Annotated in this window: 47 protein-coding genes and 1 pseudogene (1 of these 48 running past the window's edge); 18 read left to right on the plus strand and 30 right to left on the minus strand. The window is 58.3% G+C overall.

Going from position 1 to position 57,671, the window contains the following annotated elements; translation table 11 throughout:
• The 14 genes from PMI22_RS30560 to PMI22_RS15060 all read right to left on the minus strand — a co-directional run.
• Positions 1-434: YbgF trimerization domain-containing protein (locus tag PMI22_RS30560; protein WP_274517758.1), on the minus strand; the 434-nt coding region annotated here is incomplete at its 3' end.
• A 6-nt stretch (positions 435-440) separates the two neighbouring features.
• Positions 441-938 carry a peptidoglycan-associated lipoprotein Pal gene (pal, locus tag PMI22_RS15115; protein WP_007945836.1) on the minus strand — a complete coding sequence of 166 codons (498 nt, stop codon included), beginning with the start codon at positions 936-938 and terminating at the stop codon, positions 441-443.
• 52 nt (positions 939-990) lie between these two features.
• A complete protein-coding gene (tolB, locus tag PMI22_RS15110; protein ID WP_405046846.1) occupies positions 991-2,271 on the minus strand; it encodes a Tol-Pal system beta propeller repeat protein TolB in 1,281 nt (426 codons plus the stop codon).
• A 17-nt stretch (positions 2,272-2,288) separates the two neighbouring features.
• Positions 2,289-3,368 carry a cell envelope integrity protein TolA gene (tolA, locus tag PMI22_RS15105; RefSeq protein ID WP_007945838.1) on the minus strand — a complete coding sequence of 360 codons (1,080 nt, stop codon included), beginning with the start codon at positions 3,366-3,368 and terminating at the stop codon, positions 2,289-2,291.
• Positions 3,368-3,820, minus strand: coding sequence for a protein TolR (tolR, locus tag PMI22_RS15100; protein WP_161807482.1), 453 nt, complete (start codon positions 3,818-3,820; stop codon positions 3,368-3,370). The genes tolA and tolR overlap by 1 nt, the downstream gene beginning before the upstream one ends.
• A gap of 23 nt (positions 3,821-3,843) precedes the next feature.
• Entirely contained in the window at positions 3,844-4,539 is a 696-nt protein-coding gene (gene tolQ, locus PMI22_RS15095) for a protein TolQ (RefSeq protein ID WP_007945840.1), read from the minus strand.
• Entirely contained in the window at positions 4,529-4,996 is a 468-nt protein-coding gene (gene ybgC / locus PMI22_RS15090; RefSeq protein WP_007945841.1) for a tol-pal system-associated acyl-CoA thioesterase, read from the minus strand. Before ybgC ends, tolQ begins: the two co-directional genes overlap by 11 nt.
• Before the next feature lie 127 nt (positions 4,997-5,123).
• Entirely contained in the window at positions 5,124-6,185 is a 1,062-nt protein-coding gene (gene ruvB, locus PMI22_RS15085; RefSeq protein WP_007945842.1) for a Holliday junction branch migration DNA helicase RuvB, read from the minus strand.
• A complete protein-coding gene (gene ruvA, locus PMI22_RS15080; RefSeq protein WP_007945843.1) occupies positions 6,186-6,803 on the minus strand; it encodes a Holliday junction branch migration protein RuvA in 618 nt (205 codons plus the stop codon). It lies immediately after the preceding gene.
• Positions 6,804-6,918: 115 nt separating this feature from the next.
• Complete coding sequence (gene ruvC, locus PMI22_RS15075; protein ID WP_007945844.1) at positions 6,919-7,443, minus strand: crossover junction endodeoxyribonuclease RuvC; 525 nt, start codon at positions 7,441-7,443, stop codon at positions 6,919-6,921.
• 83 nt (positions 7,444-7,526) lie between these two features.
• Positions 7,527-8,273, minus strand: coding sequence for a YebC/PmpR family DNA-binding transcriptional regulator (locus PMI22_RS15070; protein ID WP_007945845.1), 747 nt, complete (start codon positions 8,271-8,273; stop codon positions 7,527-7,529).
• Between the two features lie 117 nt (positions 8,274-8,390).
• The gene (gene aspS / locus PMI22_RS15065; RefSeq protein ID WP_007945846.1) at positions 8,391-10,166 is read right to left on the minus strand and encodes an aspartate--tRNA ligase; all 1,776 of its coding nucleotides are present in this window, start codon (positions 10,164-10,166) and stop codon (positions 8,391-8,393) included.
• A gap of 118 nt (positions 10,167-10,284) precedes the next feature.
• Complete coding sequence (locus PMI22_RS0129410) at positions 10,285-10,506, minus strand: FmdB family zinc ribbon protein (protein WP_010457489.1); 222 nt, start codon at positions 10,504-10,506, stop codon at positions 10,285-10,287.
• Positions 10,507-10,642: 136 nt separating this feature from the next.
• Positions 10,643-10,981, minus strand: coding sequence for a ribbon-helix-helix domain-containing protein (locus PMI22_RS15060; RefSeq protein WP_007945848.1), 339 nt, complete (start codon positions 10,979-10,981; stop codon positions 10,643-10,645).
• Positions 10,982-11,494: 513 nt separating this feature from the next.
• Here PMI22_RS15060 and PMI22_RS32265 point away from each other — a divergent pair.
• On the plus strand, positions 11,495-12,097 hold the full coding sequence (locus PMI22_RS32265; protein WP_007945849.1) for a cold-shock protein: 603 nt from the start codon (positions 11,495-11,497) through the stop codon (positions 12,095-12,097).
• Positions 12,098-12,170: 73 nt separating this feature from the next.
• Here the strand turns inward: PMI22_RS32265 and PMI22_RS15050 are convergent, their stop codons facing one another.
• Positions 12,171-12,377 (minus strand): SlyX family protein, encoded by a 207-nt coding sequence (locus PMI22_RS15050; RefSeq protein ID WP_007945850.1) that lies wholly within the window; start codon positions 12,375-12,377, stop codon positions 12,171-12,173.
• 3 nt (positions 12,378-12,380) lie between these two features.
• Positions 12,381-12,806, minus strand: coding sequence for an HIT family protein (locus PMI22_RS15045; RefSeq protein ID WP_007945852.1), 426 nt, complete (start codon positions 12,804-12,806; stop codon positions 12,381-12,383).
• Positions 12,807-13,680: 874 nt separating this feature from the next.
• On the opposite strand from PMI22_RS15045, the gene PMI22_RS15040 reads away from it, so the two are divergent.
• Entirely contained in the window at positions 13,681-15,009 is a 1,329-nt protein-coding gene (locus PMI22_RS15040; protein ID WP_007945855.1) for an OprD family porin, read from the plus strand.
• 140 nt (positions 15,010-15,149) lie between these two features.
• Here PMI22_RS15040 and PMI22_RS15035 read toward each other — a convergent pair whose 3' ends face one another.
• Both PMI22_RS15035 and PMI22_RS15030 read right to left on the minus strand, forming a co-directional pair.
• The gene (locus tag PMI22_RS15035; RefSeq protein WP_007945856.1) at positions 15,150-15,992 is read right to left on the minus strand and encodes a mechanosensitive ion channel family protein; all 843 of its coding nucleotides are present in this window, start codon (positions 15,990-15,992) and stop codon (positions 15,150-15,152) included.
• A gap of 140 nt (positions 15,993-16,132) precedes the next feature.
• Entirely contained in the window at positions 16,133-16,618 is a 486-nt protein-coding gene (locus tag PMI22_RS15030; RefSeq protein WP_007906601.1) for a YajQ family cyclic di-GMP-binding protein, read from the minus strand.
• Positions 16,619-16,758: 140 nt separating this feature from the next.
• Between PMI22_RS15030 and PMI22_RS15025 the strand changes: the two genes are divergently transcribed.
• Genes PMI22_RS15025 through PMI22_RS15015 form a run of 3 tightly spaced genes read left to right on the plus strand, consistent with a single transcriptional unit; the run spans position 16,759 to position 20,346 of the window.
• Complete coding sequence (locus PMI22_RS15025) at positions 16,759-17,676, plus strand: putative 2-dehydropantoate 2-reductase (RefSeq protein WP_007945857.1); 918 nt, start codon at positions 16,759-16,761, stop codon at positions 17,674-17,676.
• A gap of 45 nt (positions 17,677-17,721) precedes the next feature.
• The gene (locus PMI22_RS15020; protein WP_007945858.1) at positions 17,722-19,758 is read left to right on the plus strand and encodes a sensor histidine kinase; all 2,037 of its coding nucleotides are present in this window, start codon (positions 17,722-17,724) and stop codon (positions 19,756-19,758) included.
• Positions 19,759-19,761: 3 nt separating this feature from the next.
• Positions 19,762-20,346 (plus strand): cob(I)yrinic acid a,c-diamide adenosyltransferase, encoded by a 585-nt coding sequence (locus tag PMI22_RS15015; protein WP_007945859.1) that lies wholly within the window; start codon positions 19,762-19,764, stop codon positions 20,344-20,346.
• Positions 20,347-20,453: 107 nt separating this feature from the next.
• On the opposite strand, the gene PMI22_RS15010 is transcribed toward PMI22_RS15015, so the two are convergent.
• The 4 genes from PMI22_RS15010 to secA form a co-directional block, all read right to left on the minus strand.
• The gene (locus PMI22_RS15010) at positions 20,454-21,398 is read right to left on the minus strand and encodes a Nudix family hydrolase (protein WP_007945860.1); all 945 of its coding nucleotides are present in this window, start codon (positions 21,396-21,398) and stop codon (positions 20,454-20,456) included.
• Entirely contained in the window at positions 21,395-22,027 is a 633-nt protein-coding gene (locus PMI22_RS15005; RefSeq protein WP_007945861.1) for a glutathione S-transferase family protein, read from the minus strand. The genes PMI22_RS15010 and PMI22_RS15005 overlap by 4 nt, the downstream gene beginning before the upstream one ends.
• A 366-nt stretch (positions 22,028-22,393) precedes the next feature.
• Complete coding sequence (gene argJ, locus PMI22_RS15000; RefSeq protein WP_007945862.1) at positions 22,394-23,611, minus strand: bifunctional glutamate N-acetyltransferase/amino-acid acetyltransferase ArgJ; 1,218 nt, start codon at positions 23,609-23,611, stop codon at positions 22,394-22,396.
• Between the two features lie 122 nt (positions 23,612-23,733).
• Positions 23,734-26,469 carry a preprotein translocase subunit SecA gene (gene secA / locus PMI22_RS14995; protein ID WP_033049234.1) on the minus strand — a complete coding sequence of 912 codons (2,736 nt, stop codon included), beginning with the start codon at positions 26,467-26,469 and terminating at the stop codon, positions 23,734-23,736.
• A gap of 307 nt (positions 26,470-26,776) precedes the next feature.
• Here secA and PMI22_RS14990 point away from each other — a divergent pair, with 307 nt between their 5' ends.
• Positions 26,777-27,232 carry a DUF721 domain-containing protein gene (locus PMI22_RS14990; RefSeq protein WP_007945864.1) on the plus strand — a complete coding sequence of 152 codons (456 nt, stop codon included), beginning with the start codon at positions 26,777-26,779 and terminating at the stop codon, positions 27,230-27,232.
• Positions 27,233-27,290: 58 nt separating this feature from the next.
• Here PMI22_RS14990 and PMI22_RS14985 read toward each other — a convergent pair whose 3' ends face one another.
• On the minus strand, positions 27,291-28,778 hold the full coding sequence (locus tag PMI22_RS14985; RefSeq protein WP_033049238.1) for a helicase HerA-like domain-containing protein: 1,488 nt from the start codon (positions 28,776-28,778) through the stop codon (positions 27,291-27,293).
• Between the two features lie 185 nt (positions 28,779-28,963).
• Here PMI22_RS14985 and PMI22_RS32485 point away from each other — a divergent pair.
• The 5 genes and pseudogenes from PMI22_RS32485 to PMI22_RS14965 all read left to right on the plus strand — a co-directional run.
• Positions 28,964-29,995, plus strand: a pseudogene (locus PMI22_RS32485) (HAMP domain-containing protein); the annotation flags it as partial.
• Positions 29,996-30,088: 93 nt separating this feature from the next.
• The gene (locus PMI22_RS32490) at positions 30,089-30,853 is read left to right on the plus strand and encodes a methyl-accepting chemotaxis protein (RefSeq protein WP_443200810.1); all 765 of its coding nucleotides are present in this window, start codon (positions 30,089-30,091) and stop codon (positions 30,851-30,853) included.
• A 189-nt stretch (positions 30,854-31,042) separates the two neighbouring features.
• Positions 31,043-32,164 (plus strand): glycosyltransferase family 4 protein, encoded by a 1,122-nt coding sequence (locus PMI22_RS14975; RefSeq protein ID WP_081502787.1) that lies wholly within the window; start codon positions 31,043-31,045, stop codon positions 32,162-32,164.
• The gene (locus tag PMI22_RS14970) at positions 32,157-32,933 is read left to right on the plus strand and encodes a DUF2334 domain-containing protein (RefSeq protein WP_007945868.1); all 777 of its coding nucleotides are present in this window, start codon (positions 32,157-32,159) and stop codon (positions 32,931-32,933) included. The genes PMI22_RS14975 and PMI22_RS14970 overlap by 8 nt, the downstream gene beginning before the upstream one ends.
• Positions 32,930-33,925 (plus strand): lysylphosphatidylglycerol synthase transmembrane domain-containing protein, encoded by a 996-nt coding sequence (locus tag PMI22_RS14965; protein WP_007945869.1) that lies wholly within the window; start codon positions 32,930-32,932, stop codon positions 33,923-33,925. Before PMI22_RS14970 ends, PMI22_RS14965 begins: the two co-directional genes overlap by 4 nt.
• On the opposite strand, the gene PMI22_RS31610 is transcribed toward PMI22_RS14965, so the two are convergent.
• Together PMI22_RS31610 and purU are read right to left on the minus strand one after the other, a co-directional pair.
• Positions 33,912-34,088, minus strand: a complete 177-nt coding sequence (locus PMI22_RS31610; RefSeq protein WP_007945870.1) for a hypothetical protein — start codon at positions 34,086-34,088, stop codon at positions 33,912-33,914. The genes PMI22_RS14965 and PMI22_RS31610 overlap by 14 nt on opposite strands.
• 81 nt (positions 34,089-34,169) lie before the next feature.
• Positions 34,170-35,018, minus strand: a complete 849-nt coding sequence (gene purU / locus PMI22_RS14960) for a formyltetrahydrofolate deformylase (RefSeq protein WP_007945871.1) — start codon at positions 35,016-35,018, stop codon at positions 34,170-34,172.
• Positions 35,019-35,354: 336 nt separating this feature from the next.
• Between purU and mvaT the strand changes: the two genes are divergently transcribed.
• Positions 35,355-35,732: a histone-like nucleoid-structuring protein MvaT gene (mvaT, locus tag PMI22_RS14955; RefSeq protein ID WP_007945872.1), complete on the plus strand. Its 378-nt coding sequence runs from the start codon at positions 35,355-35,357 to the stop codon at positions 35,730-35,732.
• Between the two features lie 99 nt (positions 35,733-35,831).
• Here the strand turns inward: mvaT and sbcB are convergent, their stop codons facing one another.
• Positions 35,832-37,262, minus strand: coding sequence for an exodeoxyribonuclease I (gene sbcB / locus PMI22_RS14950; protein WP_007945874.1), 1,431 nt, complete (start codon positions 37,260-37,262; stop codon positions 35,832-35,834).
• 180 nt (positions 37,263-37,442) lie between these two features.
• Here sbcB and PMI22_RS14945 point away from each other — a divergent pair, with 180 nt between their 5' ends.
• The 6 genes from PMI22_RS14945 to PMI22_RS14920 are packed head-to-tail and all read left to right on the plus strand — an operon-like array spanning position 37,443 to position 44,159.
• Complete coding sequence (locus PMI22_RS14945; protein WP_007945875.1) at positions 37,443-38,168, plus strand: RDD family protein; 726 nt, start codon at positions 37,443-37,445, stop codon at positions 38,166-38,168.
• On the plus strand, positions 38,165-39,142 hold the full coding sequence (locus tag PMI22_RS14940; RefSeq protein ID WP_007945877.1) for a stage II sporulation protein M: 978 nt from the start codon (positions 38,165-38,167) through the stop codon (positions 39,140-39,142). Before PMI22_RS14945 ends, PMI22_RS14940 begins: the two co-directional genes overlap by 4 nt.
• Entirely contained in the window at positions 39,129-40,673 is a 1,545-nt protein-coding gene (locus tag PMI22_RS14935) for a DUF4129 domain-containing protein (protein ID WP_007945878.1), read from the plus strand. Before PMI22_RS14940 ends, PMI22_RS14935 begins: the two co-directional genes overlap by 14 nt.
• On the plus strand, positions 40,670-41,833 hold the full coding sequence (locus PMI22_RS14930) for a DUF4350 domain-containing protein (RefSeq protein WP_007945879.1): 1,164 nt from the start codon (positions 40,670-40,672) through the stop codon (positions 41,831-41,833). The genes PMI22_RS14935 and PMI22_RS14930 overlap by 4 nt, the downstream gene beginning before the upstream one ends.
• Entirely contained in the window at positions 41,830-42,831 is a 1,002-nt protein-coding gene (locus PMI22_RS14925) for an AAA family ATPase (protein ID WP_007945880.1), read from the plus strand. Before PMI22_RS14930 ends, PMI22_RS14925 begins: the two co-directional genes overlap by 4 nt.
• A complete protein-coding gene (locus tag PMI22_RS14920; RefSeq protein ID WP_007945881.1) occupies positions 42,828-44,159 on the plus strand; it encodes a DUF58 domain-containing protein in 1,332 nt (443 codons plus the stop codon). Before PMI22_RS14925 ends, PMI22_RS14920 begins: the two co-directional genes overlap by 4 nt.
• Before the next feature lie 40 nt (positions 44,160-44,199).
• Here the strand turns inward: PMI22_RS14920 and PMI22_RS14915 are convergent, their stop codons facing one another.
• The 4 genes from PMI22_RS14915 to PMI22_RS14900 all read right to left on the minus strand — a co-directional run.
• Positions 44,200-48,480, minus strand: coding sequence for an Ig-like domain-containing protein (locus PMI22_RS14915; protein WP_007945883.1), 4,281 nt, complete (start codon positions 48,478-48,480; stop codon positions 44,200-44,202).
• The gene (locus PMI22_RS14910; protein WP_007945885.1) at positions 48,473-52,567 is read right to left on the minus strand and encodes a neuraminidase-like domain-containing protein; all 4,095 of its coding nucleotides are present in this window, start codon (positions 52,565-52,567) and stop codon (positions 48,473-48,475) included. Before PMI22_RS14910 ends, PMI22_RS14915 begins: the two co-directional genes overlap by 8 nt.
• 55 nt (positions 52,568-52,622) lie before the next feature.
• Positions 52,623-56,237 (minus strand): Tc toxin subunit A, encoded by a 3,615-nt coding sequence (locus PMI22_RS14905; protein WP_007945887.1) that lies wholly within the window; start codon positions 56,235-56,237, stop codon positions 52,623-52,625.
• A 157-nt stretch (positions 56,238-56,394) separates the two neighbouring features.
• Positions 56,395-57,671, minus strand: the end of a protein-coding gene (locus PMI22_RS14900) for a hypothetical protein (protein ID WP_238543958.1). Its footprint extends 1,759 nt past the window's final position; only the last 1,277 of its 3,036 coding nucleotides appear in the window; its start codon lies off the right edge, out of view; it ends in the stop codon at positions 56,395-56,397.

Genomic DNA, 57,671 nt, shown 5'->3' on the forward strand with positions numbered 1-57,671 from the left:
GCGCCAGCCGCTCCCGCACTTGCGCCAGCAGCTGCTGCACCGGGGGCGTTCAAATCACCACCGGTGGAAGAATTTTCAGGAGTCGCGGCAGGTGCAACGCCGGTTCCTATGCGCCGATCAAGATCCTGATATCGCTCCAGGTTCTCTTGCTTCATGCGCGCTACATCATTTTGCAGAACTTCGATCACACCCTGTTGGCGTGAGATCTGCTCCTGCATGGATTGCAGTTGGTTGAACAGCTCGCCCTGTGCCGAGACAGGGGTCGAAACCCCTCCCCCGGCATAGGCGCCGTTCGTACCGTAACCCGCAGGCGGATAACTGCTCCCGCTATTGTTATAACCGGAGTTGTTATCGACCACAGGAACCGCAGCCCACACCGCAAGCGGTGCGAGACTGAGAGCCAAGACAGTTACAGCACGACGGCACGTTCGCATGACGAATTACTTACGCAGTTCGACGCGACGGTTTTGAGCCCAGGACTGCTCGTCGTTGCCGGTAGCAACTGGACGCTCTTCGCCGTAGGAAACCAGTTCCAGCTGAGCTGGGGAAACACCTTGCAGTACCAGGTAGCGTTGAACGGCTTTCGCACGACGCTCGCCCAGTGCCATGTTGTACTCACGAGTACCACGTTCGTCGGTGTTGCCTTCCAGAACAACGCGAGCGCCGTTTGCTTTCAGGTCTTTCGCGTGAACGTCCAGAGCGCGCATGGCTTCTGGCTTCAGGTCCGAACTGTCGTATTCGAAGTAGAAGATGGTGATTGCGCGCAGAGCAGCTTCTTCGCTCAGGGAACCATCAACGGCACCAGTGTTTGCGCCGTAACCAGCGTTTGGATCTACTGCGCCTTCACCGGCATTGTCGCCGCCTTTGGACGAGCAACCTACAGCTACAGCCATGGCCAGGGCCAGCGCAGCAAATTTACCAAACTTCAGCATTTCCATCGTGAAACTCCTAATGAACCCCAATGTGTTAAGTACAACGTGTAGCGCCGCGTCAGTTCAGGTAAGGGGACCAGGAAGGTTCTCTGACTTCGCCTTGTGCGGTAGGAAGCGGGAGCCTTACGCGTCCATTAATGGACACGAGCATCAAGACTCCCCGGCCCTGCTGGCGGGTGGCGTAGATTACCATGGTGCCGTTGGGCGCGACAGTAGGCGACTCGTCCAGAGTGCTATCAGTGAGTATCTTTACACTACCGCGCTGCAAATCCTGGGCCGCCACCTTGAAATTGGTGAAGCCATCCTGGCGGTGAATCATCACCAGGGTCTTTTCATCAGCCGAAAGTTTAGGGTTGGCGTTGTAGTTACCCACGAAGGTCACACGTTCCGCACCGCCACCACCGACGCTGGTTTTGTAGATCTGTGGCTTGCCGCCACGGTCGGAGGTGAAGTAGATGGTCGAACCATCCTTACCCCAGAACGGTTCGGTGTTGATGCCCGGACCGTTGGTGACGCGACTGATCTGACGCGAGCCCAGGTTCATCACGTAGATGTCCGGGTTGCCGTCCTTGGACAATACGAAGGCCAGGCGATTGCCATCCGGTGACCAGGCTGGAGCGCCGTTCAGGCCTTCGAAGTTGGTGATCTGCTCACGGCGACCGGTGTCGATGTTCTGCACGAAAATGCGTGGACGCTTCTGCTCGAACGACACATAGGCGATGCGCTTGCCATCCGGTGCAAAACGCGGCGACAGAATCGGCTCGCGCGATTGCAGCAGGGTCACGGCGCGGGCGCCGTCATAATCCGAACGTTGCAGCGTGTAGCGCGTGTTCTTCTCGGAGAAACGTTCGGCCGTCACGTACAACAGACGCGTCGAGAACGCACCTTTGATACCGGTCAGCTTTTCAAACGACTGGTCGGCGATGTAGTGCGACATGTCGCGCAGTTGCTCAGTACTGCCCGACACGCTGCCGGTCAGCACTTGCTGCTCGGTGGCGACGTTGAACAGAGCGTACTGCACCTGCAGGCGACCGCCTGCCGGGACAATGCTGCCAACCATGATGTACTGGGCGCCAACGGCCTTCCAGTCACGGAAAATGATCTCGCTGGCCTGGCTCGGCAGGCTGATCATGTTCTGCTTTGGAATCGGCGAGTAGTAACCTGAGTTGCGCAGGTCGTTACCGATGATTTCGGCCATGTCGTCCGGCAGCACGGCACCGCCCTGGAACGCGAACGGAACGACGGCGATCGGGGTCGCCCGATCACTGCCGCTGGTAACCAGAATGTTTTTCTCATCTGCCATCGCCATCCCTGCCAGGCAGCAGATAGCGACAAGCATTCCTCGAAGAAGGTTTCTCACGGGGCTAAATCCTCAGGCGTGAATGTCATCTTGAATGAACGATACGGAGCGAAATCGCTCGGCTTCATTCCCTGCATTTCTATCAAACGTCCAATATTCTTGACCGCCGCTACAGCGGATGCGTCAAACGGACCATCACCGCTGGACTTGGCCACGTTGACCGAAGTCACCGTACCATCCGGCAACATGCCGATTTGCAGCACGACTGTCATACCTTTGCGTGCCGAAGGTGGACGAGCCCAGCCTTCCGCCGCACGAAGACGAATCAGATCATCGAAGCTGCCGGCGACTTCGTCACCCTGTTCATCCGCCAAGGCCTGCTGGCGCTGCGGCGTGTCGGAAAGCAAATCGGCCAAGGCCTGAGCCTTTTTGTCTTCGGTCGATTTACGGGCCGCATCCTGCGATTTTTTCTTCGCAGCATCGGCAGCAGCTTTCTTCTTCGCGTCTTCGGCGACTTTCTTCTTCGCCTCTTCAGCTTCAGCTTTTTTCTTGGCGTCTTCGGCGGCTTTCTTCTTCGCGTCTTCGACGATTTTCTTCTTCGCTTCTTCAGCGGCCGCTTTCTTGGCCTCTTCTTCAGCAGCTTTCTTGGCTTCTTCTTCGGCTTTCTTCTTGGCTATATCAGCCAATTGTTTCTCTTCGGCCTTTTTGGCTTCGGCGGTCTTCTTCGCTTCATCGGCTTTCTTGGCTTCATCAGCCTTTTTCGCCTCATCAGCTTTCTTCGACTCGTCGGCCTTCTTGGCTTCCTCGGCCTTTTGAGCTGCCTCTTCTTTCTTTTGTTCCGCTGCCTTCACCGCTTCCTGCTCGACCTTCTTCTGTTCCAACTGTTCGAGTTCGGTTTGACGCGCAGCAGTTTTCTGCGCCTCACCCGCAATCTTCTGATTGGTCTGGGTGGTCGCCCGACTTTTCGATTTCAGCTGGTACAGCGTCGCCTGGACAATCGGCTTGGCCGGCGGCAACTCAGGTGTCATGGAAAAACTCACAAACAGCATGCCGAACACCAGCAGGTGCAAGCCAATCGCCCAGACACTAGGCCAGAAGTAGCTTTCCGAGGCTGTTGGCTCTCGTTGTTGCTGCATCAGGGCGCCTCGGTAATCAAGCCAACATTACCGACGCCGGCCTTCTGCAACCCGCCCATGGCGCCCATGACCGAACCGTAGTCGACGGTCTTGTCGCCGCGAATGAACACCTGAGTGCGCTTGCCGCCTTCCGTGCCGGCACGAATGATCTTGGTCACCGCGTCAGTCATCTGCGGCAAGGTCATGGCCTTGTCCTGCTGCTTTTCGGTGTCGACTTCGCTGCCAAGGTTCCAGTAGTAGGTCTTGTCAGCCTTGATCGAAATGGTCAGGACCTGAGTGTTGTTGTCCTGCGGCAAGGCTTCGCTGGAAACCTTGGGCAGATCAACTTTCACGCCCTGATTGAGCATCGGCGCGGTCACCATGAAGATGACCAGCAGTACCAGCATCACGTCGATGTAAGGCACTACGTTCATCTCGGCAACCGGCTTGCGCTTTTTGCGAGCTCGAGCGATTAAAGCCATTGGAAATTACCTGCTTATTCTTCGCTGGTGTGCACTTTGCGGTGCAGGATCGCCTGGAATTCATCGGCGAAGGTGTAGTAACGGCCCAGCAGGGTTTCGCTGCGAGCGGCAAAACGGTTGTAAGCGATTACGGCCGGGATGGCGGCGAACAGACCGATCGCGGTCGCAATCAGTGCTTCGGCAATACCAGGGGCCACAGTGGCCAGGGTCGCTTGCTGGGCAGATGCCAGACCACGGAAGGAGTTCATGATGCCCCAGACCGTACCGAACAGACCGATGTACGGGCTGACGGAACCGACGGTGGCGAGGAACGGCAAGCTCTGCTCAAGCTTTTCTTCTTCGCGGGAAATGGCAACGCGCATGGCGCGGGCCACACCTTCCATGACCGCTTCCGGATCAACGCCTGGCTGCTGGCGCAGACGGGAGAATTCCTTGAAACCGGCACGGAAAATCTGCTCGACGCCCGAGTCCGGATCAGGGTTGCTGCCGGCCTGACGGTAGAGTTTGGACAGGTCGATACCCGACCAGAAGCGCTCTTCAAAGCTCTCCAGGGCACGTCGACCGGCGCGCAGCAGATTGCTGCGCTGAAAGATCATGATCCATGAGGTGACCGATGCGGCTACCAGGATCAGCATTACCAGTTGCACCACGATACTGGCATTGCTGACCAGGCTCCACATGGAGGTATGGTCGACGACGTTAGCTTCCACGCTTAATCTCCTGCTTTGAGTGTGTACCCGCGCCGCTCACGTCGGCAAAGGCCGCACGTAGAGCTTCGGGAATGGCCCGGGGTTTTAAACTTTCAGTGCGCACACAGGCCACCAAAAACTGCCCTTCGCAGAGCAGCACATTATCCGTAGCCCGCCTGACCTGCTGTTTGAAGCGCAGGCTGACACGGTTCAATTCGATTACTTCAGCGCTTACCAGAAGCTCGTCGTCCAGTCGCGCCGGCGCGTGGTAACGCGCTTCGCTGGAATGCACGACAAACAACAGGTCCTCCCCTGCCAGCGCCGATTGGGCAAAGCCCAGATCTCGGAGCCTTTCGGTTCGAGCCCGTTCCATAAACTTGAGGTAATTGACGTAATACACGATGCCGCCCGCATCGGTGTCCTCGTAATAAACGCGACAACGATGTACGAACGGCTCAAGCCCGTTTTGCGCGCGCATACTCTAGTGCTTACTCCTCAGGTTGCCAATCCGGCCAGGCAACTGTTTTTCATTGATCTGCGGCTTTACGGCCAAAGTACGGTCCTGGGACCGCACAAACGCCGAATATATCAGTGCGCAAAGATTATTAATCGTCCACGGCATCAAGGAACTCGTCTACGACGGGCATTTCGCCCATTCGTGACGGAATGTTTAAACCGAAGTGCAAGTACGCATGCCGGGTCACCACACGCCCCCGGGGGGTGCGCATGATGTAGCCCTGCTGGATCAGGTAAGGCTCCAGCACATCTTCAATGGTGTGGCGTTCTTCACTGATCGCGGCGGCCAGGCTGTCCACCCCGACCGGACCACCGTCGAACTTCTCGATCATGGTCAACAGCAGACGCCGGTCCTGGTGGTCGAAACCACGCTCGTCGACGTCCAGCAGGTTCAACGCAAGGTCGGCAATCGGCTTGGTAATGTGCCCCTTGGCGCGCACCTCGGCGAAATCGCGTACCCGACGCAACAGACGGTTGGCGATCCGTGGCGTACCGCGGGCACGCCGGGCGATTTCAAAGGCACCTTCCGGGTCCAGCGGCAAACCAAGAATGCTCGCCGAACGGCTGACAATCGTGGCGAGATCAGCAGTGCTGTAGAACTCCAGGCGCTGAACGATCCCGAAGCGATCACGCAAGGGATTGGTCAACATACCGGCACGGGTGGTTGCACCGACGAGGGTGAAAGGCGGCAGATCAAGCTTGATCGAACGCGCGGCCGGCCCTTCACCAATCATGATGTCGAGCTGGAAATCTTCCATGGCCGGGTACAGCACTTCCTCGACGATCGGTGACAGACGATGGATTTCGTCGATGAATAGCACGTCATGGGGCTCAAGGTTGGTCAACAGCGCCGCCAGGTCCCCCGGACGCTCAAGCACCGGCCCCGATGTGCTCTTGATCGACACCCCCATTTCCTGGGCGATAATGTTCGCCAAGGTGGTTTTCCCCAGGCCCGGCGGACCGAAGATCAGCGTGTGATCCAGCGACTCGTTACGCCCACGGGCGGCCTGGATGAACAACTCCATTTGCTCGCGAACCGTCGGCTGGCCGATGTATTCGGCCAGGCTGACAGGACGAATCGCCCGATCCTGGACTTCCTCGCGATCACGAGGACCGGGCGCGGCGGTAATCAGACGATCAGCTTCAATCACTTAAATCATTCCCTTCAGGGCACGACGAATCATGTCTTCACTGCTCAAACCTTTCTCCTTGATCGCAGAAATCGCCTTGCTGGCCTCCTGTGGCTTGTAACCCAGGGAGATCAGCGCGCTGACCGCGTCATTCTCGGCGGTGGCGACTGGCGCCGGCGCGTCAGGTCCACCTGGCTGGTTTGGCACCAGGGCGAACATCGCTGGTACGGTTTCCCAGGCTTTGAAGCGGTCCTTGAGTTCCACCAACAAACGTTCGGCGGTTTTTTTGCCCACGCCTGGCACCTTGGTCAGCGCCGAGGTGTCTTGGGACTGCACGCAACGTACCAGTTCATCGACTTCCAGACTCGACATCAACGCCAGCGCCAATTTCGGCCCTACGCCGTTGAGACGGATCAACTCGCGGAAAAAGTCTCGCTCACGCTTGCCGAAGAAACCATAGAGTAACTGCGCGTCTTCGCGTACGACCAAGTGGGTGTGCAAGGTCAGCGGTTGACCGACCGACGGCAAGCGATACAGCGTGGTCATGGGCACTTCCAGCTCATACCCCAGACCGTTTACATCCAGAATCAGGTGCGGCGGCTGTTTTTCAGCCAGTGTGCCGCGCAAGCGTCCAATCACGTTTCAGATCCTTGAGCGTTGGCCAGATCAATGCCTGGCGACGAATAGAACAAGAGCTCGCGTCGACGACACAGACACGAAAACCCTCATTCCATAAAAATGACTGCTGATGCTATCAGAGACGCAAGCGCCCGCCACGACTGCGTGCCGTCCCCAGGCCATGGGGCAACAAACTGGAACGGGTGTGAGCATGGCAGATGGCAATGGCCAGAGCATCTGAGGCGTCAATTTGCGGTTTGCTGGTCAATTTCAGCATGTGCATGACCATCATCTGCACCTGTTCTTTATTCGCTGCGCCAGTGCCGGTCACTGCCTGCTTGACCTGGGTTGCGGTGTACTCGGCGATTTCCAGGCTTTCTTCGGCACCGGCAACGATTGCAGCACCGCGGGCCTGACCCAGTTTCAACGCGGAGTCGGCATTGCGCGCCATGAACACCTTTTCGATGCCCATGGTGACCGGACCATAAGTCTGGATGATTTCACGCACGCCGCGATAAACGATTTGCAGACGCTCATGCAATTCTCCCGAGCCCGTGCGAATGCAGCCCGACGCCACGTACACACAGCCACGCCCGGTATCGCGCACCACGCCATAGCCGGTAATACGCGAACCGGGGTCGATACCAAGAATTAAAGTCATAACGCCTGCGGGTTAGGTAAGAGCACTTCAATACAGCCAATAACCAATGTGGGAGCTACTCCCACACTTGATCTTAGTCACCCTTAACCGAGCTGTGCAGCCACCGACTCTGGTATATCGGCATTGGAATAGACGTTCTGCACGTCATCCAGGTCTTCGAGCATATCGATCAGCTTGAGCACCTTCTCGGCGCCTTCCAGGTCCAGTTCGGCGCTGGTGGTCGGCAGCATGACGATTTCTGCGTCGTCACCCTTGAAACCGGCCGCTTCCAGCGCATTGCGAACAGAGTAGAAGCCCGCGAAAGAAGTGAACACGTCAATCGAGCCATCTTCGTGGGTGACCACGTCATCGGCGTCGGCTTCCATAGCCGCTTCTATCAAAGCGTCTTCATCAATGCCTGGCGCGAAGGAAATCTGCCCTTTGCGCTCGAAAAGATAGGCCACGGAACCGTCGGTGCCGAGGTTGCCGCCACATTTGCTGAACGCATGGCGAACAGCGGCGGCTGTGCGGTTACGGTTGTCGGTCATGCACTCGACCATCACCGCCACACCACCCGGGCCATAGCCTTCGTAGCTCAACTCGACCATGTCGTCGGTGTCGGCAGCACCGGCGCCGCGTGCGACCGCGCGATCAATGATGTCGCGACTCATGTTCGCGCCAAGGGCTTTGTCGAGCGCCAGACGCAGGCGCGGGTTGGAGCCCGGATCCCCGCCGCCCTGACGGGCAGCAACGGTCAGTTCACGAATCCACTTGGTGAAAATCTTGCCCTTCTTGGCATCCTGACGTTCTTTGCGGTGCTTGATGTTCGCCCACTTGGAATGACCCGCCATAACTCGCTCCGAATTCTCTTTGAAACATTGCCCGCCACACACAGTGTCGGCCAGCAACCAATAAATCTCGACCTAAAGAAAAGGCGCACCCAAAAGGATGCGCCTTTGCGGTCAGCCTTACTCAGCCTTTGGCGTTTCGCGCAGACGAATGTGCAGTTCGCGCAGTGCCTTGGCGTCCACCTGACCCGGTGCCTGCGTCATGACATCTGCCGCGCTCTGGGTTTTCGGGAAGGCGATCACTTCACGGATCGACTGGGCGCCGGTCATCAGCATCACCAGACGGTCCAGACCGAAGGCCAGACCACCGTGCGGCGGTGCGCCGTATTTCAGGGCGTCGAGCAGGAAGCCGAATTTCTCTTCCTGTTCCGCTTCGTTGATACCCAGCAGGCGGAATACGGTCTGCTGCATTTCCTTGCGGTGGATACGGATCGAACCGCCACCCAGTTCGGTGCCGTTCAGGACCATGTCGTAGGCACGGGACAGAGCGGTCGCCGGGTTGGCTTCCAGTTCTTCCGGGGTGCACTTCGGCGCAGTGAACGGGTGGTGCAAGGCGCTGAAGCTGCCGTCGTCGTTCTCTTCGAACATCGGGAAGTCGACGACCCACATTGGCGCCCACTTGCAGGTCAGCAAGTCCAGGTCGTTACCTACCTTGATCCGCAGCGCGCCCAGGGCTTCGCTAACGATCTTGGCTTTGTCGGCACCGAAGAACACGATGTCGCCGTCAACCGCACCAACACGATCGAGGATCACATTGAGGTTGGCTTCAGGAATGTTCTTGACGATCGGCGATTGCAGACCTTCAACGCCTTTGGCGCGCTCGTTGACCTTGATGTACGCCAGGCCCTTGGCACCGTAGATGCCGACGAACTTGGTGTAGTCGTCGATCTGCTTGCGAGGCATGCTCGCCGCGCCTGGAACGCGCAAAGCGGCAATACGGCATTTCGGGTCGTTGGCCGGGCCGCTGAATACCTTGAAGTCGACTTCTTTCAGTTGGTCGGCAACGTCAACCAGCTCCAGCGGGTTACGCAGGTCCGGTTTGTCGGAGCCGTAACGACGCATGGCTTCTTCGAAGGTCATGTGCGGGAACTCACCGAATTCCAGACCCAGCACTTCCTTGAACAGGTTGCGGATCATGCCTTCAGTCAGGCCCATGATGTCTTTTTCATCGAGGAAGCTGGTTTCGATGTCGATCTGAGTGAATTCAGGCTGACGGTCGGCCCGCAGGTCTTCGTCGCGGAAGCACTTGGCGATCTGGTAGTAACGGTCGAATCCGGCCACCATCAGCAGTTGCTTGAACAGCTGCGGCGATTGCGGCAAGGCGAAGAACGAACCGGCGTGAGTACGGCTCGGCACCAGGTAGTCGCGGGCACCTTCAGGGGTGGCACGGGTCAGAATCGGCGTCTCGACGTCGAGGAAGCCGTTTTCGTCCAGGTAGCGACGGATGCTGGTGGTCATGCGCGAACGCAGACGCAGCTTCTCGGCCATTTCCGGGCGACGCAGGTCAAGGAAGCGATAGCGCAGGCGGGTTTCTTCGCCGACGTCGGAGAACTCGTTCAGCGGGAACGGCGGGGTTTCCGATTCGTTCAGCACTTCCAGTTCGTAGCCGAGGACTTCGATCATGCCCGACGCCATGTTGGCGTTGGTGGCACCGGCCGGACGCAGGCGCACCTTGCCGGTGATCTTCACGACGAACTCGCTGCGCACGCGATCGGCGGCGGCGAAGGATTCAGCGCGGTCCGGGTCGAACACCACCTGGGCCAGACCGTCACGATCACGGATATCGAGGAAAATCACCCCGCCGTGGTCACGGCGACGGTGAACCCAACCGCAAAGAGTAATTTCCTGGCCTTCCAGGCTTTCGTTCAGTTGGCCGCAATAATGGCTGCGCATCATGGTAGTGGTTTCACTTCTCGTAATCGAAATTCGGTTGGAGACCGGCACCCCCGGCCCTTAATAAAGGTTCCCGATGATGCAAGCGCTCACGCGTGTGGTTCAACTCAGGCCCTGAACCCTAGTCAGCCTTGTCGCCGCCGGCCAGGTTCTTCTTCGAGCCGGTCTTGAAATCGGTTTCGTACCAGCCAGTACCGCTAAGGCGGAAGCCTGGCATGGACAGCATCTTTTTAAGCTCTGGCGCCTGGCAGGCAGGGCAGTCGACCAGCGGTGCTGCGCTGATCTTTTGAATGGCTTCCAACTGATGACCACAGGAAGCACATTGATAGTCGTACATCGGCATGGGGGTTGTCTCGGCGATCAGATTGCTACCGCATTCGCTGGCTTTTGCGGCAAAGAGCGGGATTATATCCATTAAATGCAGCCTGTGCAGCCGTAAGACTGCACAGACTGACACTCAATCCCATACGCCGTTGCGACTAGGGCATTGCAATGCAGCCCCCTTCCTTAAGGCTGTGCACGACACAGACAACCCGCACCAGTCCGGTGAAGTTCTTGACCCCGCCGTGACGCAAATGCACTTCGCGGTCCACGTGGGACAGCAGCGCACTGACAGAACAGCAATTGACCTTGGCCATATCGCCCAAAATATCCCAGTAGACCTGTTCAAGCCGCAAACAGGTCGCAAAACCATTCAAGCGTACCGAGCGGGATAAAGGCCGGGCCAACCCCATATCAAATTCGCTGACGAACGGATCAACCCTTATATCCCTGGTCGTGACGAGACTCCCATCACCCAGCCTGTCTTCGTAAACCATATCGCTGACACTCCTTTGCCATCCTTGCCTTCTATAAGAGCTACATCTGTTGCCTTATAAAAGCGCAGGCGCAAAGGTATATCCAGATGACTTTATGACCATCCACGTAGGATAAGCCAACAGCTGAAGGAGGATCATGGAGACCGTCCTAGGCCGGCCATTTTCCTACGTGCGCAGGTGCGTTTTACTCGACGCAAAAGCGACTTGATGAAGTAAAACGCCAGAACGCAAATACACCCAAGGGCCTAACCGCCTCCTGCCCTCCCCCTGGATGCTGTTTGATCCTGCCGTCGGTGCCGGGCACGCCAACCTCATCCTCAGCACCGCCGGACTGCCTGATTTGAGTAGCCGCAGGCTTTGCTGTTAAATAGGCAGTGTGTCGCTACCGCCTATTTTTCCGGGGGCAGCGCATAGGCTGATACCGGGTACGTGTCCAACGCCTCTTATTGTTCTGAAGCGAACCGTGCTCCATCAGCTCTTCCTTGTGATCCGTCTTAATGCGAGTTAATCAAAATGTTGAAAATCGTCCACCTGCTAACGGGCGCAGCCGCCCTGCTGCTGTCCTTCATCCCCAGCCTGCGAGCTGAAGCGGTCCCTTACCTGCAACAACCCGATGCGCTGTACCTGGCGTTTTTCGGCCTGCTGAACCTCACCCTTGCTCCGGTTATCCCTTACTGGAACAAAGGCCCGCGCCATCAACTGCAAAACCTGGTCAGCGTGCTGCTGGTTCTGGCGGTCTTCCTGCAAGTTCTGACCTTGCTCGCACCGATGCCTGAAATCGCCGGTCAACCTGCCGTCCTCTTCAGCCTGCTAGCTGCCCTGTTCGCCGTTTTACTGCACCTGAGCATCAGCTTCTACAAATCTTCACCGGCCACCGCCTCGCCAAGCTATGACATGAGCAACCGCGATACTGGCACCGTCAAGTGGTTCAACACCTCCAAAGGCTTCGGCTTTATCTCCCGCGATTCCGGCGATGATATTTTCGTGCATTTCCGCGCCATTCGTGGCGAAGGTCACCGCGTTCTGGTCGAAGGCCAGCGTGTGGAGTTCTCCGTCATGAATCGTGACAAAGGCCTGCAAGCCGAAGATGTGATCGCCGCCCTGCCGCGTCGCTGATTCAAGGCAAAAAAAACCGCGAACAGCCTGGCTGTTCGCGGTTTTTTATTGCCTGCTTCTTTATCATAAAAAGTCAGTAATGCGGCGGTGGAGCCTCTTCTTCGAAGGTTTCGAATTGGCCGGCCATTTCCTCTTGTCGCTTGAGCAGTGCAGCCATTTGCAGCTGCAGGCGTTCAACCGCACGCTGCTGCGTCGCCAGCACATCACTCAATGACTGAAGTGCGTCATCCTGAAACGCCAACTGGCTCTCCAGATCGGTAACACGATCTTCCAGGCTCATGACTCAACCCTCCAGAAACGTAAAGTCTTCGGCTAATACCAGACGCAGTCGTTCGCGAATCGCTGCGATCTGCTCCGCTGCGTAGGGCGTGGCCGGCAGCTTGCCCCAGACCGGAGCAGGCCAGGCTGCATCGTCCCGCTTGCGCACAATCACATGCATGTGGAGCTGACTGACAACGTTACCCAACGCCGCGATGTTCAACTTGTCGGCATCGAACGAATCCTTCAGCGTTTCAGCCAACGCCGTTGTCTCCTGCCACAGCTGTTGCTGCTCGGCGACACTCAACTGAAATATCTCGCTGATATCGTCGCGACGAGGCACCAGGATGAACCAGGGGTAATTCGAGTCGTTGGACAACAGCAACCGACAGAGCGGGAAATCCCCGATCGGTAGTGTGTCTTGTTGAAGCCGTGGATCTAAAGCGAACACTGTGCGCACTCCCGCCGGGTTCTCATTTTTCAGCTTAGCGCCCCTTCCGAGGGACGGCGCACCAAGCGACAGGACAGCAGCATACCTGCGAACGGCACTGGCTTCACGAACAGACGCGCGCCCCGACATGAAGCATTTTTGCCGATACGCACCAATACAGAACCCATCATCAGACCAAAAACACCGAAATGACTGATTAACAACGAGGTGTTCGACTCGGACAAAAGACAGCACTGTATGAATTTCGTACAGTCATCAGAATTTTCTGCACCAAAACCGTACAGTGCGTCTACGCTGAGCGCGTCCGCATCCGCGATCTACTCACTTGCGGGGTGAACCGGTAACGTTTTTAATGGTCACGCCGTCGACCTGCATGCTGAGACACGACGCAAACCTTTGCGTCAAGCCGAATAAAACGCGCTTGAAACACCCGGTTTTATGAGGTTTTTACAGCGAGTAGCAGGCCAGAAGAAAAAAAGGCAACAAAGTGATGATTTGTGCACGTTTGTTGCATTCACACCCACATCGCCTTGAATACCTCCGCGGGATGTGGAAGGCTCAAGGCTAATAAAAACAGCGGCAGGGTTGCCCGATGGAGATTCAAACGTTGCACCAAGGGACTCTTTTTACCGAAGTTCAAGCCCTGGAAAACAACGCTAAAGTTGCCGGCCCGCTTGCATTGATGCTGTAAATTTGCGACATCTACCGACTTGTTTGCGACAGGGTCGTAAAGAAGCCGAAAGGATAGATACGCAAGTATCGCCAATAGAGTCGGCGTGATATAAGTTTGCGCCGACACAAAAAGAAAGAGCCGCCCAGATAATAAATCAGGTGGGACGGCAGTACTCTTCTAAAACCAAAGGAGCAAATCACGATGCGCGTGATGAAGTGGAGCATGATCGCACTGGCAGTTGCAGCAGCAGCCAGTACCCAGTTGGCTACGGCCGCACCTTTCGTAAGTGACCAGGCTGAAGCCAAGGGTTTTGTTGAAGACAGCTCGCTGAACTTGCTGGTTCGCAACTACTACTTCAACCGTGACCGCAAAGATGGCGCTACTGACCAAAAAGACTGGACCCAGGGCATCTGGGGTAACTACAGCTCCGGTTACACCCAGGGCCTGATCGGCGTAGGCGTTGATGCATTCGGTTACCTGGCAATCAAGCTGGATGGTACCGACGAAGAGGGCGGCACCGGCAACATGAGCCGCGACGCTGATGGCGAAGTCAATGACAGCCAAGGCAAAGCCGGCGGCGCCGTTAAAGTCCGCGTCTCCAAAACCGAGCTGAAATTCGGTGAAATGCAGCCAAGCACTGCTCCAGTGTTCGCTGTTGGCGGTTCCCGTATCCTTCCTCAAACTGCCACCGGTTTCCAACTGCAGAGCAGCGAAATCAACAACCTTGACCTGGAAGGCGGTCACTTCTACTCGGCGTCCAGCCAGGACAGAAACGCTAGTGACGGCGGCCTGTGGGCTACCTACGCTGGCGTAGAAGCCAACACCATCGATTACGCCGGCGGCAAATGGGGCGTCACCGATGCTCTGAGCCTTTCGCTCTACGGCGCCCAGCTCGATAACATCTGGAACCAGTACTACGCCAACGCGAACTACACCCTCGCACTGGGTGGCACTCAGTCCCTGAACTTCGACGGTAACATCTACAACACTCAGGACACCGGTAACGCTAACGCAGGCGAAATCAGCAACACCACCTACTCGCTGGCCGCTGCTTACTCGTTCCTGAATGCGCACACCATCACCCTGGCCTTCCAGAAGGTTAACGGTGATGAACCGTTCGACTACATCGGCGTGGGCAAGAACAACCGCGGTGGCGACTCGATTTTCCTCGCCAACTCCATTCAGTACTCCGACTTTAACGGTCCTGGCGAGAAATCGGCACAAGCCCGTTACGACCTGAAAATGGCTGAGTACGGCGTTCCTGGTCTGAGCTTCATGACCCGTTACGTGTACGGTAAGGACATCGACGGCACCAACACTCCAGCGGGCAGCGCCTACGCTGGTCTGTACGGCGCAGACGGCAAACACCACGAAACCAACCTGGAAGTCAAATACGTCATCCAAAACGGCCCAGCCAAAGATCTGTCCTTCCGTATTCGTCAAGCATGGCACTCCGCCAATGCTGACCAAGGCGAAGGCGATATCAATGAGTTCCGCCTGATCACCGACTACCCGCTCAACATTCTGTAATTGCAGAAAGTCAGCACCCGGTAATCAAAGAAAGGCCCATCTTCGGATGGGCCTTTTTTGTTGGCTGCAACATTGCGCTCAAACAATCCGATCCGTTCAGAACATGCCGGACTTAACAGTCAGACATGATCAAAAAACAATCACTGCACCGCAGATTCCTGCACTACGCGAATAACCCGCTGCGGGAACGGGATGTCAATACCGGCAGTTTTCAAACGATCACGGGACTGTTCGTTGAACATGAACATCACATCCCAATAGTCGGCGGTTTTTACCCAGACTCGAAGCGAAAGAGTGATCGAACTGTCTCCCAAAGTAGAAACCACAGCCTGAGGTGCCGGATCTGCCAATACACGCGGATCTTTGGCCAGTTCCAGCAAAACTTCACGGGCCTTCTGCAAGTCCGCTTCGTAATCCACACCCACGTCAAATACTACTTTGCGCGTTGGTTGACGATTGGTATTGGTGATGATGCCATTCGACAAGTTGCCGTTGGGTACGATGATCGTTTTGTTGTCGCCGGTGCGCAGTACCGTGTGGAAGATCTGAATGCTGTCGACTGTGCCAGCAACACCTTGGGCTTCGATCCAGTCACCAATACGAAACGGACGGAACAACAGAATCAACACGCCGCCGGCGAAGTTTGCCAGGCTGCCCTGCAAGGCCAGACCGATGGCCAGACCCGCCGCACCGATAGCCGCGACGAACGACGTGGTTTCCACGCCGATCATCGACGCTACGCTGACGATCAGCAAAACCTTGAGAATGATGTTCGCCAGGCTGCTGATGAACCCTTGCAGCGCAAGGTCGGCGTTACGCAACGCCAACAGACCACCGAGCTTTTGCGTCACTTTGTTAATCAGCCACCAGCCGACCGCCAGGGTGATCACGGCCAGCAGTACACGACTGCCATATTCCATGATCATCGGGATCCAGGCCTGGGACATCTTGACCAGGTTGTTTACCTCAGCATTTAAGTCCATCTACGTTCTCCTTGATTTTCCGGTTATCCGGCACACAAAAAATAAAGCGACAGAAAAAGCGAGCCGTCTCCGGCCCGATCGTTTCTGCCGCTGCTTGGGCCTCGGACGCCGAAAGCGCCGAGAGGTTCCCGCGTCAGGTGTCAGTCGCGGAAGTTATTGAACTGAAGCGGCATATCGAAGGTCTTGGCGCGCAGGGCCGCGATGGCTTCCTGCAAATCGTCACGCTTCTTGCCGGTAATGCGCACTTGCTCGCCCTGAATGGCGGCCTGGACCTTGAGCTTGGCGTCTTTGACGTGAGCGACGATTTTCTTCGCCAGCTCTTTGTCGATGCCTTCCTTGAGGACCGCTTCCTGCTTCATCAGCTTGCCCGACGCGTAGGCATCCTTGACTTCAAGGCACTGCACGTCGATTTTGCGCTTGACCAGCGCCAGCTTGAGGATCTCGATCATCGCTTCAAGCTGGAAATCGGCTTCAGCGGTCAGGTTGACGGTCAGGTCCTTTTCCTTGAACTCGAAAGTACCCTTGCCCTTCAGGTCATAACGACGATCGAGTTCCTTGACGGCGTTTTCGACCGCGTTGGTGACTTCGTGTTTGTCCAGTTCGGATACCACGTCGAACGACGGCATGTAATCTCTCCAATAAAAAGGCGCACTCGATAGCGATGGCGCGCGCTTGGCTTGCGGTTAAAATCGGGCTCATTATAACGGGTCTTTTCCAACCCATACTGCGAGCCTCACATGCCTGCCGTAAACCGAGTAAAAAGCTGATGTCGACCCCTTGGCATGTTCTAGGTGCCGGCAGCCTCGGCACGTTGTGGGCCACGCGTCTGGCGCGGGCCGGTTTGCCGGTCAGGCTGATCGTTCGCAATGAGCAACGCTTGCGGGCCTATCAGACGGCGGGTGGGCTTACGCTGGTGGAACAGGGCGATGCCACTACTTATGACATTCCCGGCCAGACACCGCACAGCCATGAACCGATCAGTCGCCTGCTGGTGGCCTGCAAGGCCTACGACGCCGAGAAAGCCGTCGCGCAACTGGCGCCACGCCTGACGCCCGACGCTGAATTGGTCCTGTTGCAGAACGGCCTCGGCAGCCAGGACGCGGTCGCGGCGCAAGTGCCACAGGCACGTTGTGTGAGTGCATCAAGTACTGAAGGTGCGTTTCGCGATGGCGACTGGCGTGTGGTGTTCGCAGGTCACGGTTACACCTGGCTGGGGGACGCCGGCCATCCGGTTGCGCCGATCTGGCTGGATGACCTGACCGCCGCCGGGATTCCCCATGAATGGAGCACCGACATCCTCACACGGCTGTGGCGCAAGCTGGCGCTCAACTGTGCAATCAATCCATTGACCGTCCTGCACAATTGCCGCAATGGCGGATTGCAGGAGCACCAGTGCGAAGTCGCGACCCTCTGCGATGAATTGACCGAGTTGCTGGGGCGTTGTGGTCAGCCCGCGGCGGCAGAAAACCTGCAACAGGAAGTCGAAAGGGTGATCCACGCCACGGCGGCCAATTACTCCTCGATGTACCAGGATGTCGCGAATCAACGTCGCACCGAAATCTCCTACCTGTTGGGTTATGTCTGCAAAGTAGCTACGCGGCACCAACTGAACCTGCCCCACCTCCATCAATTACAGCAACGGCTGATCGGCCATCTGCACAGCCTTGGATTGCCCGGCGACTGAGCAGCGGCTACGCTGGCCACTTGTTCCTTTTCAGCGACGAACCTGATGCCATTGCGCCAGCGCCTCGAAAACCTCCCCGTCGGCCAAAAGTTGCTGGCCGCCCTGCTGGTGCTGTTGATCACCATACTGCTGGTCGCCAATCTGACGTTCATCAGTGCGTCGTATTACATCTCCCAGGAAAGCATGGCCCCCCAGGCCTTGCAGACCATTGGCCGACTGGTGTCCAACCCCGGCATGGTGGCCGATGCCTTAAAGTCGCCACAAAACGCGGAACGTTTGCTCAACGAACTCGACAGCTACTCACCCCTTCGTGCGGCAGCCCTTTATGACGGCAAGGGCGAACGGCTGGCGCAGTTGCAGCATGGCGACAAACTGAGCCTGCCGAGGCACTTTCAGCAAATTGAAGCCTGGCAAGCGACCGAGTTTCGCAGCAATCAACTGATCACCCTGCCCCGTCCCGGCACAGAGCCCGGCCATTTACTGCTGGTGGCCAGCAGCGAGCTGCCGATGGCGTTCTACACCGGCACCCTGACTGCCAGCCTGGGCATTCTGATCTTCAGCGTGCTGTTGTGGCTGGTGATCGCCCGGCAAATCAAACGCCTGATCACGCGCCCGATCCATGAGCTCGAAGAACTGTCCCGGCAAGTGACCCGCGAGGAGAATTACGCGCTGCGGGCCTCCCGTGGCAACCACGACGAAATCGGCAGCCTCGCCGAGGCGTTCAACACCATGCTCTCGCGAATCGAAGCCCGGGAGCAGCAACTCAAGCGCGCCCGAGATGACTCCCAGGCGGCTTACGACCAGGCTCAAGGCCTGGCCGAAGAAACCCGCCATACCAATCGCAAGCTGGAACTCGAAGTCCAGGTGCGCAGCAAAATTGAAAAGAAACTCACCGGTTTCCAGAACTACCTCAACAGCATCATCGACTCCATGCCGTCGGCGCTGATCGCCCTCGACGAACAGCTCTACGTGACCCAGTGGAATCAGGAGGCCAGCGCCCTGTCCGGCACGCGTCTGGACGAGGCCCTGAACCAGCCGATCTTCCTCGCCTTCGAACCGCTGAAGCCGTTTCTGCCACAGCTCAAGCAAACCGTCGAGCAGCACACCGTGGCCAAGATCGAGCGCGTGACCTGGTTCAAGGATGATGAGCCCAAACACTACGCCCTGACCTTTTACCCGCTGATGGGCGGTGCCGGGCGCGGCGTGGTGATCCGGATCGACGACATCACTCAGCGGCTGTCCCTGGAAGAAATGATGGTGCAGTCGGAAAAAATGCTCTCGGTCGGTGGCCTCGCCGCCGGCATGGCCCACGAAATCAATAACCCGTTGGGCGCGATCCTGCATAACGTGCAGAACATTCGCCGACGACTGTCACCCGATCTGCCGAAGAACATGGAGCAAGCCGAACAGATCGGTATCGAACTGGAAACGGTCAATCGCTACCTGCAAGTGCGCGAAGTGCCGAAATTGCTGGATGGCATCCAGCAGGCGGGGGCCCGCGCGGCGAAGATTGTCACGCACATGCTCAGCTTCAGCCGCCGCAGCACCCGGCAAATGGCCCCCTGTGATCTGCCGGCACTGATCGATCAAGCGGTGGAAATCGCCGGTAACGACTTTGACCTCGCGATCGGTTTCGACTTCAAGGGACAGGCGATCAATCGCCAGTTCGATCCGGATCTGGGTCCGGTGCCTGGCACGGCCAACGAATTGGAACAAGTGCTGCTCAACCTGTTGAAGAACGCGGCCCAGGCCATTCACCAGCGTGAGGACGACAGCGAACCGGGGCGGATCATTTTGCGGACCCGACTGAATCCGCCATGGGCGGAAATCCAGGTCGAGGACAATGGCATCGGCATGAGCGAAAACGTGCGCAAACGTACGTTCGAACCGTTCTTCACCACCAAGGAAATCGGCCAGGGCACTGGCTTGGGCCTGTCGGTCTCCTATTTCATCATCACCAACAATCACAAGGGCCAGATGGAAGTGCAGTCGACACCGGGCCAAGGCACCTGCTTCACCTTGCGTCTGCCCCTGTCGGGTACGCAGGTCGTTGCTCAAGAACTCAATCAGCTATCGAGGTAACCCATGGGCTTTCGCTTGTCGAAGATTTACACCCGCACTGGCGACAAAGGCGAAACCGGGCTCGGAGATGGCCGCCGAGTGCCCAAGGACCACCCGCGGATCGAGGCCATTGGCGAAGTCGATTCGCTGAACAGTCAGGTCGGTGTACTGCTGGCTGGCCTGGCCGCAGAAAGCGTCACGTATCCGGGGTTGAACGAGGTAATCGAGGTTTTGGCGCCTTGCCAGCACCGGTTGTTCGACCTCGGCGGAGAGCTGGCTATGCCGGTGTACCAGGCGCTGGACGCGGCGGAAATCGAACGACTGGAGGCGGCGATTGATCAGTGGAATGAAGAGTTGGGGCCCCTGGAGAATTTCATTCTGCCGGGCGGTTCAGCGCTGATCGCTCAGGCCCATGTGTGCAGAAGCCTGGCGCGCAGCGCAGAGCGACGGTGCCAGCAGTTGAATGCGATCGAGCCGCTGGCCGGGGTTGGATTGGCGTATATCAATCGGTTGTCGGATCTGTTGTTTGTGGTGGCGCGGGTGATTGCCAAGCGGCAGGGGGTTGCCGAAATTTTGTGGCAAGCGGCCGCAAAACCTAAGGCTTTATGATCGTTCCCACACTCCGCGTGGGATGCAGCAAGGGACGCTCCGCGTCCCAAAAGCGGACGCAGAGCGTCCAGGGATACATTCCCACGCGGAGCGTGGGAACGATCAGGTCAGGCCTCAGGCCAGAACGCCCGAATCCCCGCCACACCTTGCGCCCCGGCTTCCCAGGCTTGTTGCCGCTCTGCCGGCCCAACACCGCCCAACAGGAACACCGGCTTGCTGAAGCCTTCGATCAACACCGAAGCCTGCTCCCAACCCAACGGCTGCGCATCCGGATGTGTCTGGGTCTTTTGCACCGGTGACAGGGTCACAAAGTCCACGCCCATCTGTTCGGCCAACGCCAGTTCTTCAGCGTTATGACACGAGGCTGCCAACCAGCGCGACGCTGGCAGTGGTCGACCCGCCGCCGCGTACTTGCGCAACTGGGCCGAGGTGATGTGCCAACCCGCGGACGGAAAATCGCCGAGCCATTCGAACGGCCCCTTGATCATCAGCTGCGCCTTGCCGGCACATAGCCCCGCCGCGTCCACCGCCAGGTCGCGATACTTGGGATCGTAGCCGTTGGGCGCCCGCAGCTGGATCAGTTTGATCCCGCCCGCGATGGCTTTCTGGATACCGCGCAACAAAGCCGGGGTTTCCAGGTCTTCCGGGGTAATCAAATATTCGGCCGGCAAGCGTGCGGCGGCGACGATGGGTTGATTGGCCGCCGGGAACTCATAGATCAACAGATCGCGCGGCGACACCCACTCCAACGGCTGACCTTCGGCGCCATGGGGTTCGCCGGTAAAGGTCGAGACTTCCCAGACGTCCAGCAATACGTGCTTGTCCGGGTAGTCGTGATGAACCTTGATCAGCGGTCGCGCGGCGCTGACCACAATACCCAGCTCTTCCTGAAGCTCACGGGTCAGCGCGGTTTCGACGGACTCGTTGTCCTCGACCTTGCCACCGGGAAACTCCCACAAACCACCCTGGTGCTGAGTGTCGGCACGGCGCGCAATAAGGATCTTGCCGCTGTGATCACGGATAACGGCGGCGGCTACGTGGACTCGTTTCACTGCCCAACCTCCTCCAGTCCTGCTTTCTGCCAGGCTTTGAAAGCCGGCCATTGGTAAATCGTTTCGACGTAGGCCTCGTCCGCTACCGGCAATTTCACCTGATAGGTGCGCAGGCGTACGGCAATCGGTGCGAAGTAAGCATCAGCCAGGGTCGCACCACCGAACAGGAATGGCCCGGTGTCGGTCGCCGCCTCGCGGCATTCAGCCCACAACGCCAGCATGCGCTGGATCTCGGCCTGAACATCATCAGGTATCTGCAACAGCGGTGCATCGCGACTCAGGTCGAACGGCATGTTGCCGCGCATGGCAAAGAACCCGGCGTGCATCTGGGCACAGGCCGAACGCGCTTGTGCACGGGCGGCAGTGTTTTTTGGCCAGAGACCTGCCTCGGGAAATTGCTCGGCCAGGTACTCGGCTATCGCCAGGGAGTCGGCGATGGTGCCGTGTTCAGTTTTCAGCAGCGGGACTTTGCCAGTTGGCGAATGTTTGAGCAGGCGTTCGCGGGTGTCGGGCTGACCCAGTTTGATCAGTTCTTCGGTGTAAGCAGCACCGGTCAGGTCGAGTGCCAGAGCACCGCGCAGAGACCAGGAGGAATGCAGTTTGTCGCCGATGATCAGGTGGAGGCTCATGTTCGGGGCCTTTTTGATGAGGGGCACGGACCAGAAACTTCAGTGTCTTGTCGTCCGTCATCGCGGGCAAGCCCTAATGCCGGTCAGTTAAGCCATAACGCGTTCTGTAGCAGCTGGCGAAGCCTGCGTCGGCCGGTCCGCGCTCGGGCGCAGCAGTCGTAAAACCGGAGTTTGCGGTCTACCTGAAACACCGCATCGTCTGATGTCACGACTGCTGCGCAGCCGAACGCAGGCTTCGCCAGCTGCTACAACAATTGCGTTACCGCAGAAATTGCTTAACTGATCGGCATTAGGGCAAGCCCGCTCCCACAGAGTTAGCGCAGATCCTGTGGGAGCGGGCTTGCCCGCGATTGGGGCGACTCAGTCTTAAGTACGGTACTCGGCGTTGATCTTCACGTACTCGTGGGACAAATCGGTGGTCCAGATGGTTTCGCTGCAAGCGCCGCGACCCAATTCGATACGGATGGTGATCTCTTCCTGCTGCATCACTGCAGCGCCCTGGGCTTCGGTGTACGTCGCGGCGCGCGCGCCTTGGCTGGCAATGCACACCTCGCCGAGGAACACGTCGATCTTGCTCACGTCCAGGTTCGGTACGCCGGCACGGCCAACGGCGGCCAGAATGCGCCCCCAGTTCGGGTCGGAAGCAAACAAGGCCGTCTTGATCAGCGGCGAATGCGCCACGGTGTAGCCTACGTCGAGGCATTCCTGGTGATTGCCGCCGCCGTTGACTTCAACAGTGACGAACTTGGTGGCGCCTTCGCCGTCGCGAACGATGGCCTGGGCCACGTCCATGCACACCTCGAAAACCGCTTGCTTCAACTTGGCAAACAACTCGCCTTCGGCACGAGTGATTTCCGGCAGCGCAGCCTGACCGGTGGCGATCAGCATGCAGCAGTCGTTGGTCGAGGTGTCGCCATCGATGGTGATGCGGTTGAACGATTTGTTGGCACCGTCCAGCAGCAGGTTTTGCAGCACGTCGCGGGAGACTTTGGCGTCGGTGGCAATGTAGCCGAGCATGGTCGCCATGTTCGGACGGATCATGCCCGCGCCCTTGCTGATGCCGGTGACGGTGATGGTCACGCCGTCATGCTGAAACTGGCGGCTGGCACCCTTTGGCAGGGTGTCGGTGGTCATGATGCCGGTAGCGGCAGCTTCCCAATTGTGGATCGACAGGTCGTCGAGGGCTGCTTGCAGCGCGCCTTCGATTTTCTCGACCGGCAGCGGCTCGCCGATCACACCCGTGGAATACGGCAGCACCAGGCTGGCATCAACGCCCGTCAGCTCGGCCAGTTTGGCGCACGTACGCTCGGCGGCGGCCAGGCCCGGTTCGCCGGTGCCGGCGTTGGCATTGCCGGTGTTGGTCAACAAGTAACGCACCGGGCCTTGCACACGTTGCTTGGCCAGGATCACAGGCGCGGCGCAAAAGGCGTTGAGCGTGAAAACGCCAGCGACAGTGGAGCCTTCGGCGCAACGCATGACTACGACATCCTTGCGCCCCGGGCGCTTGATGCCGGCCGAGGCGATACCGAGTTCAAAACCGGCAACCGGGTGCAACGTTGGCAAAGGACCAAGACCAACAGCCATGAATGCGCTCCTTAAAAAATGTAGTCATCACCGTCATACGATGGACGGCGGTGTTAAATGGCAAAACGCCGCGACGGCTGATGCCGGTCGCGGCGCGGGTATTTCAGCGATTGAAACGGGTTTTACTGGATCTGCCCGTGGCAATGCTTGAACTTCTTGCCCGAACCGCAATAGCACAGCTCGTTACGGCCCAGCTTCTGCTCGTTGCGAACCGGTGCGACGGCGAGGGCGACATCGATTTCCTCACCCAGCTCTTCCACGTGTTCAAGGCCCGGTGCTTCTTCGTGGTGGAACTGCATGCGTGCAGCCAGCGCTTCGGCTTCCTGACGCAGGCGTTGTTCTTCCTCGATCGGGTCTTCGCGGCGAACCTGAACGTGGGACAGCACACGGATCGAATCGCGCTTGATCGAATCCAGCAGCTCGGAGAACAGCGTGAACGACTCGCGCTTGTATTCCTGCTTCGGGTTCTTCTGTGCATAGCCACGCAAGTGAATGCCGTGACGCAGGTGGTCCATGGTCGACAGGTGGTCTTTCCACAGGTCGTCCAGGACGCGCAGTACGATTTGCTTCTCGAAGCTGCGCAGCGCTTCGGCGCCCGCCTGATCTTCTTTCTCGTTGTACGCCGCAATCAGCTCTTGCATCAGCTTCTCGCGCAGGGTCTCTTCGTACAGGTGATCGTCTTCGTCGAGCCATTGCTGGATCGGCAGCGCCACACCGAAGTCGCTCTGCAATGCAGCTTCCAGACCGGCCACGTCCCACTGTTCAGGCAGCGACTGTGGAGGAATGTGTGCGCTGATGGTGGCGTTGAGCACGTCCTGACGGAAATCGGCGATGGTTTCACCGATGTTGTCAGCGGCCAGCAACGTGTTACGCATGTGATAAATCACTTTACGCTGTTCGTTGTTGACGTCGTCGAACTCCAGCAGTTGCTTGCGAATGTCGAAGTTACGGCCTTCAACCTTGCGCTGAGCCTTTTCAATGGCGTTGGTCACCATGCGGTGCTCGATCGCCTCGCCTGGCTGCATGCCCAGGGCCTTCATGAAGTTCTTCACCCGATCAGAGGCGAAGATGCGCATCAGGCTGTCTTCCAGCGACAGGTAGAAGCGGCTGGAACCGGCGTCGCCCTGACGGCCGGCACGACCACGCAGCTGGTTGTCGATACGGCGCGATTCGTGACGCTCGGACGCAATCACCTGCAAACCGCCCGATTCGAGCACTTGCTGGTGACGCTTCTGCCAGTCGGCCTTGATCTGGGCAATCTGCTCAGGCGTTGGATCTTCCAAGGAAGCCACTTCCACTTCCCAGTTACCGCCCAGCAAGATGTCGGTACCACGACCGGCCATGTTGGTGGCGATGGTCAGTGCGCCCGGGCGACCGGCCTGGGCAATGATCTCGGCTTCTTTTTCGTGGAACTTGGCGTTCAGAACCTTGTGTTCGATGCCTTCTTTCACGAGCAGGCCGGACATGTGTTCGGAGGTTTCGATGGTCGCCGTACCCACCAGCACCGGACGGCCCGCCGCCATGCTTTCCTTGATATCGGCCACGATGGCCGCGTACTTCTCTTCGGCCGTCAGGAACACCAGGTCGTTGTAGTCTTTACGTGCCAACGGCTTGTTCGGCGGAATGACCATGACCTGCAGGCCATAGATCTGATGGAACTCGAACGCCTCGGTGTCGGCCGTACCGGTCATGCCGGACAGCTTGTTGTACAAGCGGAAGTAGTTCTGGAACGTGGTCGATGCCAGAGTCTGGCTCTCGGCCTGAATGTTCAGGTTTTCCTTGGCTTCGATGGCCTGGTGCAGGCCTTCGGACAGACGACGGCCCGGCATGGTACGCCCAGTGTGTTCGTCGACCAGGACCACCTGACCGTCCTGCACGATGTACTCGACGTTGCGGTGGAACAGTTTGTGCGCACGCAGACCGGCATATACGTGAGTCAGCAGGCTCAGGTTGTGTGCCGAATACAGGCTTTCGCCTTCAGCCAGCAGACCGATGCTGGTGAGCGTTTCTTCGACGTACTGGTGACCGGCTTCGTTGAGTTCGACCTGACGGGTCTTCTCGTCGACGGTGTAGTGGCCGGCCTTGGTGACTTCGCCTTCAACTTCTTCGACGTGCAACTCAAGCGTCGGGATCAGTTTGTTGATCTCGATGTACAGCTTGGAGCTGTCCTCGGCCTGACCGGAGATGATCAGCGGCGTACGGGCTTCGTCAATGAGGATGGAGTCGACTTCGTCGATGACGGCAAAATTGAGTTCGCGCTGGAATTTTTCTTCCATGCTGAACGCCATGTTGTCGCGCAGGTAATCGAAACCGAATTCGTTGTTGGTGCCGTAGGTAATGTCGGCGGCGTAAGCCAGACGTTTCTCTTCCGGCGGCTGGAAAGGCGTAACCACGCCGACCGTCATGCCGAGGAACTCGTAGAGCGGACGCATCCAGTTGGCGTCACGGCGGGCCAGGTAGTCGTTCACCGTCACCACGTGCACGCCCTTGCCGGACAGTGCGTTGAGGTAAACGCCCAGTGTTGCCACCAGGGTCTTGCCTTCACCAGTACGCATTTCCGCGATCATGCCTTCATGCAAGGTCATGCCGCCGATCAGCTGGACATCGAAGTGGCGCATGCCCATGACGCGCTTGCCGGCTTCGCGGGCGACCGCAAAGGCTTCTGGCAGCAGCTTGTCGAGGGATTCCCCTTTGGCGATGCGGGCCTTGAACTCATCAGTCTTGGCACGCAATTGATCGTCCGAAAGGGCCACCATTTGCTCTTCGAAGGCATTGACGAGTTGCACCGTCTTGAGCATGCGTTTGACTTCACGCTCGTTCTTGCTTCCAAAAAGTTTCTTTAACAAAGGCGCAAACATATCGGCAGGATCTTCCACACTAAAGGGATGGAGGGCGGCCCCGTGAGTCGCCCGTGCAGCCCTCATGGCCGCATGCGAACGAGCATTCTACCCGGAAACGATGGTGAGGAAAGTGGCGTTGTTCCACGATGCATGCACTGCGCTATAACGGGGCTCACTTAAAATAAGGGCTTTTTGCAGAACTTCAAGCCATTCACGGCAGAAGTTACTCGTTGATTTAATGGGTAAAGCGCGCGCAAAGCAATGGCTCAGGTACAGGTGGTGCTTTCTGCTACCATGGCGGCTCTGTTACTTCAGGTGTCTGATCATGGCATTTCGCCCCCTTACGGCCAGAGCCCCCGCCGTTCTGCTTCGCGAAGCCAAGCCGCTGAAAGCCATTTTTGGCCACGCTCAACGCCTGGGTCATTTACAACGTCTGCTCGAAAGCCAATTGCAACCGGCCGCTCGCGAACATTGCCATGTGGCGTCGTGGCGTGAAGGCAGTCTGTTGCTGATCGTCACCGACGGACATTGGGCTACCCGACTGCGTTATCAGCAAAAGCGTCTGCAACGCCAGTTACAGATGTTTGACGAGTTCGCCAGTTTGACCCGGATTTTGTTCAAGGTTCAGCCACCGACCGTCCAGCAAGGGGCTGCGGGGCATACCATCAGTTTGTCGACGGATGCGGGCGCGACCATTCAGGCGACGGCGGACGGGATCAGCGATCCGAATCTGCGGGCGGCGCTGGAACGCCTCGCGGCGCACGCAAAACCCAAGGTCTGACACAGCCCTCTGTGGGAGCGAACTTGCTGGCTCCCACAGGTACTACGGTGTCCAATGGCTAGCGGCGTTTTTTGCCACCTAGCAGCGAACCCATCAACCCACGCACCAATTGTCGGCCCAATTGATTGGCCGCCTGTCGCATGGCCGATTTTATTGCCTGTCCGGCCGCTGTACCGAGAAACTCCCCGGCCTGGTCGGTGAAGCTTGGCTCCTCGGGCACAGGTTTGGCCGGTGCCGCCTCGGGGTCGGGTGCCAGCCCCTTGCGCCCTATCAACACTTCATAAGCTGACTCTCGATCAATCGGCCTGTCATAACGCCCCTGCAACGGCGAACCGGCGATCAGTGCCGCACGTTCGGCCTCGCTCAACGGCCCGATCCGCGATTGCGGCGGCGCGATCAATACGCGCTGGACCATCTCCGGCGTGCCTTTATCGGCCAGCGTACCGACCAGCGCCTCGCCAATCCCCAATTCGGTCAATACCGACAAGGCATCGAACGCCGGGTTCGGCCGGAAACCCTCGGCCACAGCGCGCAAGGATTTCTGTTCCTTGGCCGTGAACGCGCGCAAACCGTGCTGGACGCGTAATCCCAACTGAGCCAGCACGTCGTCCGGCAAGTCACCCGGCGATTGGGTGACGAAATACACGCCCACGCCTTTGGAGCGAATCAGTCGCACCACTTGCTCCAATCGATCCTGCAACGCCTTGGGCGTGCCGGCGAACAACAAGTGTGCCTCGTCGAAAAACAAGGCCAGCAGCGGTTTATCCGCATCACCGCGCTCCGGCAATTGCTCGAACAGTTCAGCGAGCAACCAGAGCAGGAAGGTCGCGTACACCTTCGGCGCTTCGTGAACCAGACGACTGGCATCGAGCAGGTGAATGCGCCCGCGACCGTCAGCGCCCGGCTGCAGGATGTCTTCGAGTTGCAGCGCCGGCTCGCCGAACAGCGCTTCGGCGCCTTGTTGCTCCAGCGTCGCCAGACGCCGCAACAACGCCTGACTTGAGCCGGTGGTCATCAACGCGGCGTCATCACCGAGCAATTGCGGGTTGTCACGCAAGTGATTGAGCAGCGCCTTCAAATCCTTGAGATCGAGCAGCAATAGCCCTTCGCGATCCGCCACCTTGAACGCCGCGTACAGCGCCGACTGCTGGCTATCGGTCAGCTCCAGCAGACTGCCCAGCAACAACGGGCCCATTTCACTCAAGGTGGTGCGCAATGGATGACCGGACTGCCCATGAATGTCCCACAGGGTGACTGGATACGCCTGAGGCTTGTGATTCAGCCAAGGCATCCTGGCGATGCGCTCGGCGATCTTGCCTTGCGGGTTGCCGGCGGCACCGAGCCCACACAGATCGCCCTTGATGTCGGCGGCAAACACCGCCACGCCAGCGTCGCTGAAGGCTTCGGCCATGCGCTGCAACGTGACGGTTTTACCCGTCCCGGTAGCGCCTGCGACCAGACCGTGACGATTGGCCAGGCGCATGGCCTGGGCGATGGACTGGCCGGCAAGGTCGGCGCCGAGAACGAGTTGCAATGAGTCAGGCATTTTGTCACCCATGGTTAATCTTTGATCCGGCTCGGCCGATACAAAAACCGAGACTGCACAGAAATCAGCGTCGGTAATTCCCTAAGGAGAGAACGGAAATATCAGCTTGGTTTCAACAGTGCCCACTTTGCGTGCCTTTATAAAAGCACGCGTTGGACATTAAGACCTTAGCGGAACCCCAAGCCATGAACAAAAACCTGCGCTTCAGCCATAAGATTTTGCTTGCCGCCGCCCTCGTTGTTATTGCCGCCTTCGCCTCGTTCACGCTGTACAACGACTATTTACAGCGCAACGCCATCCGCGAAAACCTGAACAACTACCTCAGTGAGATGGGTGACGTCACCGCCAATAACATCCAGACCTGGTTGAGCGGCCGAATCCTGCTGATCGACAACCTCGCCCAAAACATCGCCATCAATCCTGAACCGTCCACCGTCTCCAGCCTGCTTGAGCAGAAAGCCCTGACGTCGACGTTCATGGCGTCCTACTTGGGCGATGCCACCGGCAGCTTCACGATTCGCCCGGACGCCCAGATGCCCGCCGGCTTCGACCCACGGGTTCGCCCTTGGTACAAAGGCGCGCAAAGCAGCAACACCGCGACCCTGACCGAACCGTACATCGACGCGGCCACCGGCCAGACCATCATTTCCATCGCCACCGCCTCGCGCAAAGCCGGAGAAAGCGTCGGAGTTGTGGGCGGCGACTTGAGCCTGCAAACCCTGATCGACACCCTCAGCGCCCGGGATTTCGACGGCATGGGGTATGCTTTCCTGGTCAGCGCCGACGGCAAGATCCTGGTCCACCCGGACAAAACCCTGGTGATGAAATCCCTGAGCGAGGCGTTCCCGAAAAACACCCCGCGCATCGGCAGCGCCTACAGTGAAGTGGAGATCGACGGAAAAACCCGCATCGTCACCTTCACCGCGATCAAAGGCCTGCCGTCGGTCAACTGGTACATCGGTTTGTCGGTGGACAAGGACAAAGCCTTTTCGATGCTCAGCGATTTCCGCGCTTCGGCGGTGGTCGCGACGATTACTGCCGTGGCGATCATCATCGCGCTGTTGAGCATGTTGATCCGCATCCTGATCCAGCCGCTGCACGTGATGACCCGCGCCATGGCCGACATCGCCGACGGTGAAGGCGATCTGACCAAGCGACTGACCATCCTGAGTAACGATGAGTTCGGTATCCTCGGTACCGCGTTCAACCGTTTTGTGGAACGTATTCACACCTCGATTCGCGAAGTCTCCTCGGCCACCGGGCAAGTCAACGAAGTGGCGTTGCGTGTCGTGGCCGCCTCGAACTCCTCGATGTTCAATTCCGACCAGCAGGCTACACGCACCAGCAGCGTTGCCGCAGCGATCAATCAACTGGGGGCCGCCGCCCAGGAAATCGCCCGTAACGCCGCGCAAGCGTCGAGCCAGGCCAGCGATGCCCGCAGCCTGGCCGAAGACGGCCAGCAGGTGGTGGATCGCAGCATTGCCGCCATGAATCAGCTGTCGAGCATGCTCAGCGCATCGAGCACCAACATCGAATCGCTGAACAGCAAAACCGTGAACATCGGCCAGATTCTCGAAGTGATCACCAGCATTTCCCAACAAACCAACCTGCTGGCACTCAACGCGGCCATCGAAGCAGCCCGCGCCGGTGAAGCCGGTCGTGGTTTCGCCGTGGTGGCCGATGAAGTGCGCAACCTGGCGCACCGCACTCAGGAATCGGCACAACAAGTGCAGACCATGATCGAGGAGCTGCAAGTCGGCGCCCGTGAATCCGTCAGCACCATGAGCGATAGCCAGCGCCACAGTCAGGACAGCGTGGAAATCGCCAACCTGGCGGGTGAGCGGTTGAACAGCGTGACGTTGCGCATCGGTGAAATCGACGGGATGAACCAGTCGGTGGCCACGGCAACTGAAGAGCAGACCGCGGTGGTGGAGTCGATCAACGTCGACATTACCGAAATCAACACGCTGAACCAGGAAGGCGTTGAAAACCTTCATTCGACCTTGCGCGCATGCTCTGATCTTGAGCAGCAGGCTTCGCGTCTGAAGCAATTGGTAGGCAGTTTCCGAATCTAACGTCTGATAAGGCCTCATCGCGGGCAAGCCAGCTCCCACAAGGTAATCACTACCCACTGTGGGAGCTGGCTTGCCCGCGATAGCGGTCTATCAAACACCACAAAACCCCGCTGACACCCCGCCGCAAAACCCCAACCGAACAACTATTCTTCATAAAGGTCAACCGAGGGAGAACACAGACCCGGAGGACTGTTCATCGTGCATATCGCGGACATCACCATGTTCTACGCCCCTGCCAGCGGTGGCGTGCGCACGTACCTGGATGCCAAGCACCGCCGCCTTGGCACCAAGCCAGGCATCCGCCATAGCCTGTTGATTCCGGGCGCTCACCTGAGTGAAACGGATGGCGTCTACACGGTTCCAGCCCCTGCCCTGCCCTTTGGCAAGGGTTATCGCTTCCCCCTCCGTCTCGCCCCCTGGCGAAACGTCCTGCAGGATTTACAGCCCGATCTGATCGAAGTGGGCGACCCATATCTCACCGCGTGGGCAGCACTGGATGCGCGACGCCAACTGGACGTTCCGGTCATCGGCTTTTATCACTCGGACTTGCCGCTGCTGGCCAGCAATCGGATGGGCAATTGGGTCACACCGAACGTCGAAGCCTACGTCCGCAAGCTCTATGGCAACTTCGACCGGGTGCTGGCGCCGAGCCGGGTCATGGCCGACAAATTAAGCGGGCTGGGGGTGAAGAACGTGTTTGTCCAACCCTTGGGCGTCGACTTGCAAACCTTCCATCCCGATGCTCGGGACCCTGGCCTGCGAGCCGAATTGGGCATTGATGAAAATACTCATCTGTTGATTTTCGCCGGCCGCGGTTCCAAAGAAAAAAACCTGCCGGTGCTGCTCGATTGCATGGTGCGTCTGGGGCGGCGCTATCATCTGCTGTTGGTGGGCTCGTCGATGCCGGCCGCCGTGCCGGACAACGTCACGGTGGTCGATGGGTTCTGCCCGCCCCTGCAAGTGGCGCGATTGATGGCCAGTGCCGATGCGTTGCTGCACGCCGGCGACCAGGAAACGTTCGGGCTGGTGATACTCGAAGCCATGGCCAGCGGCATCCCAGTGGTGGCGGTGGCGGCCGGCGCCTTTCCGGAAATTGTTACCGCACCCTGCGGCTTGTTGTGCGCGCCGAACAATCCGGTGGCGATGGCCAATGCTGTTCGTGAATTATTCAGCCAGGACAGCGTGGCGCTGGGCAAAACGGCGCGCAGTCATGTCGAGCGGCGATATAACTGGGACACGGTGGTCAACAGTCTGCTGGGGCACTATCACGCCGTACTCGGCAGCCAATGGCCGCTGAGCGCCAATGGTTAATCTGATGAACCCGCCCTGCGTGCTACTGGTATTACACGACGTTGCGCCGCCAACCTGGGCCGACTATCAACCCTTCGTTGAAGCGGTCGACGCCTTGGGTGACGTACCGATGACCTGGCTGGTCGTCCCGGATTTTCACAAACACAACAGCCTTGACGCTCACCCGGAGTTTCGACGGGTGCTCAACCAGCGCATCGCCAAAGGGGACGAACTGGCATTGCACGGCTACTTTCATTGCGATGAGGAACCGCCGCCCGGCAACCCGCGAGACTGGTTCATGCGTCGTATCTACACCCACGAAGGGGAGTTTTATAGTCTGCCGCAACACGCTGCGCTCGCCCGGCTGCACGCCGGAATCGAGGTCTTTGAGCGTTACCACTGGCCCCTGCAAGGTTTCGTCGCCCCGGCCTGGTTGATGAGCGAAGGCACGCGCCAGGCGTTGCGCCAATTGCCACTGCGCTACACCAGCGACTCGCAGCATTTATATCGACTGCCGGGTTTCACTCCGATTGATGCACCCGGGCTGGTCTGGAGCGCCCACAGTGCCTGGCGCCGGGGCGTGTCGAAACTGCTCAGCGATCGACGCGAACAGCATTGGCACCAGGCGCCGGTCATTCGCCTGGGTCTGCACCCGGTGGACATGCGCCATGCGTTTTCGCGCAACTACTGGCTGCAAACCCTCAAGCGCTTGCTCGATGAAGGGCGCGTGCCGATGACCAAGTCCCAATGGCTGGCTTTGCAACGCGCCCCAGTCGGCCGCGCAGCATGAGCCGGGGGATTGTGCTGTTCGTCGCCCTGTTGGCTGCGGTGCTGATCCCGCTGTTGCTCGGAGGTAACCAGACGTGGTCGCGACTGCAAAGCTTTCCATTGAGCTGGCTGCTGATCATGTTCGGCATGATTGTGTTGTGCTGGCTGGTGAACAGCCTGCGCTTGCACCTGTTGCTGGGCGATCAGCGTGACAAGGTCAGCCCGGTCAAAAGCCTCGGCGTGGTGATGGCCACCGAGTTCGCCTATTGCGCCACCCCCGGCGGCAGTGGCGGACCGCTGGCACTCATGGCGTTGCTGGCGCGCAATGGCGTGCAACCGGCCAGGAGCAGCGCAGTATTCGCCATGGATCAACTGAGTGACCTGCTGTTTTTTCTTTGTGCACTGAGCGGTATTTTGATTTATGCCTTGTTTCAGCACCTCAGCGAACGTATGGAGTGGCTGCTGACGGTCAGCGTCATTTCGCTGTTCGGCGGGTTGATCTGCTGCGTGATGGTCGCCCGCTATCATCGGCAGCTGATTCGCCTGAGCGGCCGATTACTGGTTCGCTTGGATGTAAAAAGCACGACGCGCCTGCGTTGGGCACGCAAACTTCTGCACTTCCTCGCCGCGTTCACTGACACATTGAAGTTGCCTTTTCAGACATTAACCACAGTGTTTGCATTGACCTGCCTGCATTGGTTCCTGCGCTACAGTGTGTTGTATCTGGCATTACGCGGGCTTGGGTCGGATCTGCAATGGGCCTGGTGCTTTTTGATCCAGATGCTTTCGCTCAGCGCAGGGCAATTCAGCCTGTTACCGGGCGGTGCCGGGGCGGCGGAATTGACGTCGGCGGCCTTGCTGGCGCCCATGGTGGGGAAGTCGACTGCGGCGGCGGCCATTCTGATCTGGCGGGCAGTGACTTATTACTTCTACCTGATAGCGGGTGGCCCGGTGTTTCTGCTGATGCTGGGGCGGCCGCTGCTGAGGAAGTTGATGAAGCTCAAGCAGGCTTGATCGTGTCTTCGGATTCTTGCTGTAACTGCTCCCATAACTCGGCAGCACCGGGAAACTCCGTGCCGTCTTCGGGACTCATGTCATCCGGGTCATAGCGACTCAAACAACCCTCGCCCAATGTGGCGGGGGCATTGGACGTGGCTTTATCGAGTGGATCGGCCATGGTCATATCCTCAATGCAGAAACGGCGAAGGGCTTGAGTGACCTGATCGTTCCCACGCGTGGGAACGATCATTTGCGCAGTTTAGAACACGACCGTCTTGTTGCCGTGAACCAACACCCGGTCTTCCAGGTGATAACGCAGACCGCGCGCCAACACCATCTTCTCGACATCACGGCCGAAACGCACCATGTCTTCGATGCTGTCACTGTGGCTGACACGCACCACGTCCTGCTCGATGATCGGGCCGGCGTCCAGTTCTTCGGTCACGTAGTGACACGTTGCACCGATCAGCTTCACACCGCGCATGGAGGCCTGGTGATAGGGCTTGGCACCGACGAACGACGGCAGGAAGCTGTGGTGAATGTTGATGACCTTGTGGGCATATTCGCTGCACAACGCCGGCGGCAGGATTTGCATGTAGCGGGCAAGTACGACCACTTCGGCATCGTGCTGCTTGACCAGACGCGAGACTTCGGCAAACGCCGGCTCTTTGTCCTGCGGATTGACCGGCACATGGTAATAAGGAATGCCGTGCCACTCGACCATGCTGCGCAAGTCGTCATGGTTGGAAATCACGCAGGAAATTTCGCAATCCAGTTCATCGCTGTGCCAGCGGTGCAGCAAATCGGCCAGGCAGTGAGATTCACGGCTGGCCATTAACACCACACGTTTCTTCTGCGCGGTATCGGTGATGCGCCAGTCCATCGAGAACTCTTTGGCAATCGGCGCGAAGGCTTCGCGAAAAGCCTCGATACCGAAAGGCAGCGAGTCGGCACGAATTTCGTGACGCATGAAGAACCAGCCACTGAGATTATCCGAGTGATGGCTCGCTTCGGTGATCCAGCCGTTATGTGACGCCAGAAAGTTACTGACTTTAGCAACGATGCCGACGCGGTCCGGGCAAGCAATCACCAGCCGAAAAGTGCGCATGAGGGGGAAACTCCAGAACTTCGCAAAGGCCGCCATTCTAGCGATTGCGCAGCAAAACTGCAGTATTGATGACGCCTTGTCCGGCACTCCGGGCTGAGGATCCCATTCTGAAGCACCCATGCCCTGCGCGTTGGTGATCTTTTAGTCAATATCAAGAGTCCATTTGTGAATATCTGTGTTATCTGCCCACACTATTTAATGATCTCTTCAATTTTCGCCCTGTTCATCATAAGTAATTTAATTAAAACGCCGGTTAAATGTTTACTTGATGAAACACCCTGACTATTATTGCCACACTGTTCCCTGCCATCCAGCCTCCAACATAAGGTAGTCCTCATGTCCTTGATCAACGAATACCGTGCCACCGAAGAAGCTATCAAAGAGCTGCAAGCCCGTTTGAAGAACCTGTCCCAAGACGACAAACTGCAAACCGAGCTGGAATTCGAAGGCAAACTGCGCACCCTGATGGGCGAATACTCCAAGTCCCTGCGTGACATCATCGCGCTGCTGGATCCAGAGTCCAAATCCAAGGCTCCACGCGGCGGCGCAGTAAAAACTACTGGCACCAAGCGTGCTCGCAAAGTTAAACAATACAAAAACCCGCACAACGGCGAAGTCATCGAAACCAAAGGTGGCAACCACAAAACTCTGAAAGAGTGGAAAGCCAAGTGGGGCGGCGACGTGGTTGAAGGCTGGGCTACTCTGCTGGGCTAAGCCGTAGAGCTTGTCGCAGATGAATCCGTGACAAAAAAGAACGCCAGCGAATGCTGGCGTTTTTTTATGCCCGTGATTCGGACATGTCTGTTTTCGTTTTCAAAGATTCATACGTTTTCGTAATACCTCGACATAACATTGCCAATCACTCAGCACTGCGCGCTGCAACGGTGTAGCAGTTTCGTTCAATTGGGCCGCGGCCTCTGTAAAACTTTTCAGGGTATGAGGCGCCCCCCACTCGGGTGCTGACAAACGTTTCTGACAGAATAATCGCCAGCGCTCTTGCTCCTCGGAATTCAACGTATCGGGGAAGTTGCGTGCGCGATATCGAAACAATAATTCAGGTAAACGTTCGTCATCGAAAGGCCATTGCTCTTGTGCTAACTGCGCAGGGTCCGCGGCTCTGACTTGCTCGCAAAGACGCCGATCCCGGTCACCGATAAAACCATCGTATAACTGTTGTTCGGGATCCTGGCTTGGCGTGAAATCTTCGCTGGTATAAATCGCCTGCACTTTATCTCGCCAAACTTGTTGTGCGTCGATTAGCCGCAGCGCTCGTTCCTGATAAAGCGCCATGTCCAGCCCCAGGCGTTGCTGATCGTCGGGGCGAAGAACAGACAACGGTGCGACCACCGGGCACTTGTTGATGTGGATGAGTTTAAGCGGCACGGGCAATTCGCCTTCGGCCAGGTCATCACGACGGATGTACAGCCGCTGTCGCAAGGTCTCGGCATCCAGATCCAGCAAACCCTGGGGATCCAGGTGCAGGTCACAGACAATCAATGCGTTCTTGTTACGCGGGTGCCAGGCCAGTGGCAGCACCACACCGACATAACTGCGGGCAGCCGAAAAGCGCCCGGAGATATGCACCATCGGTTGCAACAGGCGAATCTGGTCCATCACCTTTTGCTTGCTGCGCAACTTGAATAGCCAGTCATACAACTTCGGCTGTTTTTCACGAATCAGACGCGCCAGCGCGATGGTGGCGCGCACGTCCGACAACGCTTCGTGGGCATTTCCATGATCAATGCCGTTGGCGGCGGTCAGGCGTTCGAGTTTGAGCGTCACCCGGCCCTCGTCGTCCGTGGGCCAGACGAGCCCATCCGGACGCAAGGCATATGCCGCACGCACCACATCAATCAGGTCCCAGCGACTGTTGCCGCCCTGCCACTCGCGAGCATACGGATCGAAAAAGTTTCGATACAGGCTGTAACGGGTCATCTCGTCGTCGAAACGTAGCGTGTTGTAACCCGCACCGCACGTGCCAGGCGCCGCCAACTGGGCATGCACCCGGGTCATGAAATCGGCTTCGCTCAAGCCCTGCCCGGCCAGTTGACCTGGCGTTATTCCAGTGATGGCGCAGGCCGCTGGATGCGGCAGGATGTCATCACTGGGCTGGCAGTAAAGATTGACCGGTTCGTCTATTTCATTGAGATCGAAGTCGGTGCGAATCCCCGCGACTTGCAGCGGTCGGTCGCAACGGGGGTTGATGCCAGTGGTTTCATAGTCGTACCAGAAGATCGAGGTCACGGGCTGTTCCTGAACTGAAGATCGACGAAGTCTAGGCGTTCATATCCCGCCCCGGCCAGTAACTTGTCATTCAATCACCTGTGGCCACTCACCGTGCAATACATAGTTATGTCGTTTTCCCCCGAGAGGCTGCTAGCATCGAACAGACTTCCAATCCCGAACAGGCCACACAGGTTGCCCATGCTCGAGACCACAGCACTGCCAGGGAAAGCAACGCTGTACCCGCCACTGGACACGCGGTATCAAGTCGAAACGCCCGAAGGCATCGACTTGCCACTGCGTCCCGCCGGGTTGATGGTGCGTGCGCTGGCCTTTGCCATCGACCTCGGGTTGCGCGGGCTGATCCTCGGTTTGCTGTTTATCGTGCTGTCGCTGCTCGGGAAGGTTGGCGCGGGGCTGGGCTCGCTCCTGCTGTTCGCAGTGAGTTGGTGGTACATGGTGCTGTTCGAAGTGCTCAATCAGGGCCGCTCACCGGGCAAACAGTGGATGGGTTTGCGCGTGGTACAGGACGACGGCACACCGGTCGGCTGGTCCGCTTCGCTGCTGCGCAACCTGCTCAGATTTGTCGACATGCTGCCCTTCGGTTACTTCCTCGGTGCCATCAGCTGCCTGCAAGATCCCACCTTCAAGCGTCTCGGCGACCTCGCTGCCGGCACGCTGGTGATCTACCGCGAACAACCGCGCACCCGACCGCAACTGCCCGAAGCCACGCCTGTGCGCCCGGTTTTTGCCCTGACGCTGTCCGAACAGCGCGCCATCCTCGGTTTTGCCGAACGCCAGGGTGAACTCTCGGAGGCTCGCACCCTTGAGCTCGCCTCGATTCTCGCGCAACCGTTGCAGGTCGACCCGCCGCGCGCCGTGGCAGAACTCAACGGCATCGCCCGTGGCTTGTTGGGGCCGGCATGAAGCAGAGTCTGTTCGAACAGCGCCACAAGGCCGAGTGGGAACAGTTTTCCCTGATGCTGGGTCAGCTGGAGCACGGCAAGGGCGCGTCCCGGATCGGCGGTTTCCCCAAGGACTATCGTCGCCTTTGCCAACATTTGGCATTGGCGCAGGAACGGGGTTACAGCAGTTTTCTGATCGACTCCTTGCAGCAGCTTGTGCTGCGCGGGCATCAACAGCTGTATCGGCATCGCAGTCGACTGGGCGCCAACGTGGCGGGTTTCATCCTGGCCGGATTTCCGCGACTGGTGCGCGAACAATGGCGCTTTGTGCTCGCCGCCAGCCTGATGTTTTTTGGCAGCCTGAGCGGTTTCGCGCTGCTGGTGTACCTGTTCCCGGACCTGGTCTACAACCTGATTCCGGCCGAACAGGTCAGCGAATTGCAGAGTATGTACGACCCGGTCGCCGGCCATTTGGGACGCACAACGGAACGCGCCGCCAGTGAAGACTGGGTGATGTTCGGTTACTACATCATGCACAACATCGGCATCGCCTTTCAGACCTTTGCCAGCGGGTTGATGCTGGGTCTGGGCAGCGCGTTTTTCCTGCTGTTCAACGGCTTGATGATCGGTGCAGTGGCCGGGCACTTGACGCATGTCGGCTTTGGGCAATCGTTCTGGTCGTTCGTGATCGGGCACGGCGCTTTTGAACTGACGGCCATCGCCCTGGCCGGAGCCGCCGGCCTGCAGCTGGGTTGGGCGCTGATTGCACCGGGACGCCTGACGCGCACCGAAGCATTGCGACTGGCGGCGGGCAAGAGTGTGCTGCTGATCTGCGGCGTCATGTTGCTCCTGTTGATTGCGGCGTTTATCGAAGCTTACTGGTCCTCGATGACCGCCCCAAAGCCGATGACCAAATACCTGGTCGGCGCCGCGCTGTGGGCGTTGGTCGCGACGTATCTGCTGTTTGCCGGACGGGCTCGCCATGCGCCTGAGTGATGCCACGGTCGTGATCCGCCCGCGCACCACCTGGGAAGCCATGGACCTGGGCGTGCTGCTGAGCCAGCGCCATCGACGCCTGTTGATGACCAGTTGGGCCATCGTGACCTTGCCGGTCTTCGCCTTGCTCAGTGCGATGTTCTGGGATTCGCCGTCCCTCGCCGTATTCATCTTCTGGTGGCTCAAACCGGCGTTCGAGCGCCTGCCGTTGTTCATCCTGTCCAAAAGCCTGTTCGGCGAAACACCGACGTTGAAACAGGCGCTGCGCGAATGGCCACGTCTGCTCAAGCCGCAACTGCTGGCCAGCCTGACCTGGCGTCGCCTGAGCCTGAGCCGCAGCTTTGTAATGCCGGTGGTGCAACTTGAAGGTCTGAGTGGCGAGGCGCGACAACAGCGGTTGCAGGTCTTGCAGCAGCGCAATGCCAGCGCGGCGAAATGGCTGACCGTTATCGGCGTGCATCTGGAAAGCGCACTGTGGATTGGTTTGATGGTGTTGTTCTACCTGTTCCTGCCACAGCAGGTTGAACTCGACTGGAGCTGGCAGACCTTGATTACCGCCGCCGTGCAGGACTGGCGCTGGCTGGAACACCTGACCAATGCTTTTTACGTGCTGGTGCTGATTGTCTGGGAGCCGGTCTATGTCGCCTGTGGCTTCAGCCTTTACCTGAACCGGCGCACGGTGCTGGAGGCCTGGGATATTGAACTGGTGTTTCGCCGATTACGCCAACGTCTCACTACAACCGCCCTCAGCTTGTTGCTCGCGGCAATCCTGTGGGTGCCTGGTGCGCAACACGTCTGGGCCGCCGAAACGGCCATCACTCCGAACAGTCCTCGACTGCTCCATCAACCGCTGACCAGCCAGGCTTCAAAAGACAGCATCAAAGCCCTCCTCGACCATCCACCGTTCAAGAACAAGGAAACGGTCACCCGCTATCAGTTTGGCGAAGACAAACCCGAGGGCCAAACCCCGGATGACGGCAAAACACCGCAATGGCTGAAGGCGTTTTTAGCGCTGCTCGACAGCCAGCGTTTCAGCTTCCTCGCCACCCTGATCGAAGTATTGCTGTGGGGCGCGATTATCGGCGGTATCGGCTTATTGATCTGGCATTACCGTGACTGGTTGCAGGCGTTTGTCAGTTATCGACCCGCGTTGCAAAAAAAAGTCGCCCGACCATTACCGCAACAGGCTTTTGGCCTGGACCTCGACCGTGAAACCCTGCCCGCCGACATTGCCGCCAGTGCGGAAAGTCTCTGGCAAACCAACCCGCGAGCGGCCCTCGGTTTGCTCTATCGCGCCCTGCTCAGCCACTTGCTGCACGATCACCACATGGCGTTGAAACCCGCCGACACCGAAGGCGAAGTACTGCGGCGCGTCGAACAACTGCAGCAACCGGCCTTGCTGGCGTTTAGCAAGACGCTGACCGCTCACTGGCAGAACATGGCCTACGGTCATCGCCTGCCACCCGCGCATCTGCAACAGGAACTGTGTGAGGGCTGGCGAGCTTTGTTCGGCCCGGGAGCGGCCCATTGAGCCGGCGATTGTGGCAGGTGATTGGTGTATTCATCGCCCTGCTGGTGGGTGCGCTGAGTATTTATCTATACCTGAAAGCCACGCCCTATCCGGCAGAAATCGATCACGGCCCATCGCCTGAAGCGCAGGCCAACCCCTACCTCGCCGCTGAACATTTTTTGCGCAAGCAGGGCCTGACCGTCAGCCACGCCAATGGTCTTGACGTGCTGCCCACCCTTGATCCCCATCAGCACAGCCTGTTGTTGCTCGGAAATCGCTACAACATGACCCCGCGTCAGATTGATCAGGTCTTGAACTGGACCCGGGCCGGCGGGCGTATTTTATTTGTGGCCCAATCCCTTTGGGATGAAAAGACCGGGCAGAGCAACGACCTGCTGCTCGACCGGGTGCAGTTGCACCAGTCGCTGAGCAAAGACCTCAAGGAGCCGCCACCGGACATCCTCGACGACCGCTATCCCAAACTGACCAAGCTGTATCTGGAAGATGAAGAAGCTCCGGCCTACGCGAATTTCGACACGACGTTCCATCTCGATGACCCGAAAAACCTCGCCCAAGCCTGGGCTAACAGCGGCAAGGCCACACACATGATGCAGCTCAACCACGGGCTTGGTTCGATCATTGTGGTCACCGACGCCGACCTGTGGAAAACCCCGGCCATCGACCAGTACGACAATGCCTGGCTGCTCTGGTATCTGACGGCGGACACAAGCGTGACGTTGCTGTTCAACATCGAACACGACAGCCTGCTGACCTTGCTGTGGCGATATTTCCCGCAGGCGCTGGTGGCCCTGATAGCGCTGATCGGACTTGGCTTCTGGCATGCGGGGGTGCGCCAGGGTCCATTGCAGGAGCCCGCTGCGAAAGGCCGCCGTCAGTTACAGGAACACCTGCGCGCCAGCGCTGATTTCATGTTGCGCCGCAACGGCCAGCAACACCTGTTGCAAGCCTTGCAACAAGACATCCTGCGCCGCGTGCGGCGTCGTCATCCCGGTTTTGAGCAACTCGGCGTTGCCGAGCAATGGCTGGTGCTCGCACGCCTGACCGGCCAATCCACACATGCTATCAGCCAGGCCATGAGCCCGCGACCGAAGCAGCGGCTGTCCAGCGCTCACTTCAGCCGTCAGGTCGCCCACCTGCAAACCTTGAGGAACACGCTATGAGTGAACAGATCGAGCCAGGCTCGCCGACTCACGCCGCCCAGCAACGCCAGCGCGCCAGCCAATTGGCCCAGGCCGTGCGCGGGGAATTGCAGAAAGCGGTGATCGGCCAGAACACGGTGATCGACGACGTCCTCACCGCGCTGATCGCAGGCGGTCATGTGCTGCTCGAAGGCGTACCGGGGTTGGGCAAGACATTGCTGGTGCGCGCCCTCGCCCGCTGCTTCGGCGGCGAATTCGCGCGCATCCAGTTCACGCCAGACCTGATGCCCAGCGATGTGACCGGGCACGCGGTCTACGACCTGAACACCGAGCAGTTCAAGCTGCGCAAAGGTCCTCTATTCACCAACCTGCTACTGGCCGACGAGATCAACCGCGCCCCGGCGAAAACCCAGGCCGCGCTGCTCGAAGCCATGCAGGAACGCCAGGTCACCCTCGAAGGCCGTGCCTTGCCCATCGTGCAACCCTTCATGGTGCTCGCCACGCAAAACCCGATCGAACAGGAAGGTACCTACCCCCTGCCCGAAGCCGAGCTCGACCGGTTCATGCTCAAGGTGCGCATGGATTACCCCGATGCCGAGCAGGAGCTGAACATGGTCCGCCAGGTCAGCCGTTCGACCCGCGCCGACATGCTCGATGTGCAACCGATGCGCACGGTGTTGCAGGCCAAGGACGTGCTGGCTCTGCAGCGTATTGCCAGTGATTTGCCGATGGACGATCAGGTGCTCGATTACGCCGTGCGCCTGGCCCGCAGCACCCGCACCTGGCCGGGGTTGACCCTCGGCGCCGGGCCTCGGGCATCCATTGCGTTGGTACGCTGCGCTCGAGCACGGGCGTTGTTGCGCGGTGGCGAATTCGTCATTCCGGATGACATCAAAGGCTGCGCTTTGGCGGTGCTGCGCCATCGTGTACGCATTGCACCGGAGCTGGATATCGAAGGGCTGGACGTCGATCAGGTGCTCAAGCAACTGCTCGATCAAGTGCCGGCACCGCGCCTGTGAAACCCTCGCGCCTGTTGCTGATCTGGCTCGCGATCCTGCTGGCCATCGGCATCGTGCTGGGCACCTTGCGTGCATTGGATATCGACGTTTCATCGACCCTGTTGTCGATCAACTGGGGATTGCTGCTGGCGTTGGTGGCATTGGCGATTCTCGACGCCATCCGCCTCAAGCGCCTGCCCTCGCCTCGTGTGCGACGGCAGATGCCCGGCAGTCTGGCGCTCGGCCGTTGGAGCGACGTGCGGCTGGAGGTCGAGCATGACTTTACGCAACCACTCAACGCCGACATTTTCGATCATGTACCGGATGGCCTGAGCTTCGAAAACCTGCCGATCCGGGTAGAACTGCAACCCGGCCAACAGAGTGAAATTGGCTATCGGCTGCGTCCACTCAAGCGCGGTCACTTCAGCTTCGATCACTGCGAAATCAGCCTGCCGAGCCCCTTGGGTTTATGGTCCGACAAACGCCTGCTGAACGTGGTCGACAGCACCCGTGTCTACCCTGATTTCGCTCGCCTCTACGGCGGCGAACTGCTGGCGGTGGATAACTGGCTCAGCCAATTGGGCGTGCGCCAGCAGCAACGTCGCGGGTTGGGTCTGGAGTTTCATCAACTGCGCGAGTTTCGTGAAGGCGACAGCCTGCGCCAGATCGACTGGAAAGCCACGGCACGCCAGCGCACGCCGATTGCCCGTGAGTATCAAGACGAGCGTGACCAGCAAATCATCTTCATGCTCGACTGCGGTCGGCGCATGCGCAGTCAGGACGGCGAACTCGCGCATTTCGATCACGCCCTCAACGCGTGCCTGTTGCTCAGCTATGTCGCCCTGCGCCAGGGTGATGCGGTGGGCTTGAGTACGTTCGCCAGTGACCGCGCGCATTACCTGGCCCCGGTCAAAGGCACTGGCCAATTGAACGTTTTGCTCAACAGCGTGTACGACCTCGACAGTACCCAACGCCCCGCCGATTACCAGGCCGCGGCCACTCAGTTGTTGGCCCGACAAAAACGTCGGGCACTGGTGGTGCTGGTGACCAACCTGCGCGATGAAGACGATGAAGAACTGCTGACTGCCATCAAACGCCTGAGCAAGCAACATCGGGTGTTGGTGGCGAGTCTGCGCGAAGACTTGCTCGATAACCTTCGGCACTTGCCGGTGCAAACCTTGCCGGAGGCGTTGGCCTATTGCGGGGCGGTGGATTATTTGAATGCCCGGGCGGAGCTCCATGAGCGGTTGAGTGCTCATGGAGTGCCAGTGGTGGATGCTCGGCCCTCAGAATTGGGGGCCGAGTTGGTGACGCGGTATCTAAGCTGGAAAAGGGCCGGCGTAATTTAACGATCTCTCTCTTCGCAGTCGGCCGTCGAATCATTCATTTTTAGATTCGAAACCTTACTTCATATAGGTAGTTAGTCGCACCTATCAAAATCCCAGGAAAAAGAGTGCCAAAAGTCTGCGAGACATGAATTTTGGCAATGCCGTCAGCCCCTGTAATCGTAGGTTCAAGTACCAAGTCATCAACACGCCAGAAGACCGTTTTCCCTGCAATCGGTGTCATGTGACCATCTGTAATGAATGCCTCGAAATATCCATTCCCTAGCCTGCCAACGCGCGTGATTCGCGGCGCATCCAGGCCGACCACTTCAACTTCAATAGATTTCGACTGTGGGTAATCAGCCAGGGAAGCAGTGAGAGGAAAGACACCAATTGCACTCGATTTAATGGTTGCTTGGGATTTCCCCGTCAAGTAAGTGATAGTAGAAGGCACCGTTGCCCCCTGGAAAGTCCAATCAATCGTGATTCCGGGCCAACCTTTTCCATCATTCGATGCAACCACTAATACCTCAGCGTAAATAGAATGATCCAAATGAACCACATAATTTGCGTCTAATTTTTCAATTACCGGCACAACACCTTCCACCGTAAACACCACCAACGCTGTATCCCAGCCTCCCTCGCCGCCACGTACCGAAGCCGTTAACACCTTTTCACCAGGTGTCTCAACCCTGAAAGCTACCGTCGCCCTTCCCTCTGCATTAGTCGAAGTCGGCGTAAGCCAAACATCATCAATCTCCCACATGACCTCAACATCATCGAGCGGCAGACCACTTAGGCTCGACACAATGGTGACCTGAGCCTCGACCTCATCTCCCGGATAAGTACCTGGACGGGTGATGATAAATTCGCTGATTTTACGTGGATCATTCACCTCGAATGGCAATGAAACCAACTGCGCGTAGATTCCATCCCCCACTATTGCCGTCAGCTCAACCATTCCTGAAGTAGTCGGAACAAAGCGTACTTTTGCCACACCGTAAAAGTCGGTCACTGAAGTCACAACCCCAAGATCAGGACTACGCCACGTCACCGTCCACCCCACCATCGCCTTGCCACTGATGACAGACACTACGGTGACCTGCCCAAAAAATTCCTGCCCCCAATCCAGCGTCTGATCAACGCTGCTGTGCCCGATGATTTTCACCACCTGTGCACCTTCCCCCAATGACATCGCGTTCGCTGGCGAAAGACTCGCCAGTCGCTGCGATGACAATCGCAACGCAAAACTTGCGTCCTTCTGATCGCCCACCTTGAACGTGTACTGCAAGCCCACGTCGTAAAACATGCGTGACACCCCCAACGCTGCCGGTAAAAACTGGATACCCAGTTCGCCAGGCCCGGTCCCCGTCATACCGAGCGTCAAGACACGATCAAACAACGGGCTGTTCTGAGGAGCGAACAGCTTAAAGGTGTGCTCACCCTTACGACGCGGGAAGTAGGTCTTTTCACCCCAGGCGTGAGCCGGTCCGCCGTCAAACCTGACCGACAGCCCCTCCCACGGATCGCTTGCCAGTGCCGTAACCCCCATCGCGCGTTTATCTTCAAAGCTGTCGAAAGCACTGATCACCAACGCCTGAATTTCATGTGCCCCATCGATTACCGGCGAAAAATCAATACCGGACCAACCTTCGTTATCGGTATGCACCACCCTTGGCCCCTGCGGCGTCGTCCATGTCACGGGCACCTGATTCACAGCGTGCCGGGTGAAATGAGAGAACACCTGAACCCACTGCCACGCAGATTCCTGACCCACCACCGGATCCACCGGCGACTCGCGACACGCCTCGATCCTGATTTTGTTGTGCGCCAGCAGCATCGGCTTGGCGCTGGCAACGAAGTTCAACAGAGGCAATGCCAGGGCCAGGGCAAAGTCGCCTGGTGTCTGACTGGCGGTGAAGTCCAGCGTCCAGGTCACGCCCCCATCGCTCAGGTTTTGCCGCAGGTTCAGGGCAGGTTGAACGGTTGCTCCCAGCTGATCGGCCGGCGTCCCCAACCACGTCAGCAAAGATTCCAGCCCCACCAACGGGCTCAGCGCATTGGGCAACACGTTAAAACGATGAATCGCACCCAGGCAGGGATAGAACGCCTGACCGTCCAGCGCTGCCGGAATCTGATCCAGCATCAGGCTCACTTCTTCCGTCAGATCCCCGGACATCAAGCGCCCGGACAGCTCTCGAACGGTTAATTCGCCTTCAAGGCGTAGCTCCAGCTCAAACAGACTGCTGAGGCTGTCATACGCTTGAGAGAACAGTATCCATTCCACACCTGCTGCCGCGAGAGGCTTCAGCACACCAACTTCGGCGAGCTCCAGCCCGATTTCCGGTTTGCTACCTCGCCAGTGCAAACTGATGTTTTTGCCAACCCACGCACTGCCAGCGACCGGCACAACCTTCAAGGTATGTGTCTGGCCACGCCGACACACCACGCCGAGCGTATTGCGCTCGACTTCAACCGTATCCAGCAGGAACTTGACTTCACTCTTCCAGGGGCTGGTCGCAATTGCCTTCACATTAAAAGGCTGTTCAATCGCAACGGCCTCGGCATGGGCCTTGATGCTGGCCGTGACAACCTGATCCCCGGCGACGTTCGGCGTATACGGCACACTGGCCCAGCCACCGGCACCGGATCGGGTCGAAATCGTGCCCTCAGGGGTTAGCCAGTCCACCAGCGCGTTAATCACCGGCTCACCGTCGCCTCTGCCCACCTCATGCAGCACCTGCACCCGCAACAGCACGCTTTCGTTTTCATCCACCACTGGAAACTTGTTGGCCTCGCGCACCTCGCCGACCTTGACCAGATTGCGCGCCAGTGACATGGTTTTTTTCGGTGAAGGCAGCAGCAGCTTCGAGCAGACCAGCGCCAGATAAAACCAACCGTCAAGACGATCCTCGCTCGTCAGGTTCCAGGCCATTTCGCGGCCGATGACCGGCACCGAATGCTCAAGCGCCGGGCTGACAATAACCCCCAGTTGCTCATGGGAATCACCGCTCCAGCGCAACAACAGTTCCGTGCCAAGCAACGGGCTGTCTGCGGCCAGTTTTATCGTCACGGGATAATCCGAGCCCCGATTGGGATAGCCGGTTTTTTCCTCCCAACGCTTCTCATCGCCATCGACGACCGCCAATACGTCTTTCCACGGATCCGTCGCCAATACCCGGACGTCTAACGACTGAGTGACCACACCAGCGGCGTAATAGGGGCTATCGACAGAGGCCTGAATAACAACGTTGCCATGTGCCTGCGGTTCAAAATCGAAGTAAGCCCAGCCTTGGTCATTCGTGACGCCAACGCCTTTCACCCCTTGGCCGGCAAGTGTCCAGGTCACCGTTCGCCCGCTGAGGGACTGGCCGGTGTAGTACGACGCCACTTGCACACCCAGACGCACACGCTGTTCGTATTCAAGCACCGGGTAATACGCCGCCTCAAGCACCTCACGAAACACCAATCGATGATGTCCCAGCGACACATTCACCGGGTAAGGCTCGGCCGTGTACTGATTAAGCAGGTTCATCGAGAACAGGTAGGGCTCTTCATCGCCGATCAACGGGCAATCAAGCTGCCAACGATCCTCCAGCGGATGATCCACGCCCCAGTCCGGCACTGCGACAACCGCGCCAAACGGATTGTCGTCACTGCTTAACGCTGCCTGGGTGTCCCGCCAGGCATTGTCTGGTGCAGGGAGGAATTTCAACCGGTGAGCCAGGCTCGCGGAGGCCCCCTGGCACATGTACAGCGTCGCATCAGGTGACACCGGTTCTTCATCCAGCATCAGGCCTTGCATCACCGCTGGCTCCAGATGCAATTGGAGATTGATACGGGTGATGCAGATGCCCGAGATGGGGTCATTGGGGGCATTGGCCGGGCTGGACACGTCGACAGTGAGGGTGTCCCCGGCACTGAATGGCAGCGCCAGTTCAACTCTGTACTTGATCGGATTGAACTCCAGCGGCTGACCGTTCCTCAGCCGCGCCTGATCCTCCTCGACATCCCGTGATGCACCCGGCGGCAACAGGATTTCCAATGTTTCTTGCTGCCCATCGATGCTGATTTTCAGCTTGCCCGCTTCGGTGTGCCGTGTCTCGCACCAGAAACTGAGGACATAGCGCGCTTGCTCAATGGGATCCTTTGGGACCTCCAACGACTGACTGACCGAAGACTTGTTTCCAGACTTCAGTAAAGTAATAAATGCGTGTTCATGGAATTCACTTGCTCTACTCAACCAGCTTTGATTTTCCTCACCTTTCTTCCAATGGGAAAACCCCTGCTCGAAATCGCCATTGCGGATCAGACTTTCATTGGCCTGGATGATCGGTTCATTCATGACGGACGGCTCCTTCGACGCTTGGGTTTTGCTCCGGGTTTTCAGCTTGGGTTACCAGGTCTTCGACGGTTCGCGCGAAGGTTGGCTTGCCGGCTTTGGCCGTAAAACGGATCCGCAGAATGATGTCCGTCAACGTCAGCAGCATGGCGTGCTGCGACGCTTTCGTCGGCCGTGGAAAATTCATCGTCCAGCGCGACACTGCCCCGGTGTTTTCGAAGGGGTTGAGCAACCCTTCATCAGGTTTCATGGCCGTCATGCCGTTATCGGCAATCCCCATCGACAAGACGATTTGTTGACCGCTGCGCAGGTTGACCTGCACATCGGCCGGGCCTGTGGCACCGTCCGGGTTGTGCAAATACCTCACAGACTGACTCGATGCCTTGGTCGCTATCATGCTGCTGATCTGCAGCAAGGTTGCTTGTACATTTTTGTAAGGGCCGGTCAGCACCGGCAGATCGACCTCGATCGAGCTGATTTTTCGGCAGTAATGCCCCGGATGATCGCGATCGAACAGCAGCTGGGTAAGCTTGAATTCCAGTGTCCCCCGGTCCTGCAACTGCTGCAGCGCAGACGTCCAATTGTCGATCCCCACTTGCGGTTCGACCTTGTCGTCGAACAATTGCCGCAAGGATACGGTTTTGACCAACTCCAACCGACGCTCATGGCGTTGCAGGTATTCACGCTCCATGCGCAACAAATGCCCACGCAGGTGTTCGCCTGCGGTCAAGCCGTGACGGTTATCCAGCCAGACCTGGGGCAAGGTGAGATTCGCGTCGTAATCGCCGGTTTCCGCGTTCAACGAAGCCTGGGCGTTGAGGCACAAACTGACGACCGCATCGTACGCCTGATAGTGCAGGGCCTTGAACTGGCCCAGCAACCAGCCGAACAGTTCGGCATTGGTCGCACGCTTCTTGAGGAAGTTGTAAACCGTCAGCGCCTGGCTGTTGGCCGTGAGGGTCTGCTGCAGGCTGGCTTTGGCCGCCTCGACGGCATGCTTTTGAGCGCCGATCTGCTCATCGATCGCCCGGATCTCCGCGGCTGCTTGATTGCGCTGCAGCGCCCATTCGTTACGGCGACGGCGGTAAGCTTCGGTGGTGGCTTGTTTGTCCGCGTCCAGTTGCTTGACCGCCGAAGCGATGTCCAATCCGAAGCACACCGCATTGATGATTTCGTCGGGGCGAAATCCACCATTGGCCAATCCGAACACATTGGGCAGAGCAGCCAGCGCCCCGGCTGCGGGCTTGATGCTTGAGGACACCAGTGACAGTTTTTTTGACTCCTGCAGACTTTCCATGACCTCGTATTCAACCGCCGACACATTTTCGTCATAGAGTGCCGCATAGGCATCGGCCCGATCCGCCGCCACGGCCCGGCTTTGCTCCAGCGCGAGCACATTCGCCTTTAACTGGTCGATGGCATATTCCTGCACGGTCTGGGCATAGGTGCCCAGTTTCACCAGATGGTCTTGCTGCATTTCTTCCTGCTCGATCCGATCCCGCTGCTCAAGCAAGCGCAGCACCTGGCTGCCGTATTCCTGCAGGGTTTGCACGGCACGCAACGCCGCCTCGAACATCACGCGCCAACGGAAAGCACCGACCACCAGACGTCCGCCCATGGGTCTCGGTGCGCCAATGCCCCCGGCCGCCAGGTCTTGCAACAATTGATTGGGATCGGTGGGAGAGCTGAAAAGCGGGATCTCCCTCGGCTTGCCGTCGAGGGTGAGATTATTGCGCAGGTTATGCAGGCGTTGGCCGGGCAAGTCGTACATCGCAAGCAACTGGTCATTGATCGGGAATTTGAAAGGATTGTTCGCCAGTAACCCGAGCTCGGGCGGTTCGTCGGCGCCGGCAGGAAAGTCCGCCAGGCTGAACCCGAGGGTTTGTTCAAACTGCTCAAGCGCTGGTCGCGACCGGCTCTTGGTCAAAAGGCCCTCCACCGTATCGGTTTCCCAACGGTTCACTGTGCGCACCGTGGGGGCCTTACCCATGAAGAATTCGGCCTGGACGTAACACAACTTGGCGGCTACCAGGCTGTCACGGGTGAGCTGGCGGTAATACCAATCGCCCCAGGCCACAAGGTTCTTGACGTATTCAGTAAACACCAGAATCTGGAAATGGTAGGGCGCGGAATAGCCGATGGCGTCCGGATCGGTCGGTGCGCGGGTTTCGAAGCCCACATTGCCTATGACGACGTTCAATGGCCGGCAGCGCCAGTAAAGCGGTTTGGAATCTACCGGTTTTGTAATGTCCGCCGGCGCTTGCGGATCAAACAGATAATGCAGCCATTTTTGCGCCTCCAGAAAACGATCTTCAGTGCGCAGGCGCGTTGAGACCAGATGAGGCAAATGAAAAAACAGCTCCCAGAAAAACAAACCATTGGCACCGTTGAATGCGCCGTTCGGCTCGCTGATCGTTGCAGAACCGGGGGGCGGTTCCGACAGAAACTGGGTGTCCCAATCCAGTACGGCATCCACGGAAATACTGGAGCGTTGCACCAGCTCGGGGCCGAACAGCGAATTCAGACGGGTGAATTCAAGCGTCCAGTCTGGCTGGTTGAAAGCAATAAACTGCGCGGCATCGGAAGTGTTTTTCAGCAGTGTCGCCGGGTTGAAGTCCGTTACGTTGGCAATCGTCAATGCAAATTCTTTAACTCCATATCCAGTCAGGGCATTGCCAAAAGTAAAGGTCGGCGCCCCCCATGCACCTTTCCCCCGCTTGAAGACTTGCCATTCGGTGCCCCAGCCACCGGCAAGTGGCTTGGAGGTTTTAATCGGTGCCGGGTCGCCTTCGGCTGGGTTTTTCAACGTCAATTGCAATTCAACGTTACTGGTACTGGTATGACCCGTGGGCCTCAAAAGTCTCTGGACAATCAGCACATCGTAGATACCGTCGCGAAACGCCACGGCCTGCACATCCAGGTATGGCGTCAGGGTCCCCGGCGTGGCCACAGTGGCGGCGATGGTCGGCTGGTTCAGCAATGGATGCTGCACCGTTTCGGCGGTGACAAAGCGTTTGTCCGCGGCGTGCTCCAGCCAGCCGCCATCATCTTCGGGCAAGGGACGGAAAAGCACATCGCGTACCGCTGTCACTTTCAGACCGGCCTCACTCCCGTCCCCTTTGCGGTTCGTCAACAACACCCCCAACTTGCCCTTGGGGTTGTGATGATCGGCCCATACGGTGGCAATCAGTCGAACGTTTTTGTCCTCGGAGTAATCTGTGGTTTGCGAAGAACTGTGCATGATCAACGGTGCCGACCACTGGGCGTTCTGGTTCATGAATGCCAGATTGATGTCCAACCGGTGAGGTACGCTCTGGCCATCCGATCCCTCAACCTTGTCCCGCCACTCGGCCCACACCAGGCACAGCCGCCCGCTCCAGAACACCGGGCGAATGTCCAGCACCTTGGCCCCTGCCGGAATATCCACCGGCTGCCATTCATTCCACACCGCGGGATTGAGGGCGACATCGGCAGGCGAGAGTTCCACCTCAGCCTTGCGCCAGAAATACTGGTAAGGCGGCACCCGCTGGCGACCGACAAAGTAATAATCGGCGCGTGCCGGCGAGACACCGTCCATGTAGCTGCTGATCACATCCAGGTTGCAGGTCTGCTCGAACGTTTTCAGGTAGTCCTGCAGGGCTGCCTGTACCGAATCGCTGTTCAGGCGGGTCTGATTGAGATTGTTTTCCAGGGTTTTGAACAGACTGGTCTTGCGCTGTCGCACAAAGGGGGTCATGAAATTTTCCGGGTAGATCGCGATCAGTTGCCGCGCGGCCCAATCCGGGTAATTGCTGTAAAGCTCCCAAGTCGCCAGATCTCTTTTATCGAACTCGATCGTCGCATAGCCTGGCTCCAGCTTGCGGTACGCGGCATGGATAAACTTCTGGGCGCAGCTCGTCGCTTCGGCCACCCGGGAACTTTGAACCGGGTAGTTGTCCAGGGGATCCATGCGCAGTAGTTCGAACAGGTCTGCCGGGGTTTTCAGGAAGCTGTACTTGGGTGATTCTCCGCTCCCGAACTTCCCGATGCAGAATTCGACCAGCGCATCACGGCGCTTTTCGAGCAGGCCAGCCATATTGTTCAGTGCCATAGTCCTTTCTCCTGAGGGTAAGAGCCGGGAACGCAGGACCAGTCAGCGATAGCGATCATTGGCCAGCCTCCATGCCAGCGAGCGTGAAGGGTTCGAAATAAGCCATGGTGTCTCCTGCTTCGGACATGACAATGACCGTAAACGTGCCGCCGGTAGGGCTGGAGACAAACACTTGCGTCACGCCCTCCTGGTTGGTGCTGGACTGCGCCGGCCGGATATGCAGCACAGGCAGCCGGGTGCCGTCCACAGCCTCGTAGCTCCATCGCACGAGGCTGTTTTTCCCGAGGTTGAGATACCGGTCCATCAGCGTGGCGTAGAGTTCGACCTCCTGACCGCGGTGCACGGGGCCCAACGGCACCGGCGACATGAGCGAAGGCGGAAACTGCAGGGAACTCGCTTCAGCGACAACATGGATGGTGGGGGCGTACTGCGGCTTGAACTGATCCAGCCAGAACTGCGGGGTGTCCGTGCCCATGACCTTGCCGGGCAAAAACTCTGCCTTGACCATGCCATTGACGTCCGTTTTCTTGGTGGCAATACTGCCCAGCCTGGCAAGCCAGTAAACCTTGACACCTCTCAACGGCTGTTCGTCGATATCCTTGAGGGTCACGGTGAAGGTGATTTTCTCGCCGGGTTTGTTGGCCACCACCTCGAGCTTGTCCCAATCACAGGTCAAGGTAACGAGCTGCTGCAAATCCTCGGTGAACGCCATCTGAGGCACAGGGGATCCGGACAGGCTCAGCAACGCATGCTCGGCAGCATCCTTGTACTTCGACTTGTCCACCGCCTCGGGCAGGGTGCCGATCAAAAAAATCGTCAAGGCATCCATGCCGGTCTTCGTCGCCATGACCCGAATGCGCATCAACAAATCCAGTTGGGTCAGGTTTTTCAGGATCTTGAGCATAGGGTCGATGCGACTGACACACTCGCGCACCTCTTGAACACTCCAGTCGAAAAACTCGGCCAGGCGAATCGCAGCCGCTTGCTGGGCCAGACGCTCAGCATCAACGCTCAGGTGGTCAGGCAAGGCATTGACCTCACGCAGATAATCGAGCAGTTTCTGCGCAGGCTTCTCACTCAACTCAAACGCCCGGGTGAGCACCGTCAGGTAGTAAAGCGTCCTCACCGTGAACGCATGTTTGTCCTCCTGATCCAGCCAGGCCTTGTGGCCGTAATCCAGGTAGTCCTGCAACAGCTGGGCACCGAGATCGAGTTTCGCCACCACCGCACTGCGACGGCGTACATCGGCCAAGAGTACAAGCAGGGGGTCAGGCTGCTCGTTGCGTCCCCGCAGGGAGTCTTCCCGTTCCGAAAGGGTGCGTTCCAATACCTGACGCAACAATTGGTGCACCGTTGCATTGGCCCAGGCCAGCACTTGAAATGCTTGCTCGGCGTTGACGCCCGCATAAACCGCCAGCGACTCCTTGACCACCGACGCTTGAGCCTCGTGGGCCTGCAAAAGCACGGCGAGCATTTTCTCGACAATGGCAGCGCGTACGACTTCATCGCTGTCACCGAGGCCATCCTTCACCGCCCCGTCGAGCGCCATCCGGGCAAAGGCCAGGTACTCGGCTTGCGTACCCGCATACGCCAGGACCAGTCCGTCAGCATCGACCAGCATCGTCAGCAAATCCAGCCAGCTTGCGTTCGCCAGCGGTGGCACCCCTGCCATCAGTAACGCCGAGTGGGTGAACTGAGCGCCTGACAACAGGCTGCGCACTTTTTCAAACAACTGGCGCTCATCGTCAGAAGCGGTGGCCAACGCCTGGGGTTGCGAGATGTGCTGCAACATCCAGAGCACCGCAAGTTTGCGGTCTGCGCACCACCCCACACAGGAATGCAGGGCATAAATGAGGTTCAGCACATCGGGCGTGTCAACTCGGGTCGAATGGATCAGGGGAGTACCCGCCAGACCGTAGAGCCAGTCTTCCCCCCCCAATAACGTCAGCATCAGGACGCCTTCGACCGGCGTCATGCCCAACAGACGGGGCAGCTTCACCAAGCGGTAAAAACTGGAAATGACCGCAGGAGTGCGCTTGAGTTTGTTGTCGGTGACGCCATGCGCACCGGCAATCGCCATGGCCAGGTATCGGTAGGTCTGCAGGTCGATCCCCAACGCACTGCACAACTGGGTGATCGTCAATTCGGAATCGCCCTGGACCGGCAACACCGAGAACTCACCGTCATCGAGCAACATGGGTTGGCGGTAGTCGCCCTGGCCATTGAAGACTTGATCAAACTGAGAGAGCGCTTCACCGCGACCATAAATCGACAACTCGTCGATAAACGCGGCAAATTCTGGCGCCGTACACCCGTAGCGCTCGCGTAACGACTGAAACAGGCCCAGCGCGTGCACGACTTTTTCCGTGATCCACCAGGAATTGACCGACTTGCTAGTACGCGATTCAGCCCTGATGGCCGCCACCAACAACGCATCCACATGATCGCTGGGCAGCTCCAGCCACTGATCCAGACGCAACTTGCGGTTCATTCGGTCGTATCGGTCAAGACCCACGTCGCTGATGGGATCCGCTGATAATTTATGCAGGAATGAAGGGCCGGCTCCGCTATCCGTAATGCTGACCGCTGGGTGGCTATTGGCATTGAGATAAACCGAACCGGAACGCCCGCTTTCCGGCTCGGCAGGCGCATCTTGCGAGTAGTTTACATTGGCAGAACGAACCGGTGCGAAACCTCGTACCGACAGCAAGGCCTCCAGCCCCGGGGTGTCGAGTTTGGTTCGCTCACCGAAGAATGGCACCTGATTAAGGTTCTGCCACACCACGCCCCATGCACCGAAGTTCTGCGAATAAAAACCCTCGCGACTCTCGGACTCTACGGGCGACTCCGTCAGCAACCGCCGCTGATAGGGCCCCAGCCGTGATGCGTGGGCCAGGGCACGCCCCGCGTCGGCATCCCACGCCTGGCGTTGCAAAAAATAAGGGGCTGAGTTGTCCACCAAGTGCACAAAATTGCCGACCGAAAGCCCTTGGTGATGGGCGACCGCATCCAGGGTCTCCCAGTGCTGATAATAAGGCAGCCCATTGGGGTATCGCGCCTCGATCATCGCGTCTTCAACATCCAGTCCGGCATCGTGCTCGGCGATGAAGGTTTCCAGCACCGGGACGATGATGTCGACCGCAGACACCGATCGATACACCGCATTTTGATCGACCGACAGCGGTTTCAGGTCCTTGCGCCGATCATGCAGCGGCAGCTTTTCGTTACTGCTCGAAACGGACTCGATACGCTGCTCGATCCACCTCAACAGCTCGATCAGATACGCCACTGGCGAAGCGAGAGATTCCAGCGCCTGCGGTGGGCAAAAACTGTCGAATTCTGGTCTGAACAGGACCTCGAAACTGGGTCCCGAAACCATCGACAACAAACCACTGGTCGCCCCGGCCTCATCTGTTTCATGACTGCGCAAGCTGTGTTCGATGAATTGTCGGCGCACATAAATGGCCATGCTGTTGGCCCGCCGCAAAAACCGGCGGGCGTCATCGGGGCTCATGTTGAAGTCCCTCACCAGCCCCAGCACACCTTTTTCCACCAGTGGAAAAATCGAACCACCGTCTTCGATGTAAGTGTTGAGAGCAGCGTACTGTGTGCGTTGTTCTTCACTGAAGACCTGGTTCAGCAATTGCGAGGCGGGGCGGGAGTCAGCCATGGTCAGGTTCCTGGGGTCGATAACGGCCCTGAACAGCCTGACAAGCTTGTCAGGCCGTGCGATTGATTGAAGAGATTTGGCGCTTGAAGGCGATCACCGTCTACTGTCATAAATGACAGCATAAATGACCGCTCATCGGAGGATCGTTATCAGGCTTTCATGAATGGAGCACGTCGACGTCGAAGCGTTTACTTTCCGCACAGTCGGAAACCGTCTCACCCACTTTACTGCCGGTCAGGGTTTGCTCGAACCGACACCAATTGCCACCGTCGGGCAACGGCTGCGCCGCACTGCCCCGCCAGCCACTGGGGCTGACGTCAACGTTCAACACCCACTTCAGATCAGGGTTGTACCAGCTCATGACTTGCCCGATACCCGCTTTGCCCTGACCTTCAAAGTGCACCGGATCACTGGCCCAGCGTCCCGCCGCCGGTACATCGATGGAAGGCAGAAAAGCACCCAGCACGACCGACCGTTCGGGGGAGTCGGCCGATTCGAAGCCGTCGCACGACGCCACGGCCACCAGGCCATAGCGGCCACCAGGCAGATTCAGCATCAGCGTCACCGACCACGTGCGATCCTCCAGCACCGGACTGCGTCCCAGCACCTTTGAAACAGCGCCACCCAGCTTCACCGTCACGCGGTCCCCCGGCACGCCGAAACCGGATATCACCACCCGCCGACCAATGTGCTCGTCCAGTGCCGGGGTTTCGATATACGGGGCCGCCGGCACGACGTTGTAGTTCAACGGCGGGCTGTCTTTGGAGATCTGTCCATCGAAAGTTTGCCTGGCCCAGATGATTTTGGCCCCCACCGGCAAGGTCACCTCGGCTTTCCAGTGGCCATCGCTGTCCACGGGAATATTCCTCAGCAAAGGCCCGGTATCGCCCGCCAGCCAGACCTCGACCCGTCCGAGCGGCATGCCTTCCCCCTCAAGCGTCGCGGTTCGTGGCTGATCGCCGCTTTCCGTTGGCTGCGTAAAGACGGGAGGCAGCAGCACCACCTCGAACTTGAGCATGTCGCTTCGCTCAGACTCGCGCTGATTGAGCGTCTGTTGCGCATCAGCGGTGTACTCGCGAAACTCAAGAACGGTGAGGTCGATTGACCAGTCACCGCCGGCGATCAGCAATTTTGGTTCGCCCAGATCTCTACCGGATACAACATCGCGCAGTTGCATCGAGGCCCCGGCCATGCCGCTCCGCCCCTTTACCGTTACATCGCGACCGACCTGCGAACTAGGTTCGGGTTCAAAGATCAGCGGTTTCAGCATCGGCGTGTAAACCGTGAAGGTTACGGACGCAGAGGGTGACGTTTGCCCGGCAACGAACTGGGTGACGGTGACGATGTGAGGCACATCCGGGGCAAACGGTGTCTCTCGCTGAAAGGTCCAGTTTGTGCCGGTAACGATGGCGGGGTGCTTTGTGAGGGGGGCGT

Origin of the sequence: Pseudomonas sp. GM21 (assembly GCF_000282215.1) — a bacterium.
GTDB lineage: Bacteria > Pseudomonadota > Gammaproteobacteria > Pseudomonadales > Pseudomonadaceae > Aquipseudomonas.

Bases quoted from the DNA above. Each gene is read 5' to 3' on its own strand.
- aspS (WP_007945846.1), bottom strand. From the start codon at position 10,166: ATGATGCGCAGCCATTATTGCGGCCAACTGAACGAAAGCCTGGAAGGC.
- PMI22_RS14910 (WP_007945885.1), bottom strand. From the start codon at position 52,567: ATGGCACTGAACAATATGGCTGGCCTGCTCGAAAAGCGCCGTGATGCG.
- PMI22_RS14940 (WP_007945877.1), top strand. From the start codon at position 38,165: ATGAAGCAGAGTCTGTTCGAACAGCGCCACAAGGCCGAGTGGGAACAG.
- argJ (WP_007945862.1), bottom strand. From the start codon at position 23,611: ATGGCTGTTGGTCTTGGTCCTTTGCCAACGTTGCACCCGGTTGCCGGT.
- PMI22_RS14905 (WP_007945887.1), bottom strand. From the start codon at position 56,237: ATGGCTGACTCCCGCCCCGCCTCGCAATTGCTGAACCAGGTCTTCAGT.
- PMI22_RS14990 (WP_007945864.1), top strand. From the start codon at position 26,777: ATGGCATTTCGCCCCCTTACGGCCAGAGCCCCCGCCGTTCTGCTTCGC.
- PMI22_RS32490 (WP_443200810.1), top strand. From the start codon at position 30,089: ATGTTCAATTCCGACCAGCAGGCTACACGCACCAGCAGCGTTGCCGCA.
- PMI22_RS15015 (WP_007945859.1), top strand. From the start codon at position 19,762: ATGGGCTTTCGCTTGTCGAAGATTTACACCCGCACTGGCGACAAAGGC.
- PMI22_RS14970 (WP_007945868.1), top strand. From the start codon at position 32,157: ATGGTTAATCTGATGAACCCGCCCTGCGTGCTACTGGTATTACACGAC.
- PMI22_RS14965 (WP_007945869.1), top strand. From the start codon at position 32,930: ATGAGCCGGGGGATTGTGCTGTTCGTCGCCCTGTTGGCTGCGGTGCTG.
- ruvC (WP_007945844.1), bottom strand. From the start codon at position 7,443: ATGACTTTAATTCTTGGTATCGACCCCGGTTCGCGTATTACCGGCTAT.
- pal (WP_007945836.1), bottom strand. From the start codon at position 938: ATGGAAATGCTGAAGTTTGGTAAATTTGCTGCGCTGGCCCTGGCCATG.
- purU (WP_007945871.1), bottom strand. From the start codon at position 35,018: ATGCGCACTTTTCGGCTGGTGATTGCTTGCCCGGACCGCGTCGGCATC.
- PMI22_RS15025 (WP_007945857.1), top strand. From the start codon at position 16,759: ATGTCGACCCCTTGGCATGTTCTAGGTGCCGGCAGCCTCGGCACGTTG.
- secA (WP_033049234.1), bottom strand. From the start codon at position 26,469: ATGTTTGCGCCTTTGTTAAAGAAACTTTTTGGAAGCAAGAACGAGCGT.
- tolB (WP_405046846.1), bottom strand. From the start codon at position 2,271: ATGCTTGTCGCTATCTGCTGCCTGGCAGGGATGGCGATGGCAGATGAG.
- PMI22_RS14985 (WP_033049238.1), bottom strand. From the start codon at position 28,778: ATGCCTGACTCATTGCAACTCGTTCTCGGCGCCGACCTTGCCGGCCAG.
- PMI22_RS14925 (WP_007945880.1), top strand. From the start codon at position 41,830: ATGAGTGAACAGATCGAGCCAGGCTCGCCGACTCACGCCGCCCAGCAA.
- PMI22_RS32265 (WP_007945849.1), top strand. From the start codon at position 11,495: ATGTTGAAAATCGTCCACCTGCTAACGGGCGCAGCCGCCCTGCTGCTG.
- PMI22_RS15020 (WP_007945858.1), top strand. From the start codon at position 17,722: ATGCCATTGCGCCAGCGCCTCGAAAACCTCCCCGTCGGCCAAAAGTTG.
- PMI22_RS15070 (WP_007945845.1), bottom strand. From the start codon at position 8,273: ATGGCGGGTCATTCCAAGTGGGCGAACATCAAGCACCGCAAAGAACGT.
- PMI22_RS15050 (WP_007945850.1), bottom strand. From the start codon at position 12,377: ATGAGCCTGGAAGATCGTGTTACCGATCTGGAGAGCCAGTTGGCGTTT.
- PMI22_RS31610 (WP_007945870.1), bottom strand. From the start codon at position 34,088: ATGGCCGATCCACTCGATAAAGCCACGTCCAATGCCCCCGCCACATTG.
- PMI22_RS14945 (WP_007945875.1), top strand. From the start codon at position 37,443: ATGCTCGAGACCACAGCACTGCCAGGGAAAGCAACGCTGTACCCGCCA.
- PMI22_RS15035 (WP_007945856.1), bottom strand. From the start codon at position 15,992: ATGGACTTAAATGCTGAGGTAAACAACCTGGTCAAGATGTCCCAGGCC.
- PMI22_RS14935 (WP_007945878.1), top strand. From the start codon at position 39,129: ATGCGCCTGAGTGATGCCACGGTCGTGATCCGCCCGCGCACCACCTGG.
- PMI22_RS0129410 (WP_010457489.1), bottom strand. From the start codon at position 10,506: ATGCCGATGTACGACTATCAATGTGCTTCCTGTGGTCATCAGTTGGAA.
- PMI22_RS14915 (WP_007945883.1), bottom strand. From the start codon at position 48,480: ATGAATGAACCGATCATCCAGGCCAATGAAAGTCTGATCCGCAATGGC.
- PMI22_RS15060 (WP_007945848.1), bottom strand. From the start codon at position 10,981: ATGGTTTACGAAGACAGGCTGGGTGATGGGAGTCTCGTCACGACCAGG.
- PMI22_RS15040 (WP_007945855.1), top strand. From the start codon at position 13,681: ATGCGCGTGATGAAGTGGAGCATGATCGCACTGGCAGTTGCAGCAGCA.
- PMI22_RS15030 (WP_007906601.1), bottom strand. From the start codon at position 16,618: ATGCCGTCGTTCGACGTGGTATCCGAACTGGACAAACACGAAGTCACC.
- PMI22_RS15005 (WP_007945861.1), bottom strand. From the start codon at position 22,027: ATGAGCCTCCACCTGATCATCGGCGACAAACTGCATTCCTCCTGGTCT.
- ybgC (WP_007945841.1), bottom strand. From the start codon at position 4,996: ATGCGCGCGCAAAACGGGCTTGAGCCGTTCGTACATCGTTGTCGCGTT.
- mvaT (WP_007945872.1), top strand. From the start codon at position 35,355: ATGTCCTTGATCAACGAATACCGTGCCACCGAAGAAGCTATCAAAGAG.
- tolA (WP_007945838.1), bottom strand. From the start codon at position 3,368: ATGCAGCAACAACGAGAGCCAACAGCCTCGGAAAGCTACTTCTGGCCT.